Origin of the sequence: Rhodopseudomonas sp. G2_2311 (assembly GCF_047501505.1) — a bacterium.
GTDB classification, from domain to species: Bacteria; Pseudomonadota; Alphaproteobacteria; order Rhizobiales; family Xanthobacteraceae; genus Rhodopseudomonas; species Rhodopseudomonas palustris_H.
This window is the reverse complement of the sequence record NZ_JAZDRK010000001.1, coordinates 221,024-277,153: the sequence shown is the minus strand read 5'-3', so window position 1 is coordinate 277,153 and position 56,130 is coordinate 221,024. Positions and strand designations below refer to the sequence as shown.

Here is a 56,130-nt window from a genome sequence, read left to right as displayed (position 1 = left end):
CACCGAGGATGTCCGCTTATTGCCGGTCACCAAGACGGTGCCGGCGAATGTGCTTCGCCTGGCCTATGCGGCCGGCATCTCGGAGTTTGGTGAAAACAAACTGCAGGAGGCCCGTGACAAGCGCGCCATCCTCGCGGATTTGCCGATCTGCTGGTCGATCATCGGTCACCTCCAAACTAACAAGGTGAAGTATCTGGTCCGGTTCGCTTCCGAATTCCACGCGCTCGACAGTCTGCGGCTGGCCGACGAGCTCAATCGTCGTCTGGATGCGGAGGGGCGGGATCTCGACGTGTTCGTGCAAGTCAACACCTCGGGCGAGGCAAGCAAATACGGCCTTGCACCCGGCGAACTCGTCCCGTTTGTCGAGCGTCTGTCCGACTATCCGCGGCTCAAGCCACGCGGCCTGATGACGCTGGCGGTCTTCAGCGCCGACACCGAACGTGTCCGCGGCTGCTTCCGGCTGCTGCGCGATCTGCGGGATCGCGCCACGAAAATTCATCCAGGCCTGACGCAATTGTCGATGGGGATGTCCGGCGATTTCGAGGTCGCGATCGAGGAGGGCGCGACCGTGGTGCGGGTCGGACAGGCGATCTTTGGCGCGCGGCCGACCGCCGACAGGTTCTATTGGCCCGACGCAAGCGTCGATCGGTAGTGCGGCACACCGAACCTCAGCGCTGGTCTTCCTTGCGCGGCTTGCGCTTGGCGCTTTGCCGCACGTCGTCGATGCGTCCTTCGGCGGTGTCGCGGAACAGGGCGGCGCGGACCAGCTGCATCAGCGTCACCGGCGTGGTGATGGTGACGAAACCGAGGATCAGTACCTCGTGCAGCAGCGGCCGCATCTGCAGCAGCGAGAAGCACAGCATCGACGCGGCGACGATGAAGGCCGTGCCGAGTGTGGTCCCCAGCGTCGGCGCGTGGGCGCGCTGGTAGAAGCCGCGCAGCCGCAGCAGCCCGATCGATCCGATCAGCGTGATGCCGGCGCCGAACAACAGCAGCAGTGCTACGATCCATGCCGCCCATGCTGGAAGATCCGCCGCGTGGGTCATTCGATCACCTCGCCGCGCATCAGGAATTTCGACAGGGCCACGGTGCCGACGAAGCCGAGCAGGGCGATGATCAACGCCGCTTCGAAATACACGTCGGTGCCGGTACGGATGCCGACGGTCAACATCAGCAGCATGGCGTTGACGTACAACGTATCGAGTCCAAGCACGCGGTCCTGGGCGCGGGGCCCAACCAGCATCCGATAGGCAGCGCAGGCCATGGCGAGGGCGAGCATCACCTGCGCAATCACGACCGACCAGGTCAGCACCAGACTGCTCATTCGAAGATCTCCAACAGCAGACGCTCGTAGCGCCCCTTGATGCGTTCGACCCACTCGCTCTCGTCGACCAGATCGAGCACGTGAAGCTGCAGCACGCCGGTCTCCCGGGTGAAGTTCACCCACAGCGTGCCGGGCGTCGAGGTGATGATGCAGGCCAGCACCGCGAGCCCCTGACGGCTGCGCAGATCGAGCGGGATATCGACGAAGCCGGAGGTGATGTTGTCGCGCTGGCCGCCGAGGATGATGCTGGCCACCGCGATGTTGGACCGCACCACGTCGATCAGGACCAAACCCGTCAGCCGGATGATCGCGCCCGGATTGCGCACGCGGTCGGAGTCCGATTGCAGCAGGCTGAGTAGCCAGCCGCCGATCCACGCGAACAGGCTGCCGAGCAGGATCGGTCCGAGCGCGATGCTCTGGCTCAGCCATAGCCACATCGCCAGCAGGCACAGCGAGATCAGTGGGAAGGGCAGCACCCTGTTCATGAGCCGCCTCCGGTCTTCACCCGCGTCGCAACCGGCGCCAGCACGCTGTCGGTATAGGCGGCCGGCGCATGTAGCGAATTGGCCGCGCCCTGCATGTAGGTCATCGCCGCCTGCGGCTGCACGGTCATCGCCGCGCAGCCGAGCAGCAGGAGTGCGATCGGGACGATCTCCGCAAGCCGCACCCGGGGATCGGCCCGCTCGCTGGGCGTCCACAGCGTCCGGATGCCGGCGCGGGTCATCGCGATCAGCATGGTGAGACCGGACGCCATCAGCAGAGCCAGCAGCGTCCAGTGCAGCGGCGAGATGCTGCCCCTGGTGTCTTCGCCGAGCAGCGCGGTCAGCATCGCGAATTTGGCGATGAAGCCGGACACCGGGGGCAGACCGGCGATCACTGCGGCGCAACCTACGAAGCACCAGCCGAGGATCGCCATCGAGGCGGGAATCACCATCCCGACTTCCTCAGCGTCCGGATCGTCAGGCATGTCTTCGCCGTAGGCTTCGCGCGTCACCGCCAGCATGTCGGCACCGGGATCGCGGCCGCGTTCCAACAGCTCGATCAGCATGAAGAACGCGGCGATCGCGAGTGTCGAACTCACCAGGTAGAATAGCGCCGAGGCTGTGACCGCAGGGTTGCCGGATGAGGCCGCGACCGCCAGCACGGTGCCGGACGACACCAGCACCGCGTAGCCGGCGAGCCGCGAGATTTCCTGCGATGCCAGCGCGCCGATCAACCCGAACAGAATGGTGGCGATGCCGGCGGCGATCAGCCACTCGCTGCCGAACAGCGCCGAAGCGCCGCTGCCGGCGCCGAAGAACAGCAGCGACAGCCGCAGCAGGATGTAGATCCCGACCTTGCTCATGATCGCGAAGATCGCCGCGACCGGTGCCGCTGCGGCCGCATAGGTGGTCGGCAGCCAGAAGCACAGCGGCCACATCCCCGCCTTGACCATGAAGGCGACGCCGAGCACGGCGGCGCCGGCTTCAAGCAGCGCCCGGTCCTGCGCCGGCACCTGCGGAATCCGGATCGCCAGATCGGCCATATTCAGCGTGCCGGTGACGGCGTAGATCAGGCTGACACCGATTAGGAACAGCACAGAAGCCGTTAGGTTGATGGCGATGTATTGCAGCCCGGCCCGCACCCGTGCCTGCCCCGAGCCGTGCAGCACCAGGCCGTAGGACGCGGCCAGCAGCAGCTCGAAGAACACGAACAGATTGAACAGATCGCCGGTCAGGAAGGCGCCGTTCAGCCCCATCAGCAGGAACTGCATCAGCGAATGGAAATGTGCGCCGACCCGATGCCACCGCGCCGTCGCGAAGATCGTCGACGCGAAGGCGAGCACGCTGGTGAACGCCAGCATCAGCGCCGACAGCCGGTCCGCCACCAGCACGATTGCGAACGGCGCCGGCCAGTCGCCGAGACGGTACACCGCGATCGGCGCTGCGCCGGTCGCAGTGGGGAGATCCGCGGCGCGCATCAACAGCAGCGCGATGATGCCCATGATCACGATCGAGGCGAGATTGGCGAACGCCTTGATCTGCTGATAGCGCTCGTCGATCAGCAGCATCGCCGCGCCGACGAACAGCGGCAGCAGGATCGGCAGGATGATCAGATGGTCGGTCCAGCTTGTCATTCGTGGTCCCGGCCGTCGACGTGGTCATTTCCGGTCAGGCCGCGCGATGCCAGCAGCACCACCAGGAATAGCGCCGTGGTGGCGAAGCTGATGACGATGGCGGTAAGCACCAGCGCCTGCGGCAGCGGATCGGCGAACGCCTGAGGATCCGCGATCTGTCCCTTCTCCAGCACGGCGGCAGCGCCGACCTTGAGGCGCCCCATGCTGAAGATGAACAGGTTCACCGCGTAGGACAGCAGCGCCAGGCCGATGATCACCTGGAAGGTGCGCGGTCGCAGCAGCAGCCAGACCCCGCAGCCGGTCAGCACGGCGATGGCCAATGAGACGATCAGTTCCATCGGCCGGCCTCGGGTGTTGCGGCGCGGCCGCCGGAGGGGCGGCGATGGCCGCGGATCGATTGGTGGGCCAAGGCGAGCAGCATCAGCGCGGTCGCGCCGACCACCAGCGAGAACACGCCGAGGTCGAACAGCGCGGCGCTGGCGAGTGGCACCTTGCCGATCAACGGGATCTCGGCATAGGCGAAGGCCGAGGTGAGGAACGGACGTGCCAGCGGCAGCGCCGCGGCGCCGGTGAACAGCGCCAGCAGCAGACCGATGGCGATCCAACGCAGCGGATGGATGCGGAGCCGCGCTTCAATCCAGCGGGCACCGCCCGCCATGTATTGCAGGATCAGAGCGGCCGCCATCGCGATGCCGGCGACGAAGCCGCCGCCGGGCTGATCATGACCGCGCAGTAGCAGATACATCGCCGCGATGAAGATGAACGGAAACAACAGCTGCATGATCATCGCCGGCACCGCGAGATAATCGGCGATGGTGTCGCCCTTGCGGCGATCGGCGTCGGCGTCGTCGTGTTCGTCCTGCAGCCGCTGCTGCTCGGGGATGTCGATGCTGTCGGCGGCGGGGCGGAAGCGGCGGAGCAGGGCGAACACTGTCAGCGCCACCACCGCCAGCACGGTGATCTCGCCGAGCGTATCGAAGCCGCGGAAATCGACCAGGATGACGTTGACGACGTTGGTGCCGCCGCCGTCCGCGTAAGCGTGGCGCATGAAGAACTGGGCGATGCTGTCGGGCGCGGCGCGGGTCATCACCGCGTAGGCCAGCAGCGCGACGCCGATGCCGGCGGCCGCTGCAATCGCGAGGTCGCGGATCCGCTGCACACGCTTGAGCACGCTGCGGTTGGCGGTGATCTCGCCGGTCTCAAGCTGCTTCGGCAGCCAGCGGAGCCCGAGCAGCAACAGCACCGTGGTGACGATCTCGACGCCGATCTGGGTCAGCGCCAGGTCGGGTGCCGAGAACCAGACGAAGGTGAGGCAGGTGGTCAGCCCCGATCCGCCGATTAGGATCAGCGCCGCCAGCCGGTGGAATTTGGCCACGGCGGTGCCGCCGAGCGCGCAGGCGATGCCGACCGCCCACACCACGGCGAGCGCCGGATCGATATCGTTGAACGCGACCGGCGCGAGGCCGAGACCGCGCATCAGCACTGGAACTGCGGCTGCAATCAACGCGACGCAAATCAGCAAAAGCAGTTGTGGCTGCAGCCGGCGGGTGCCGAACACGCGCTCGATCGCGCGGGCCCAGCGCCACGACACCGTCACCAGCACGAGGTCGAACACCCGCTGGGTCTTGAAGCGGCCGGCGAACAGCGAGCTTGTCAGCCCCTGCTGCAAGGGCTCGCGCAGCATTACGTACAACAGAACGCCGCCGATCAGCGCGATCACGCTCATCAGCAGCGGCCAGTTGAAGCCGTGCCAGACCGCGAGGCTGTAATACGGCGTCGCGGCGCCGAGCACCGCATGTACCGCAAGCTGCAGGAAAGGCCCGATCGTCAACGACGGCACGATGCCGACCACCAAGCAGGTCAGCACCAGCAGCTCGACAGGAAACCGCATCCAGCGCGGCGGCTCGTGCGGCGTGCGGGGCAGGTCGACCGGCGGCGGGCCGAAGAACACTTCGCGGATGAAGCGCAGCGAATATGCCACCGTGAACATGCTGGCGAGAGTGACGATATAGGGCAGGGCGTCGTCGAGCAGCGAGCCGTCGTGGGTCTCGATCGTCTCGGCGAAGAACATTTCCTTAGACAGGAAGCCATTCAGCAGCGGCACGCCGGCCATCGCCGAGGCGGCGACGATCGCCAGCGCGCCGGTCTTCGGCATGAACTTCCAGAGGCCGCTGAGCCGGCGCAGATCGCGCGTGCCGGTTTCATGGTCGATAATGCCCGCTGCCATGAACAGCGACGCCTTGAAGGTCGCGTGGTTGAACACGTGGAAGATCGCGGCCACCAGCGCCAGCGGGCGGTCGAGGCCGATCAGCAGCGTGATCAGGCCGAGATGGCTGATAGTCGAGTAGGCCAGCAGGCCCTTCAGGTCGCGCTGGAACACTGCGAGGTAGGCGCCGACGATAAAGGTGGCGAGGCCGGTGGTGCCGACGATCCACAGCCATTCATTGGTGCCCCCCAGCACCGGCCACAGCCGCACCAGCAGGAACACGCCGGCTTTCACCATGGTGGCGGAGTGCAGATAGGCGGAGACCGGCGTCGGCGCCGTCATCGCTCGCGGCAGCCAGAAATGGAACGGAAACTGCGCGCTCTTGGTCAGCGCGCCGAGCAGGATCAGGATCAGCGTCGGCACGTACAGCGCGTGGGCTCGGACCTCGGTGCCGGCTGCCAGGACGGCGTCGAGGTCGTAGCTGCCGACGATATGACCGAGCACCACGACGCCGGCGAACAGGCACAGCCCGCCGGTGCCGGTGATGGTCAGCGCGACGCGAGCGCCTTCACGCGCCGCGGCGTTGTGGTGCCAGTAGCCGATCAGCAGAAACGAGAACAGGCTGGTGAGCTCCCAGAAGAACACCAGCTGGATCAGATTGCCGGACAGCACGATGCCGAGCATCGCGCCCATGAAGCCCTGCAGGAACGAGAAGAACCGCGGCACCGGATCGGACGGCGACATGTAGTAGCGCGCGTACAGCACGACGAGGGCGCCGATCGCGGTGATCAGGCAGGCGAACGCCCAGGCGAAGCCGTCGAGCCGCAGCGTGAAGTTCAGGCCGAACTGCGGCAGCCAGTCGAGCTGATAGCGGATCGGCGCAGCATCGGCACCGGGATACAGCGGCACCAGCAGGAACAGACAGCCAAGCGCGACGGCCGCCGCGAGCCAAGCCTCGGCGTTACGCGCGTTGGCAGGCAGCAGCGCCGCAAGCAGGCTGCCGGCGAACGGGAGAAGGATCACCGCGAGAAGAAAGACGTTCTGCGGCATTCCTCGGTCCTTCCAATCCTGTTCGTCGCTCCGCAGCCCTTTCGGCAACGTTCTTGGTCACGATTCATTTTATGGGGTTCGAAGGCGCCCGGAGCAAGACCAATGAGCCAGATTGGCTGGCCGCGATGACCATTCGGGGCCGCCGCCGACGGTCCGAAACGTCGCACCAAGCGTGCGTGGACTGATACCGCGGTGCGCCCGTCCTGACGGGGCCTGTGCCCGGGATGACTCGTAGTTTGGTGACGGCGCGGACGTTCGTCGGTCCGACGTCGGTGCGACGTTTTACCCCACGTTTCGCCGGTCCAGCGTCAGGCTCGCGACGGTCGGCGCAAAGACGTCCGCAGGCGATCGCTGCACAGTGAGGCCGCACCGCGAGTCGGTGTGGATCGTCGGCAGCGGCGAGGGCGCTGCAGTCGACGAACGAGTGAATGAAGGAGCTTCTCGAGTGGACATTCCGCGGATCTTTACCGTCAGCGAAAGCGCGCATCGCATCCACAATCCGTTCACCGCGGAGAAGCTCGCGGCGTTCGGCGCTTCGCTGCGGATGGAGCCGGGGACTCGCGTACTCGATCTCGGCAGCGGGTCAGGCGAGATGCTGTGCACCTGGGCCCGCGATCACGGGATCAGCGGCACCGGGATCGACATGAGTCCGTTGTTCACCGCGCAAGCCCAGCTCCGCGCCCGCGAACTCGGCGTCGCCGATCGGGTCACGTTCGTTCATGGCGATGCCGCCGGCTATGTCGCCGATGCGAAAGTCGGCGTGGCGGCCTGCGTTGGTGCCACCTGGATCGGCGGAGGCGTCGCCGGCACGATCGAGCTGCTCGCGAATAGCCTACAGGACGGTGGCCTGATTTTGATCGGCGAGCCCTACTGGCTGCAGCTGCCGCCGACCGAGGAGGTTGCCCAGGGTTGCCGTGCCCAGGCGATCTCGGACTTCCTGCTGCTTCCGGATCTGATCGCGTCGTTCGACGCGCTGCATTACGACGTCGTCGAAATGATGCTGGCCAGTCAGGACAGCTGGGACCGGTACGAGGCCACCAAGTGGCTCACCATGCGCCGATGGCTCGACGCCAATCCCGACGACGAGTTCGCGCCTGAAGTCCGTGCCGAGCTGACCACGTCGCCGGAACGCTACACGCGGTACGGCCGCGACTACCTCGGCTGGGGCGTGTTTGCGCTGATGGCTCGGTGAGCCAGCCTCGATCGGCTTCCAGCCCAAAGCGGTTGCACTGCCGTGAGCCAAGCCTGGGGCAAATCCGGCGAGGGCCTCCAAGCGGTCCGCGCGTCTGGGCTACCGGCCGCCGATCGACGGAGCAGCTTCCGTCGTCGCTCTGGTCCGGCATGGCCCTGATGGCTGGGCCGCCGCAGTTGGCCGGACGTCGTTCGCGATAGCCGGATCCAGTAGGTACGCCGCATGCTCAAGGCTCGGACGTCGAGACTGGTGGAGCTTGAAGGCGCGACTTCATCGAGCGGCAGCAACACCATTGCAGCGTCCGGCCGGTCGTATTCCCCAATCCGTAATTCGCATAAGGTATATTATGGAATATAAAAATTGATCAGGTTTGCCAGATGCTTGTCTGGCATACACAACGTTCAGCCTGCACAGCGCTCCGTGATTGCGGCTTCCAGTTTTGTCGACGCCTCGAAGCCGCGAGCCTCTAGACACTGGTCGCCGAGCCGATCGCTGCATCCTCGACGCCGCGATCAACGAGGACGCGTGCGGCTCAGTCATGCCGCCGCCTTGCGGCAGGCTCAGCCGTGCCTCTGGACGCCTGCGCGACGGTCGCCCAAGCTGTCCGCCAGTCGTGCATCGCTCGGACCTTGGGCCTCCGGTGCCGACCGATCCGTCTCGGTCCCGGCGCGCCAGGCCGTCCGGCCGCAACCTTGGTCCGGTCGATGGCCTGGCCATCCACCGGCGGCTCAAAATCGCTTGACCGGACCAGCCGAAATGATGACCAAGGGCGCGTCGACATTTCGGGTGCGTTCTCACAAAAAGACCACGCGGGCAGGAGGAAGCGAGATGAGTTTTTCACGCAGGAGCTTGTTGAAGGCGTCGGCGGCGGCAGCCGCGATCGGTGGCATCGGTGCGCCTTGGGTGGCACGGGCCGCTGAGGCCGAATTCAAGTACAAATACGCCAACAACCTGCCCGACACTCATCCGCTCAACGTTCGCGCCCGCGAGATGTCGGCAGCGATCAAGGCCGAGACCGACGGCAAGGTCCAGATCGACGTTTTCCCGAACAACCAGCTCGGCTCCGACACCGACATGCTCAGCCAGATTCGCGCCGGCGGCGTCGAGTTCTTCACGCTGTCAGGCCTGATCCTGTCGACCCTGGTGCCGGCGGCATCGATCAACGGCATCGGCTTCGCATTCCCGGACTATGAGACGGTCTGGAAGGCCATGGATGGCGAGCTCGGCGGCTACGTCCGCGGCGAGATCCAGAAGGCCGGCCTGATGGTGATGGACAAGATCTGGGACAACGGCTTCCGCCAGACCACGTCCTCGACCAAGCCGATCAACGGCCCGGACGACTTCAAGGGCTTCAAGATCCGCGTGCCGGTGTCGCCGCTGTGGACCTCGATGTTCAAGGCGTTCGATGCAGCCCCCGCCTCGATCAATTTCAGCGAAGTCTATTCGGCTCTGCAGACCAAGGTGGTCGAAGGCCAGGAAAACCCGCTGGCGCTGATCTCGACCGCCAAGCTGTACGAAGTGCAGAAGTACTGCTCGCTGACCAACCACATGTGGGACGGCTTCTGGTTCCTGGCCAACCGTCGCGCCTGGGAGAAGCTGCCGCCGGACGTGCGCTCGATCGTCGCCAAGCACATCAATGCTGCCGCGGTGAAGGAACGCGAAGACACCGCCAAGCTCAACGCGACGGTCAAGGAAGAGCTGACCGCCAAGGGTCTGCTGTTCAATCAGCCGCCGGTGATGCCATTCCGCGACAAGCTGCGCAGCGCAGGCTTCTACGCCGAGTGGAAAGGCAAATACGGCGATCAGGCCTGGTCGCTGCTCGAGAAGTCCGTCGGCAAGCTGGCGTAACGGCTGGCCGATATGGCGAGCGCCGACGCTTCCCAGCTCACCGCCGGTGAACGGCTCCACGCGCCGCAGCGTAAGACGCTGATCGGCGCGCTGGAGGCTGGGCTCGGCCTGATGGTCGAGATTCCGGCGGCGATCCTGGTCGTCGTCGAGGTCGTCGTGCTGTTCGCCGGCGTGGTATCTCGTTACGTCTTCCACAGTCCGCTGATCTGGTCCGACGAGTTGGCGTCGATCCTGTTTCTGTGGCTGGCGATGTTCGGCGCGGCGGTCGCATTCCGCCGCGGCGAACACATGCGGATGACAGCGATGGTGGCGGGGGCCTCCCCGCGCCTGCGCGCCTGGCTCGATCTGGTCGGCATCTGCGCGGCGCTGGCGTTCCTGCTGCTGATCGCCGCGCCGGCCTACGAATACGCCTACGAAGAGAGCTACATCACCACGCCGGCGCTGTCGCTCGCCAACAGCTGGCGCGCCGCGGCGTTGCCGGTCGGCATCGCGCTGATGGCGCTATTCGCGGCTCTGCGGCTGATCCGGTTCGGTGATCTCAAGCTGGTGTTCGGCGCGGCGCTGACCGTCGCGCTGCTGATCGGCGCGTTCTGGTTGGCGCAGCCGCTGTTCAAGCCGCTCGGCAACCTCAATCTGGTGATCTTCTTCGTCGGCGTGGTGGCGACTTGCGTGTTCGCCGGTGTGCCGATCGCGTTTGGATTTGGCCTGGCGATCTACGGCTATCTGGCGCTGACCACCACGACGCCGTTGCTGATCCTGGTCGGCCGGATGGACGAGGGCATGAGCCACCTCATCCTGCTGTCGGTACCGCTGTTCGTCTTCCTCGGCCTGCTGATCGAGATGACCGGCATGGCGCGGGCAATGGTGGCGTTTCTCGCCAGCCTGCTCGGCCACGTCCGTGGCGGCCTGCATTACGTGCTGGTCGGCGCGATGTATCTGGTGTCCGGCATCTCCGGCTCCAAGGCCGCCGACATGGCCGCGGTGGCGCCGGTGCTGTTTCCCGAGATGAAGGAGCGCGGCGCAAAGCCGGGCGATCTGGTCGCCCTGCTCTCTGCCACCGGCGCCCAGACCGAAACCATTCCGCCGAGCCTTGTGCTGATCACCATCGGCTCGGTCACCGGCGTGTCGATCTCGGCGCTGTTTACCGGCGGCCTGCTGCCCGGCGTGGTGCTGGCGATCATGCTGTGCGGCCTGGTGTGGTGGCGCTATCGCGGCGAAGACCTCAGCCACGTCAAACGCGCGCGCGGCAGCGAGATCGGCAAGGCCTTCATCGTCGCCCTGCCCGCGCTGGCGCTGCCGTTCGTGATCCGCGCCGCCGTGGTCGAAGGTGTCGCCACCGCCACCGAAGTTTCGACCATCGGCATCGTCTATGCCGTGGTGGTCGGCATCCTGGTGTACCGCAAGTTTGATTGGCGCCGGCTGCGGCCGATGCTGGTCGAGACCGCCGCGCTGTCGGGTGCCATTCTGCTGATCATCGGCACCGCCACCGGTATGGCCTGGGGCCTGACGCAGTCCGGCTTTTCGCGCGCGCTGGCCGCGGCGATGACCGGCCTGCCCGGTGGCTCCGCCACGTTCCTTGCGGTCTCGATCGTCGCCTTCGTCATTCTCGGCAGCGTGCTGGAAGGGATTCCGGCGATCGTGCTGTTCGGGCCGCTGCTGTTTCCGATCGCCCGCGCCGTCGGTATCCACGAGGTGCACTACGCCATGGTGGTGATCCTGGCGATGGGCATCGGATTGTTCGCGCCGCCGTTCGGCGTCGGCTATTATGCGGCCTGCGCGATCGGCCGCGTCGATCCCGCCGAAGGCATGCGCCCGATCTGGGGATATATGCTGGCGCTGTTGATCGGCTTGATCGTGGTCGCGGCGATCCCGTGGATCTCGATTGGATTCTTGTAGAGGCGCTGCGGGGAGAACGCAGCGGCGCCGTCGTGAAGTGAGAGGCAGGTCGTCATGAGCACCCCGCAAGGTCATTACAGCATCGGTTTGGACAAGACCCCGGCCAACTTCGTGCCGCTGTCACCGCTGAGCTTCCTGGAGCGCACCGCCAACGTTTATCCGGAGCTGACCTCCGTGGTGTACGAAGGCCGGCACTACACCTGGAAAGAAACCCGCGCGCGCTGCCGCCGCTTCGCCTCCTGGTTGACCCGCAGCGGCATCGGCCGCGGCGACACCGTCGCGGTGATGGCGCCCAACGTGCCGGCGATGGTCGAAGTGCACTTCGCGGTGCCGATGGCAGGCGCGGTGCTGAACGCGCTGAACATCCGGCTCGATGCTGCGGCGATCGCGTTCCAGCTCGATCACGGCGGCGCCAAGATCATCCTGGTCGATCCGGAATTTTCCAGCGTCGTCGCCGAAGCGCTGAAGCTGATGACCAAGCCGAAGCCGCTGGTGATCGACGTCGACGACAAGATGTTTCCCGGCAGCCACCGCATCGGTGAGCTCGAATACGAATACGCCGTCGCGTCCGGCGATCCGACCTTCGCCGGCCATCGGCCCGAGGACGAGTGGGACGCGATCTCGCTCGGCTACACCTCCGGCACCACCGGCAATCCCAAGGGCGTCGTCACGCATCATCGCGGCGCGTATCTCAATGCCGTCAGCAACATTCTCGCCGGCAATCTCGGCCAGCATCCGGTGTATCTGTGGACGCTGCCGATGTTCCACTGCAACGGCTGGTGCTTCCCGTGGACGATCGCAGCCGCTGCCGGCATCAACGTCTGCCTGCGCAAGGTCGATCCAGCCAAGATCTTCGAACTGATCCCAAAGCACGGCGTCACCCACATGTGCGGCGCGCCGATCGTCTATAACGCGCTGATCAATGCACCGGAGGCGCCGAAGGGCACTGCGACGAAGCCGGTCGTGGGCCTGATCGCCGGTGCTGCGCCGCCGATGGCGGTGCTGGCCGGCGCCGAGACCATCGGCATCAAGCTGACGCACGTGTACGGCCTCACCGAAGTGTACGGCCCCGCCTCGGTCTGCGCCGAGCAGCCCGGCTGGGACGATCTGCCGGTCGCCGAGCGCGCCAAGCTGAAGCGCCGCCAGGGTGTGCCCTACCCGATGCAGGAAGCCGTCACCGTGCTCGATCCGGAGACGATGCGGGAGGTGCCCCGCGACGGCGAGACCATTGGCGAGGTGATGTTCCGCGGCAACATCGTGATGAAGGGTTATCTCAAGAACGAGAAGGCCACCAAAGAAGCGCTCGCTGGCGGCTGGTTCCACACCGGCGACCTCGGCGTGCTCGACGCCGACGGCTACGTCATTATCAAGGATCGCTCCAAGGACATCATCATCTCCGGCGGTGAGAACGTGTCGTCGGTCGAGGTCGAGGACGTCCTCTACAAGCACCCGGCGATCCTTTTCGCCGCTGTGGTTGCCAAGCCCGACCCGAAATGGGGCGAAGTCCCCTGCGCCTTCGTCGAGCTGAAGGACGGCGCCTCCGCCACCGAGGCCGAGATCATCGCCTATTGCCGCGAACACCTCCCCGGTTTCAAGACCCCGAAGAGCATCGTGTTCTCGTCGATCCCGAAGACCTCGACCGGCAAGATCCAGAAATTCATGCTGCGCGATCAGGTGAAGTCGGCGAAGGCGATTCTGGAGTAGTTACTTCGCCCCAGTGTCATTGCGGGGGCGACCGCCAAGGACGCCCCACTCTCGTTTGTCATTCCGGGGCGCGCGCAGCGCGAACCCGGAATCCCGAGGTGTTGAGCAAGGCCGTGCATGTTTCAGATTCCGGGTTCGCTCGCTGTCGCGAGCGCCCCGGAATGACCGGTTGAGAGGTCAGCCGTCTATCTCCAGCCGCATCCCATCGAACCCCGGCACCACGCCCTCAGGCAATTCCTTGCGCAGCGTCTCGTAGTCGATGTCAGCGTGCATGTTGGTAATCACGGCGCGCTTCGGTTTGAAGCGGGCGATCCATTTCAAAGCGGTTTCAATGTTGAAGTGGCTGGCGTGGTGCTTGTAACGCAGGCCGTCGATGATCCAGAGGTCGAGGCCTTCAAGGGCGCTGAAGCTCTGTTCGGGGATGTCGTGGACGTCGGGCGTATAGGCCGCCCCAGCAATCCGATAGCCGAGCGCGGGGATATCGCCATGCTTCAGCAGAAACGCAGTCAGCGTCAGGTCGCCGCCGGCGCCTGCGATCGTCTTGCTGTCGCCGGCCTCGATCTCGCGCGATTCCAGGATCGCCGGATATGAGCTGCCCGGCGCTTGTTTGAAGCAATAGGCGAAACGGTACAGCACGTGCTCGCCGGTCGATTGGTTGAGATAGACCGGGATGCGCCGCTTCATCGCCATCACCACGGAGCGCAGATCGTCGATGCCGTGGGTCTGATCGGCGTGCTCGTGGGTGAGGAACACCGCGTCGAGATGATCGACGTCGGCGCTGATCAGTTGCTCGCGCAGGTCCGGCGAAGTGTCGATCAGCACGCGGGTGATGCCACCCTCCGGCGTGATGCGCTCGGCCAGCAGCGAGCAGCGCAGCCTCCGGTTTTTCGGGTTGGACGGATCCGCGGCGCCCCAGCCGAGCGCGGGGCGCGGCACGCCGGCGGAGGAGCCCGAGCCGAGGATGGTGAGCGTCAGCGTCATGCGGCGACCCCGATTGTCAAAGGCGTCATGCGGCGGCGGGCGCCGGCACCTTGCCGAACAGGCGGAAGAAGTTCTCGGTCGTCTGGCGGGCGATCTCGTCGAGCGACACGCCGCGGACCTCGGCCAGCACCTTGGCGGTCTCGACAACGTAGGCCGGCTCGTTGCGTTTGCCGCGATATTTGCCCGGCGCCAGATATGGCGAGTCGGTCTCGACCATGACGCGGTCAGCCGGCAGTTCGGCAGCGAGATCCCGCAGCGTCTGCGACTTCTTGAAGGTGAGAATGCCGGTGAAGGAAATCATCAGTCCGAGGTCGATGGCCTTCATCGCGAGGTCGCGACCGCCGGTGTAGCAATGCAGCACCGCGCGAAAAGCTCCCTTCCCCATTTCGTCTTCGAGGATCTTGCCGCAGTCCTCGTCCGCCTCGCGGGTGTGGATCACCAGTGGCAGCCCGGTCTCACGCGCCGCCGCGATATGGGCGCGGAAGCCGCGCTCCTGCGCAGGCCGCGAGCCCATTTCGTAGAAGTAATCGAGCCCGGCCTCGCCGAACGCCACCACCTTCGGATGCTGCGCCAGCTTCACCAGCTCCTCGGTGGTGATGCCGTCTTCCTCATCGGCATGATGCGGATGGGTGCCGACCGAGCAGTACACGTTGGGGAACCGCTCGGCGATCGCCACCAGGTCCGGCAGCTTCTTGACCCGTGTCGAGATCGTCACCATCCGCCCCACCCCGCTCGCTTCGGCGCGGGCGACGATGCCGGCAAGATCGTCGGCAAAGTCGGGGAAGTCGAGATGGCAATGGCTGTCGACCAGCATGGCGTCAGCTTGCCGCCGGCTCGACGTAGCGCGGGAAGATCGGCGCGGGGGCCGGCAGCGGCGTGCCCGGCACGATCCGGGTCGGCAGCGCCGCGAAGTCGCGCGAACCTTCCGCGACGCCGAGGATGTCGAGCAGCTTCGCCGCCGAGGTCGGGATCGCCGGCTGCGCCAGGATCGCGATCTGCCGCAGCACTTCGGCGGTGACGTACAGCACCGTCTTCTGCCGCGCCGGATCGGTCTTAGCGAGCGCCCACGGCGCTTCGCCGGCGAAGTAACGGTTGGCTTCCGCCACCACCGCCCACACCGCGTTCAGCGCCTGATGGATCTGCTGCGTCGCCATCGCGGTCCGGGCCTGCGCGATCATGGCGTCGGCCATCGCCAGGATGGCGCTGTCGGTTTCGCTGAACGCGCCGTGCTCCGGCACTTTGCCCTCGCACTGCTTGGCGATCATGGTGAGCGAACGCTGCGCCAGATTGCCGAGGTCGTTGGCGAGATCGGCGTTGATGCGGTTGACGATCGCCTCGTGATTGTAGCTGCCGTCAGAACCGAACGGCACCTCGCGCAAGAAGAAGTAGCGCACCTGATCGACGCCGTACTGGTCGGCGAGATTGAACGGGTCGACGATGTTGCCGACCGACTTCGACATCTTCTCGCCCTTGTTGAACAGAAAGCCGTGGGCGTAAACGCGCTTCTGGATCGGGATGCCTGCCGACATCAGGAACGCCGGCCAATACACCGCATGGAAGCGGATGATGTCCTTGCCGATGACGTGAACGTCGGCCGGCCAGTAATGCCAGTTCTTGTCGGATTCATCCGGGAAGCCGACGCCGGTGATGTAGTTGGTCAGCGCGTCGACCCAGACATACATCACGTGCTCGGGATCGCCTGGCACCTTGACGCCCCAGTCGAACGTGGTGCGCGACACCGACAGATCCTTCAGCCCGCCCTTAACGAAGCTCACCACCTCGTTGCGGCGCGCGTCGGGGCCGATGAAGTCCGGCTGCTCCTCGTAGAGCTTCAGCAGTCTGTCCTGATAGGCCGACAGTTTGAAGAAGTAGCTCTTCTCCTCGACCCACTCGACCGGTGTGCCCTGCGGGCCACGGCGAACGCCGTCCTCGCCGACGACGGTTTCATCCTCGGCGTAATAGGCTTCGTCCCGGACCGAGTACCAGCCGGAATAGCTGTCGAGATAGATGTCGCCGCTGGCCTGCATCCGCTTCCAGATTTCCTGGACGGACGCGTGATGCTGCTCCTCGGAGGTGCGGATGAAACGGTCGTAGGAGATGCCGAAGCGATCATCCATGTCGCGGAAGCGGCCGGCATTGCGGGTGGCAAGCTCAGCCGGCGTCATCCCCTCGCGCTGCGCGGTCTGGATCATCTTCAGACCGTGCTCGTCGGTGCCGGTCAGGAAGAACACGTCCTTGCCGTCGAGCCGCTGGAACCGGGCCAGCGCGTCGGTCGCGATCGCCTCATAGGCGTGGCCGATATGCGGCGCGCCGTTCGGATAGGAGATCGCCGTGGTGATGTAGAATGAATTTCGCTGCGCCATCTGCGCGGACGCCTTTCAAATCTGGATCGGTTGAGCGCGGCGGCGCTGACCATGCCGGGCGATCGATCGCCGGATCGGCGTCAGCGCACCGCCTCCGCGAGAAGCCCGAACACCGAAAATACCAGCGGTTTCCGCTCGAGATTGTAGGCTTCGGTGTCGCGTGCGGCGCGGCCGATCTTTTCCCATACCTCCGCCAGCCGTGCAAGGCGCGGCAGTTCCGCGTTCGGATCGGGCGTGCGCAGCCGCGCCGCGACCCAGCGGTCGACGCCATCGACAAACGCCTGCAGAGTCGCGCGATCGGTCCCGCCGATCGCATCGCCAAGCGCGTGCAGCGCGCGGGGATCGACATTCGGCAGGCTGTCGAGCAGCGCGGTCGTGGTCTGCTGCAGCGACAACGCGCCGCCGCCCATCAGCATCAGCGCGCGCGCGACGCTGCCTTCGGATGCCGCGGCCGCTTCGCCGAGCTGCGGATCATCGCGCTCGAGACCGGCCGCATCCGCCGCTGCGGCGATCACGTCAGCGGTCCCGAGCGGGCGCAGCATCAGCTTGCGGCATCGCGATTGGATCGTCGGCAGCACGCGCGCCGGCGCATTCGACAGCAGCAGGAACAGCGAGCGCTGCGGCGGCTCCTCGATCACCTTGAGCAGCGCGTTCGCCGAATTGGCATTCAGGTCGTCAACGGTGTCGACGATGCACACCCGCCAGCCGTCGATCGCCGCGGTGGCGCCGAAGAACGAAATCGTCTCGCGCGATTCATCGACAGTGATGACGTTGCGCAGCACGCCTTTGTCGTTGACCGAACGCTCCAGCGTCAGCAGCCCGCCATGGGCCTCGGCCGCGATATGGCGCGCCACCGGGTGATCGGGATCGATCGCCAACGAGGCTGCGCTCTGCACCGCGTCCGATTGCGGCTCGCGATGCGTCAGCACGAACCGCGCCATCCGGTACGCCAGCGTCGCCTTGCCGATTCCCTGTGCGCCGCCGATCAGCCAGGCATGGGCAATCCGCCCGCCGCGATAAGCGTCGAGCAGCGCCTGCTCAGCGGCGGCGTGACCGTACAGCTCCGTGGTCTCGCGCGGATGCCGGACGGTGTTTTCCGGCGCCGCTGCCTTCGAGGCGGCCTTGCGGGCACTCATGCCGATTTCGCCCCGCTGCGGGCTGGCTCCAGCAGACGTAGGCGTACCGCCTGCCAAATCCGGTCGGCGACCTCCTCCGGCTCGGCGTTGGCATCGATCAGCACGCAGCGCTCCGGCTCCTGCGCGGCGATCTGGCGAAATACCTCGCGCAGGCCACGGTGGAAATCGATCGCCTCGGACTCGAACCGGTCCGGCGTCTCGCTGCCGCGGCGCACCGCGGCGCGCGCCAGCCCGATCTCCACCGGAATATCGAGGATCACGGTGAGGTCCGGCTTCATGTCGCCGATCGTCACCTGCTGCAGCGCGTTGAGCAGATCCAGGCTGACGGCGCCGAGCTTGCCCTGATACGCCCGGGTTGAATCGTAGAAGCGGTCGCACAGCACCCATTCGCCGCGCGCCAGCGCCGGCTCGATCAGGGTGCGAACATGGTCGTCGCGGGCGGCGGCAAACAGCAGCGCCTCGGCATCGGCACCGCCGATCAGCTTGCCGATCCCGGCCAGCAGCGCGCTGCGGATCGCCTCCGCACCGGGCGAGCCGCCGGGTTCGCGGGTCACCAGCGTGCGCAGTCGAGCCTTCTCCAACCGCTTCGCCAGCAGCCTGATTTGGGTCGACTTGCCGGCGCCCTCGCCGCCTTCAAAGGTGATGAAGCGCCCGCGCAATGAACGATTTGTCGGCTTCTTTTGAACCATGGTCAGAGCTTTGCCATGCCGGCCCGCACCAGGCCGATCGCCAGCTCGCTGGCGCCGTCGAGCGCGCGCCGCATGGTTGAGCCGACCGGATCGGCCTCGGCCGCCTTCAGCGGCACCTCGACTGCCAGATTGGGGCCTCGCCACACCCGGACCATTCCGACCCGTTGCCCGGACTCGACCGGAGCCGGCACCGGCCCCTGATACACGATCCGGGCGATCAGCTTGTCGCTGCCGTTCTTGCGCACCATCACGCGGACCGGCTCGGCCGGCGTCAGCGGGACGTAGCGCTTCTCGCCGCCGAACACCCGCGCGTAACCGATCGTCGCGTCATTAGCGAACAGCGACCGCGACTCGAAATTGCGGAAGCCCCATTCCAGCAGCTTCTTGGCTTCGCTGGCACGGTCGTCGGCATCCTCGAGACCGTTCACCACCACGATCAGCCGCATCCCGTTCTGCACCGCCGAGCCGACCATGCCGTAGCCGCCCTCCTTGGTGTAGCCGGTCTTGAAGCCGTCGGCGCCCGGCATCGCGCTCAGCAGCGGATTACGATTGGTTTGGCGGATCTTGTTCCAGGTGAACTCCTTCTCACCGAACAGCGGGTAGTATTCGGGATAGGTCAGAATGATGTGGCGGGCGAGCTTCGCCAGTTCGCGCACGCTCATCTTGTTGTCGGGGTTCGGCAGCCCGGTGGAGTTGGCGAAGGTCGATTGCGTCAGCCCGATCTCGCGCGCCCGCTTGGTCATCTGCTCGACGAATGCCGCTTCGCTGCCGGCGATGCCCTCGGCCAGCACCATGCAGGAGTCGTTGCCGCTCTGAATGATCGCGCCGTGCAGCAGATTGTCGACCGAGATGATGCTGTGGATCTCGGCGAACATCGTCGAGCCGCCGGCCGGCGCGCCGCCGTTGCGCCACGCATTCTCGCTCACTCGGTATTCCTGAGTGAGCTGGAGTTCGCCGGCCTTCAGCAGATGAAACACGGTTTCGACCGTCATCAGCTTCATCATGCTGGACGGTGCGCGCAATTCGTCGGCGTTCTTCTCGAACAGCACACTGCCGCTTTCGGCATCGACCAGGATGGCGCTCGGCGCCTGAGCCTCGAAACCGGAATCGTCCTTCTTGGCGCCCTGCACGCTCTGATTGGCGGCGTTCACCGGCCCTGCCCCGATCGCCACGGCGATCAGGCCCGCCAACAGGCCGCGCCAAAGGGACGAGCGCGGAGAAAGCAGCGAAGTCAGGACGGCCATCGACGGGATTCCAGGGCAACGTTACGACCGCCGGCCGTGCAACCGGCGCGGCCGTTTTCGATTGTGGTGACGGACGATCAATCCTACCGTGAGCGCAAGCTCGCTTCCACACAAACTCAATAACAATCAGGGCGGATACACCATGGCTTCCACACGCACTGTCACCGTCAATGGCATCGAGCTGTTCCTGCGTGAACAGGGTGAAGGTCCGTTGGTGGTCCTGTGCCACGGCTGGCCGGAACTGTCGTATTCGTGGCGGCACCAGATCGGCGCGCTCGCGGACGCGGGCTATCACGCGGTGGCGCCGGACATGCGCGGCTTCGGCCGTTCCTCGGCTCCCCAAGCGGTCGAAGCCTACAGCATCTTCGATCTGGTGGGCGACATGGTGGCGTTGGTGGCCGAACTGGGCGAAACTCGCGCCGCGATCATCGGCCATGATTGGGGCGCACCGGTTGCCTGGCACGCGGCGCAGTTTAGGCCGGATCTGTTCGCGGCGGTCGCGGGCCTCAGCGTGCCGCCGCCGTGGCGCGGCAAGGGCCGGCCGCTGGACCTCTTGCGCGCCGCCGGCATCACCAATTTCTATTGGCAGTATTTCCAGAAACCTGGTGTCGCCGAGGCCGAGTTCGAACGCGATGTCGCGGGAACAATGCGGGGCATGCTGTGCGGCGGCTTCGCCGACCCGGCGCGCTCACTGTTCGTGCCGGAAGGCCGCGGCTTCGTCGGCCGGTCAGCCGCCACGTTGCCGCTGCCGAGCTGGCTGACCGAGGCAGAACTCGCCTTCTTCACCGAGAAATATAAAGAGAGCGGCTTCCGCGGTGGCCTCAACTGGTACCGCAATATCGATCGCAACTGGGAGCTGACCGCGCCCTGGCAAGGCGCTCAGATTCGCCAGCCCGCCGCGTTCATTGCCGGCAGCAACGACCCGGTGATTTCCGACAAGATGAGCGGCAAGCATCTCGCCGCGATCGAGCGGGTGCTCCCCAATCTGAAACAGAAGCTGATCATCGACGGCGCCGGACATTGGATCCAGCAGGAAAAGCCCGCCGAAGTGAATGCGGCGCTGATCGCGTTTCTGAAGGAGAACTACTGAGACGATTGGAGCGGCTGGATCTCGCCGCTCAATACAGGCCGCGGGCCGACAGCAGGTTGCCGATCTCGTCGTTGCGGCGGACCGGGGCGCTCGCTGGCTCTGCATCGGCTTCTTCGGAGCCGACGTTGTAGGAGACCGCGCGCGGGTTCGGTGCCAGCGCCTGCCGGTTCGAGCGGCTGCTGCGCGAGGCCGAGACTTCGGTGGTGGCGCCGACTGAGGCGACGTCCATCGAGGTGTTGCCGAGCGAGTATGGCCGCCCTTCCGGTAGCGGAATGTTGCCGTGGATGCGGCCGCCGCCACTGCTGGCGCTCGCGCTGCCGAAATCCGGCACGAAAGGCTTGGCCGACGCGATGCGGACGCCGGTGGGCGCCGGGGCCGGTTCGCCCTGACGCAGCGTCGCGATCAACTGCCGGTCGTCGGAGCCTTCGAGCGGTGCCCGGCCGACATATTCGACCCGCACCTTCGCGGTGCCTCTGTGTTTGAATTCAAGCAGTTCGGCGGCTTTGTTCGAAACGTCAATGAGCCGATTGCCGTGGTAGGGTCCGCGGTCGTTGATGCGCACGATCAGCGACCGGCCGTTGGCCATATTGGTCACCCGGGCGTAGCTCGGGATCGGCAGGGTCGGATGCGCCGCCGACAGCGACGCCATGTCGAACACTTCGCCGTTGGCCGTCAGCCGGCCATGGAAGTCATCGCCGTACCAGGAGGCCAAGCCTTCGGCACGGTAATGCGGATTCTCTTCAGGAACGTAGGTGCGGCCGGCAACGACGTAAGGCTTGCCGACCCGATAGGTGCCGCCGCCCTTCGGCACGGGCTCGCCAAAGGCGACCACGCGCGGGCTCGACGACACGCCGTATTTCGGATCAAGCCGGCTGAATTGGCCGTTCTGGGCACAATTGGCAAGGACAAGACAGGCACCCGCAGCGACCACGACACGCGCGGCACGGCCTTTGGAATCTCGCTCGCGAATCCCCATGAGTCCCCGAATACCATTCCCGCAGCCCGCGCCCAACTCGGCGCTTCCCCAGCCACGACCGATGCACGCCCATTCCGGCATCGGTTGGGACCATATCGCACAGCGAACACGGCGAAAATGGGACCAGTCAAACTTGATCGATTGATGGTTAAGGCTTTTTCGGTCCGCCAACGGCCCCGCCCAACGCTCTTCATCGCACGCTTGCCCCCGCACGCCGATTCGCGGAACACTGCGCCGCAGAGTGAAAGGACCGCCTGTGACCGCCCCCCTTCTCGATCGCACTCCGTCCCGCACAGATCTCGCTTGGGCGATCGCCCTCGGGGGCATTGCAACCGTGTCGTTCGCGGCGCTGCTCTATGCTTCGTGGCAGTTCGCCGGCACGTTATTCCTGATCTTTGCCGGCGTGCTGTTCGGCGTCTTCCTCAATGCGCTGACCGAGCTCACGGGTAAGCTGGTCGGCGGGCCACATGGCCTGCGGCTGGCGCTGATCTGCCTGGTGCTGACCAGCCTCACGATCGGCGTGGCATTTCTCGGCGGCAACACCATCAGCCAGCAGGCCAAGGCGCTGTCCGGCACGATCAAGACTCAGATCGTCAACGTGAAGGCGTTCCTTGAGCGCAATGGCGTCGACACCGGCTTCCTTGAGCTCAACACCACGCCGAGCGCAGCGCATCCCGAAACCACGACACCCGTTCAGCCACGCAACCTGCCGAGCGCCGGCGAGATCGCTTCCGGCGGCGGCGCGATCGTCAGCCAGACCCTGAAGCTGATCCTCGGTACCATCGGTGCCGTCGGCAACTTCTTCATCGTGATGTTTCTCGGGCTGGCCTTCGCGGCGCAGCCGTCGGTGTATCGCAACGGATTGGTGCGGATGGTGCCGCGGCGCTATCGGGCGCAAGCCGACGTCATCGTCACCGACACCGGCGAGATGTTGAAGCGCTGGCTGCTGGCACAGCTGATCACCATGATGGCGGTGTTCGCCGTGACCGCGACCGGTCTGTCGCTGATCGGCATTCCTGGAGCGTTCATCCTCGGCATCCAGGCCGGCCTGCTCGCCTTCATCCCGACCGTGGGCGCGATACTGGGCGGGCTGATCATCGTGCTCGCCGCGATCGGCTCCGGCTGGATCGCCGTGGTCAGCGCCTTCGTGCTGTTCCTCGGAGTCCACGCGCTTGAAAGCTACATCCTGACGCCGTTGATCCAGCGTCAGGCGATCGACATCCCGCCGGCCACGCTGTTCGCGATGCAGATCCTGCTCGGCATCGTGTTCGGGCTGTGGGGGCTGGCGCTGGCGTTGCCGCTGATGGCCATCGGCCGGGTCGTGCTCGACCATCTGCGCGGCGAGGAACCGGCCGAGCTGATCGCTCCGGCCGGCGCCGCACCGCTGGCGATTACGCCTGAGACGTAAGCACTGTCTCGGTATGCTCGACATCCGGCGGCGCGGCGAAGAAGCCGCCGACCAGGCCGCGCCACTCGGTGAAGTTCTCCGAGCCGCGGAAGTCCACGGTGTGGTTCTCCAGCGTCTGCCACTTCACCATCAGGCGGTAGCGCTGCGGCTTCTCGATCGACTTGTGCAGCTCGAAGCCGCAGAACCCTTTGGAGCGGCCGAACGCCTCGCGCGCCTTGGCGACCGCGGCTTCGAAGTCGGCCTCGCTGCCGGGTTTGACGTCGATCTGTGCGATTTCGGTGATCATGCGCGTTCGCCTCGTCCGTGATGGGACGAGCGTCTTATCGCACCGGGCGACGCAATTGAAGCGGTCGGAAGCGGCGGCTTAGGCCACCGCCTGCCCGACCTCGCCGCCTCTTGCGACAACCTGATGCTCGCGTGCCTGCGCAGCCTTGCGCCGGCTCTCCTCGAGCGATACCGGCTGCTCCACGGTCGCGACCACGCGGTTTCGGCCGCCGCGCTTGGCTTGATAAAGCGCGGTGTCGGCCGCGGCGAGCAGCACCTCGAGTTCGACACCGGCCGGCCCGCCGGCGACGCCGATCGACACCGTGGTCGCCACCGGCGCATCGTCGACCTCGATACCGCAATTCTGGAACGCCTCGCGGACGCGGTCGGCCGCGGTGACCGCCTCGTCGATCGGGCACGGCAGCAGCGCGGCGAACTCCTCGCCGCCGATCCGGCCCGACAGATCCGAAATCCGTAGCGAATTGGTAACGATGGCAGCAAACAGCTTCAGCACTTCGTCGCCGGCCGGGTGACCGAACCGGTCGTTGATCGACTTGAAGTGGTCGATGTCGAAGATCAGCGCCGACACCGGCCGGCCGGCTATCGCTTCGCGCTCGATCATCCGGGCGCACGCTTCGGAGAAGCCGCGACGGTTGAGCATGCCGGTCAGCGGGTCCAGCGCCGCGGCGGTCTTGTGCAAGCTGACCGAACGCTCGGATACCAGCATAAAGATCACGAACACGGTGCCGATCGCGTACAGCACCAGTTCAACCGCAAACAGCACCACCCAGACGTTGCCGGCAAAGCCGGAATGCGGCGACGGCCACAGATCAGCCAGCACGATCGGCAGCATCAGTACGGCGCCATGCAGCAGCGGCACCACCATCGTCGGCCAGCGCCGATGCATCGCTTTGCGACGTTCGGCGGCGAGCTGGCTGGCGGTCAGACCGGCATAGGCGGCGACGATCGCGGCGCCGATCGTCATCCGCAGCGCGTCCTGTTCGGGCGGTAGGCTGGTGACGGCGGCAAGCCAGGCAAGCGCGCCGAGGAACAGCCCCGGCCAGTTCGGCTTCAGGCCATGGAACACCCGGGCCGCGTTCCACATCATGCCGCAGGCGATAAAGCCGAGGCTGGCCATCGCCAGCGTGATCACCTCGCCGAACACCGGCGTGAGGATGGTCCACAGCGCCACCGTGATGGCTCCGAGCAGGTAGGCGTTTCCCCACCAGTTCAGGGCGATGATTTTCTCCTGGCGGCCGAAATAGTGCAGCATCACACCGAGCATCGCGCAGATCAGAGTCGCAACAAGGAACAGTGTCGAGATATCGAGCGACATGATGGGTACTCGGTGATGGCTTCCGGTGATGGCATTTCAACACCGCGGGCGCGGCGCTGATCCCCTCATGCAGGCGATTTGACTCCGGGTGAATTGAAATCGCGTTTGTTCGACAGGTCCGATTTGTCCGATAACTCGCTGGAAATTGCCGACAATTTGCGTGCAAAGCCGCGGTCGCCGGTAAGCTTGGCCCCGGCCGCTTGCACCATTCCAAACGGCAATAAAAAAGGGCGCCCCGCGGGGCGCCCTTTGGATCGACCGATGAGACCGGGAAAGATTAGCGCTTCGAGAACTGGAAGGAGCGGCGGGCCTTGGCCTTGCCGTACTTCTTACGCTCGACGACGCGGCTGTCGCGGGTCAGGAAGCCGCCCTTCTTCAGCACGCTGCGCAGCTCCGGTTCGAAATTGGTGAGCGCCTTGGAGATGCCGTGACGAACCGCACCGGCCTGGCCGGACAGACCGCCGCCAGCGACGGTGCAGATCACGTCGTACTGGCCGGCACGGGCCGCGGCGACCAGCGGCTGCTGGATCATCATGCGCAGCACCGGACGGGCGAAGTAGGTTTCGACCTCACGGCTGTTGACGGTGATCTTGCCGGCGCCCGGCTTGATCCAGACGCGAGCGACCGCGTCCTTGCGCTTGCCGGTGGCGTAGGCGCGACCGAACTTGTCGACCTTCTTGGTGTAGGTCGGCGCGTCCGCGGCAGCGACGGTGGTCTTCAGCGCGGCGAGCTGGTCGAGAGACTGCATGGTCTCGGACATCTTATGCGGCCCTCATGTTCTTGCGGTTCATCGCACCGATGTCGAGCTTCTCGGGCTGCTGAGCTTCGTGCGGGTGTTCGGCGCCGGGATAGACGCGCAGGTTGCCCATCTGGACACGGCCGAGCGGACCGCGCGGGATCATGCGCTCGATCGCCTTCTCAACCACGCGCTCCGGGAAACGACCTTCGAGGATCGCCTTCGCAGAGCGCTCCTTGATGCCGCCGATGAAGCCGGTGTGATGGTAGTAAACCTTGTTGTCGCGCTTGCGACCGGTCAGCACCACCTTCGAGGCGTTGATGATGATGACATTGTCGCCGCAGTCGACGTGCGGGGTGTAGGTCGGGAGGTGCTTGCCGCGCAGGCGCATCGCGACCAGCGTGGCGAGCCGGCCGACCACGAGACCGGTGGCGTCAATAATGACCCACTTCTTCGTGACTTCGGCGGGCTTGGCCGAAAACGTCTTCATGAGAATGATCCATGACAGGGGGAATTCGGTGCACGAAGCACCGGACTGCGGGCGCTTGTAGAGAAGCACCGCTTGCGCGTCAATCCCTCTGGGTCTGAATTTCGCCTGTCAAACCAGATGGTTACAAATACGGTGCAATAATACCTTCTAAAACATCAAGCGACTGGAATGGAATAGGTCGACGTCACATGGGCGATCGGATCCGGCGAGGTGCCGGACAGCAGCGTCACCTCCCCGACCGCCAGCCGCCGGCCGAGCTTCAACAGCTTGGCGACCGCCACGACGTCCTGGCCGGGCTGGCCCTTCCGCAGGAAGTTGATGTTGAGATTGGTGGTGACGGCGAGCGCGACGGGACCGATCGCCGACAGCAGCACAACGTACATGGCGAAATCCGCCAAGGCCATCAGGGTCGGCCCCGAAACGGTGCCGCCGGGGCGCAGCATCCGGTCGCTGTAGCGCTGCCGTAACAGAGATGTGCGACCATCGGCGGTCTCGATCGAAATGTCACCGTGGCTGAACGCCTGCGGGAACTCGCGCTGCAGAAATTCTTCGAGTTCAGCTACGCCCATCCTCGCATGTGTCATGTCGTTCCCGCCCCTGCTCTCGCTTCGTTCGGCTTGTTACAATAAGGTGACGCTCGTTCCCAGCGCTTCATTTTGTTCCCGGACATCGCCATGACCGTGTTGCCTGCTTTCGCTGCGACCCAGCCTTCACCGATTCTGTTGCGCGAGACCGTCGATGGCGGTGTTGCAGTGCTGACGTTGAACCGACCGGCGGCGCGCAACAGCCTGTCGCTGGAGATGATCGACGATCTGCACGCGGCGCTGGATCTGATCGGCCGCGATGACGGCGTGCGTGTCGTGGTGATCGCCGCCAATGGACCCGCGTTCTGCGCCGGCCACGACCTCAAGGAGCTGACCGCGCATCGCAACGACGCCGATCGCGGGCGCGCCAGCTTCACCCGGATCATGACCGCCTGCAGCGCGATGATGCAGGCGATCGTCAAGCTGCCCAAGCCGGTGATCGCGGCGGTGCAAGGCGTCGCCACCGCGGCGGGCTGTCAGTTGGTCGCGAGCTGCGATCTCGCGATCGCGTCCGAGCAGGCGACCTTCGCGACGCCCGGCGTCGATATCGGACTGTTCTGCTCCACCCCGATGGTGGCGCTGTCCCGCAACGTGCCGCGCAAGAACGCGATGCACATGTTGCTGACCGGCGAACCGGTCGGCGCCGACGAAGCGCGCCAGATCGGCCTGATCAATCGCGTGGTGCCGCACGGCAACGAGCGCGCCGCGGCCGTGGCGCTCGCGGAGCAGATCGCCGGCAAGTCGGCCCATACCATCAAGATCGGCAAGGAAGCGTTCTACCGCCAGGCCGAGCTCAACCTCGCCGACGCCTATCACTACGCCTCGCAGGTGATGGCCGAGAACATGATGGCCGCCGACGCCGAAGAAGGCATTTGCGCCTTCCTGGAAAAGCGCCCGCCGGAATGGAAGGATCGTTGATTAGCTCTTTCGACCATGCCCCGTCATTGCGAGCGAAGCGAAGCAATCCAGGGCCAAGCACCGGAAGCTGGATTGCTTCGTCGCTTCGCTCCTCGCAATGACGGACTTGTAAGATGAACCACGACAGCTACCCCGACAGCTACATCCGCGCGATCCTGAATGGTGTGAAGACAATTGCGATGGTCGGGGCATCGCCGCTCAACGTGCGGCCGAGCTACTTCGTGTTCAAATATCTCACCGAGCGCGGCTACGACGTCATTCCGATCAATCCCGGACAGGTCGGCAAGAGCCTGCTCGGCAAGCCGTTCGTGGCGTCGCTGAAGGAGATCGACCGGCCGCTCGATATGGTCGACGTGTTTCGCGGCTCCGCGCATGTGATGCCGGTCGTCGACGAGGTGCTGTCGCTGTCGCCGCTGCCGAAAGTGATCTGGATGCAGATTGGGGTGCGCAACGACGAAGCCGCCGCAAAGGCCGAGGCTGCCGGCCTCAAGGTGGTGATGGATCGCTGCCCGAAGATCGAATACGGCCGGTTGTCGTCGGAGATTTCCTGGATGGGGGTGAATTCGCGCACCCTCAGCGCTAAGCGCGCGCCGATTCCGGTCAAGGGAATGCGGCTGTCGCTCGATCGTCAGAGTGTCGCCGGCGCCAATACCGCCGCGTCCGACCGCGCCGTGAAGAGCCGCAACGAGGCGGGCTGAACGCCGCAGCGCGGCTGCCCCGCCCGCGCTTGACCTGATCCGGGGTTCCGATCAGATAGCTCAACCATCAGCCAGAGTACGGAGGGATCGACCATGACCGAACGCAACCCGGGATTCGCGACGCTCGCGGTCCATGCCGGCGCCCAGCCCGATCCCACCACCGGTGCGCGCGCGACGCCGATCTATCAGACCACGTCTTACGTGTTCAACGATGCCGACCACGCCGCCTCGCTGTTCGGCCTGCAGGCGTTCGGCAACATCTACACCCGCATCACCAACCCGACGACGTCGGTGCTCGAAGAGCGCGTCGCCGCGCTGGAAGGCGGCACCGCCGCACTCGCCACGGCGTCGGGCCACGCCGCGCAGCTCGTCGCGCTGCAGCAGTTGATGCAGCCCGGCGACGAATTTATCGCCGCGCGAAAACTCTATGGCGGGTCGATCAATCAGTTCACCCACGCCTTCAAGAGCTTCGGCTGGAACGTGGTGTGGGCCGATACCGACAATGTCGCCAGCTTCCAGCGTGCAGTGTCGCCGAAGACCAAGGCGATCTTCATCGAGTCGATCGCCAATCCGGGCGGCAGCATCACCGACATCGAGGCGGTTGCTGAAGTCGCGCGCAATGCCGGCGTGCCGCTGATCGTCGACAATACGCTGGCGACGCCCTATTTGATCCGCCCGATCGACCATGGCGCCGACATCGTGGTGCATTCGCTGACCAAATTCCTCGGCGGCCATGGCAACTCGCTCGGCGGCATCATCGTCGATGCCGGCACCTTCGACTGGTCGAAGGACGGCAAGTATCCGATGCTGAGCGAGCCACGTCCCGAATATCACGGCCTGAAGATCCAGGAGACGTTCGGCAATTTCTCGTTCGCGATCGCCTGCCGCGTGCTCGGCCTGCGCGATCTCGGCCCGGCGCTGTCGCCGTTCAACGCCTTCATGCTGCTGACCGGGATCGAGACGCTGCCGCTGCGCATGCAGAAGCACTGCGAAAACGCCAAGGCGATCGCCGAATTTCTCTCGACCCACAAGGCGGTCGATGAGGTCAACTACTCCGGCCTCGCCTCCAGCAAATACGCCGCCCTCGCCCGCAAATACGCGCCGAAGGGCGCCGGGGCGGTGTTCACCTTCAGCCTCAAGGGCGGCTATCAGGCCGGCGTCGATCTCGTCGCTAATCTGAAGCTGTTCTCGCATCTGGCCAATGTCGGCGACACCCGGTCGCTGATCATCCACCCGGCCTCGACCACCCACAGCCAGCTCGACGACGCCCAGAAGACCGCGGCTGGTGCCGCGCCCAACATGGTGCGGGTGTCGATCGGCATTGAGGACAAGGACGACCTGATCGCCGACCTCGACCAGGCACTCGGCGGCTGACCGGGAAACACTGGAGCAGCGTCGTCGAGGAGGCGGCGATGAGCAGCGGTCATTTCGAACTGCGGCGGCTGGAAGCGCTCAGCAACACCGTGTTCGGCGTCGCGATGACGCTGCTCGCCTACCAGGCGCCGCGCGAGAAGTTCGCCGGCGGCGATCCGCAGTGGCACGAGATCTGGCACGTCTACGGTGCCTTCGTCTCGACGCTGCTGCTCAGCTTCATCGTCGCCGGGATGTTTTGGTACAGCCACCAGCAGCGGCTGGCCTACGCCACACACGCCGGCCGCAGCGAGGTGATCGGCAATCTGTTCTTCCTGTTGTCGATCATCCTGCTGCCGGTGACCTGCGGCCTTTACGGCAACAACTACGACTCGCCCAACGTCACCACGCTGTACAGCTTCAACCTGTGGCTGATCGCGCTGTTCAACACCGCGCTCTGGGCACTTGCGGTCGCGCCGCGGGGCGACTGGCTGAAGCTGGCGACGCCGGCATTTTCGTTCGTACTGTTCACCTTTGCGACGTTGGTCTGTCTGGTCGAACCGCACTGGCCGAAATTCATCTGGCCGCTGGCGTTCCTGTCGCCCGCAATCAGCGCGTGGGCCGAGAAGCGGCGATAGCGACACTTGATGACGGCACTCGTTGCCGCGATCGAGGTCGCCGGGGGCCACCACGACTTGGCGGCCCCGAGGATCGTGACGCAGATCCACTCGAAGAACGGACTGACCAAGGCTCCCCCGGGACTAAGCCTGGCCGGGATCGACCAGAAGCTTGATGCAGGCGTCGGCCTTTGACAGCGTCGAGAAGGCAGCAGCCACGCCCCCGCGTCCGACCGTCCCCGAGATCAGGGGAGAGACGTCGCAGTGTCCCTCCGCGATCGCGTGCAGCGTGGCGGCGAATTCGGCGGGGCTGTAGCCGAACACAAACCGCAACGACAGCTGTTTGTTGATCGCCAGCGACGGCTCGATCGTATCGCTTTCCATGCAGACGCCGACCACGATGATGGTCGCCGTCGGCGGGGATTTCTCGATCAGCTGCTGCAGCATGCCCGGCACGCCCACGCATTCGAACACCACGGCATCGCGGATCGTGCGTCCCTGCAGCGTCGCGGCGCTGAAGCTCGCCAAAGTGGCTGGAACATCGAGAGCCTCCCAGCGATCGTGCGGCGAATGCTCGCCGGGATCAATCACCACGTCGGCGCCGAGTGCCACCGCAGCGGCGCGGCGGTGCGGAGAGAAATCGCTGGCGATGACCGGACCAATCCCCCGCGCCTTGAGCGCCGCGATCACCGACAGACCGACCGGCCCGCAGCCGATCACCAAGGCCACGCTGCGCGGTGTCAGCGGAGCACTGGCGACCGCATGCGCGCCGACCGCCATCGGCTCGGTGAGCGCAGCGCGCGCGTCATCAAGTCCATTCGGCACTTCGAGCAGCAGCGCCTCCTGCAACACCATTCGTTCGGCAAAGCCGCCGGGAAAGCGGTTCGAGTAGCCGACGAGTTCGCTGCCCGCCGGGCCGAATGCGGCCGGCACCGAAACCACCTTGGTGCCCGGAGCAAGGGTTTTGTTGCAGCCAGGACCGTGGTCGATCACTTCGGCGCAGAACTCATGGCCGAACACGACGTCCTGGGATGGGTCGAGGCTGGGGCGTCCGCCGGCGCGGCGGGTGAGTGCAATCATGTGATCGAGATGATGAAGCGCGTGAAGATCCGATCCGCAGATCCCGCAAACCAGCGTCTTCACCAGCACCTGGCCCTCGCCCGGTGTGACTTCGGCGATGTCTGTGTCGACCAGCTGGCCGGCACGCCTGACGACAGCCTTCATTGCGCAGGTCCCGCCAGAGCATTCAGGACGCGCGGCAGATTGGGTTGCCCAGTGTGCGCGGTCAGTCCGCCATCGACCGGCATAGCAACGCCGGTGACATAGGACGCGGCATCGGAGGCAAGGAAGGCGATGACTTGCGCGATCTCTGCTGGGCTCGCGAACCGGCCGATCGGCACCCGATCTTCCCAATCGGCGCGCAGACCCGGGATACCCTGAACGCCTGCGAGGATCGGGGTGTCGACCGGACCAGGGCACACAGCATTGACCCTTATTCCATCACGCGCATGATCGATTGCTGCGGTGCGGGTGAAATTGATCACGCCGGCCTTCGCAGCGTTGTAGGCCGCGAATCCGAAGTCGCCGGCGAGGCCCGAAGCCGAGGCGGTGTTGACGATCGCCCCTGCCCGCTGCGCGACCATCACCGGCAACGCCGCTTTGCAGCCGAAGAACACGCCGTCGAGATTAATCGCAAGGACCTTCTTCCAGTCTTCGACCGGCAGTGCAGCAATCGATGACAGGCTGCCGATCCCGGCGTTGTTGATCAGCACATCGAGCCGCCCGAAGGCCGCTACCGCACCGTCGATCAGCGCTTGCACCGATCCGAAATCGGACACGTCGGTGGTGATGAACCGTGTGCGCTCGGCCCCGAGTTCAGCCACCAGGGCATTGCCCGCCGCTACGTCGAGATCGCCGATCACCAGGCTTGCGCCTTCCGCGTGAAGCAGCCGTGCGGTCGCAGCGCCGATGCCGGATGCTCCGCCTGTGATCACCGCGACTTTTCCACCAAAGCGCGTGCGCTCATTCATCCTCTTGTCCTCCCGGGTCGATGTTTATAATTATAGGTCACTATAATAACACCGCGGCAAACGCCGCAACAGGGAGGAATGAGATGGCAGAACACGATCGCCTGGTCGGCGGGCAATTGCTGGCGAAGACGCTGAAGGCAACTGGTGTCAGCCAAGCGTTTGCGCTGCACGGCGGACATCTCGAAGCGCTGCTCAAGGGGTGCATCGAGGAAGACATCGCCCTGATCGATTTCCGTCACGAATCCTCGGCGGGCCACGCTGCAGACGCTTATGCGCGTGCCACCGGCAAGCTCGGAGTCTGCATCGTCACGGCCGGGCCCGGATTCACCAACGCACTCTCGGCGATGACCAACGCGCAGCTCGATGGCTCACCGGTGCTGTTCATCGTCGGAGCGCCGCCGCTGCGCGAGATCGAAACCAATCCGCTGCAAGGCGGCATCGATCAGGTCGCGATTGCGCGGCCGGCGGTGAAGTGGGCGTTCTCGATCCCCAGCACGGAGCGGATCGCCGATCTCACAGCGATGGCGATCCGTAAGGCGATGACGTTGCCGCGGGGCGCCGTGCTGCTCGAAGTGCCGATCGACGTGCTGCACATGAGCGTCTCCGCTGCGCGCGCCACTCCACCGGCCGGCGTCGGCGTCAATCCGCGCCCCGCGCCTGCCCCGGCTGAGGTTGCGCGATTAGTTGAGCTGCTGAAGGCGGCCAAATGCCCTGTCTTGATCGCGGGCAATGGCGCAGCCAATCACGAAACCGCGGAGGCGTTGCGAGCGCTGTGCGCCAAAGTGCCGCTGCCGGTGTTCACCAAGTCGCTGGCGGCCGGCATCCTGCCGCCGGGCCACCCCTGCAATGGCGGTGCGGCCGGCAACCTCGCCTTGTTGCCGATGCTGGGGATCGATCGGCCGGATCTGGTCATCCTGCTGGGCGGCAAGCTCGGCCTGCTGCTCGGCGGACGTTCAGGCGTTCTGGTGCCGCACGGCGCAACCCTGGTGCAGATCCACGGCGATGCGGCCGAGATGGGCCGGATCCGCGACGTCGATCTGGCCATCCTGGCGGACTGCACCGAGGCAACGCGCGCGCTCGACGCAGCTCTGAAAGATGTCCAGTTCAACGAGTTGGAAGGGTGGCGGGCGAAGGCGGTCTCGGCAACCGGGCTGTTTGCCACGATGTTTCCCGATCATGAGACCGCGCAAGGCATTCATCCGTACCACGCGGCTCGTGCAGTCGCCGAAGCCGCTGGGCCGGGGGCGATGTATGTGTTCGATGGCGGGGAATCCGCATCATGGGGCGCTGCGGCAGCGGTGGTCGATCGGCCGGGGGCGGTGATCAGTCACGGCTATCTCGGCTGCCTGGGGATCGGACCAGGATTTGCGATCGGCGCCCAGCTCGCAGCTCCAGACCGTCGGGTGATCCACCTGACCGGCGACGGCGCGTTCGGATTCCACCTGCAGGAACTCGACACCATGGTCCGGCACCGCTTGCCGATCGTTACCGTGGTCCTCAACAATGAAGTCTGGGGAATGTCGATCCACGGGCAGCAAATCATGTTCGGCAGCAACTATCATGTGATCTCGAAGCTGGGCGGGACGCATTTTGCCAACATCGCCCAGGCCTTCGGCTGCCACGCCGAGCGTGTGACCCGCTTTGCCGACCTCGCGCCGGCGCTGGAGCGCGCCTTCGCCAGTGGCGGCCCGGCGTTTATCGAGGTGATGACGGATGCCGACGTGGTGCATCCTGTGACGGTGGCGATGCTCGGTCAGGTTCAGGAAGGCAGCAACGACGTGTTGATCCCCTATTACGAGAACATCCCCGCAGACACGGCCTGAGATGACGCTATCGACGAGCACCCTGGAATCGCGGCGGCGCGGGCTGGTCACAGCCGCGCACGCCCTGATCCGCGAATCCGGCGGTGCCGGGTTTTCAATGATCCAGCTCGCCAAGCGCGCGGGCGTGAGCCCGGCGACGCCCTACAATCTGGTCGGGACGAAGGCCGACTTGTTGCGGCTGGTCGTTCGGGACGAGTTCGCCGCGTTCGAAACCCGCCTCGCCACCCGGCCCCCAGGATCGCCGCTTGCGCAGCTCGAGGCGGCGATTGATCTCGTGGTGAAGCACTATTGCGCAGAGCCTGCGTTCTATCGCGGTCTCTACGCCGCGATGCAGGGCGAGCACGCCGTCGAGCTCCGCGGGATGATGCTCGCCGAAGGGCAGCAATTGTGGTGCGCGATGGTGCGCACTGCGGTGGATGCCGGCGAGATCCAGCGCGTCATCGACGATGAAGCCTTCACCGAGGTGCTGCTGCGCGCGATGGCCTCAACCACGGAAGCTTGGCTCGCCGTGAACTGGAGCCGGAAGCGCTTCGCCCAGGAGATGCATCTGGCAACGCGCCTGCTGCTGCTGGGCGTGGTCACCAAAACGGCGCGCAGCCGGATTGCTGCTGAATTCGCATCGTCGCGCCGGACCAGCGCACGAAAGCCTGCGCGAACGGGCAGGTCCGCCAGGTCGTAGTCGGCCGCCGCGACTATGCCGATAGGGCTGGCTTGGATGGAAGTCGCTCGGCAGCACCGCGATCAAGCGAGGTTTGATGGCCGCTCGTCGCTGTCAGCCGTTCAGCGTGCAGCACGGCCAGCGTCAGCACCACCAGTGCCATTGCCTGATGCGCCAGAGCGAGGTCGATCGGCGCGGCGTACAGCACGGTGAAGATGCCGAGCGCGCCCTGGGCTGTCAGCGCCAGGAACAGCAGTACCGCGCCACGTGCCGCGGCCCCTGCCCGCGTGCGCAGCGCGTCAATCATGTGCAACGCCGCCAGCGTCCACAGCGCATAGGCCAGCATGCGGTGATCGAACTGCACGGTGAGATGATTGTCGAATAGGTTCTTCCACCACGGGCTTTCGAACCACAGCCGCGCCGCGTCCGGGATCAGCGCGCCGTCGATCGTCGGCCAGGTGTTGTACACCCGCCCGGCGCGCAGGCCGGCGACCAGCGCGCCCGCGTAAAGCTGCACGAAGGTCAGCCCGAGCAGCAGCAGTGCGGTCGCCTTCAGCCGCGTCGGCGCGGCCGCGCGCGCCCGGTCCGACAGCCGGCGCAACGTCCAGACGATCGCTGCATAGATGATCAGCGCCAGCGACAGATGCGTGGCGAGCCGCACCTGCGACACTTCGGTTCGCTGCGACAGGCCGGACGCGACCATCCACCAGCCGACCGCGCCCTGCAGCGCGCCGAGCGCGAAGATGATCCACAGCGCGCGCTTCCACTGCGGACCGATTGCCCCGCGCCACAGGAACCAGAGGAACGGCAGCAAATAGACGATGCCGATGACCCGGCCGAGCAGCCGGTGGCTCCACTCCCACCAGAAGATCGTCTTGAACTGATCGAGCGTCATGCCGGCGTTCAGTTCGCGATATTGCGGGATCTGCTTGTAGCCCTCGAACGCGGCGTGCCACTGCGCATCGGTGAGCGGCGGCAGCGTGCCGGTGACCGGCTTCCATTCGACGATCGACAGCCCGGATTCCGTCAGCCGCGTCGCGCCGCCGACCAGGACCATCATGGCGATCAGGGTCGCCACCAGGGCCAGCCAAATCCGTACAGCGCGAACTCGGGACGATGGCGGCGCCGCGGCGATGGTCATAAAGCATCCCTTGAACGGATTTTTCCGCACTCTATAGTCCGGCCGTTCTTACGCGCAAGGCGTTGCGAGAACGCATCAACGGCGTGTGAGCGAGGCATGAATATTCGAACCCGGAAATTGATTGGAACCGTCGGCCTGCTGCTGCTGGCGATCGTGTGGTCGCTGACCGCGATGGCGTTCGCGCAGGCGCCGGTGATCGCAGACTCGAAATGGCTGCAGGCCGTGTACTACGTGGTCGCCGGCCTCGGCTGGGTGCTGCCGGCGATGCCGCTGGTCACCTGGATGTCGCGTCCCGATCCGACCGAATAAGCGATCTGACGCAATTCAAAACAGAAACGCCGCCACCGGGACCACGGTGGCGGGGTTGTTGTTTCAGAGATGAGAAGCTCGGTTCAGAACAGATAGTTGAACCGCAGCATCGCCTGGTGGCGCTCGAAGTCGTCGAGATCGAGATGGCGCGGATCGTTGCAGGCCTGACCCGCAACCTGCGTACTCCAGGTGCCCGACAGGCCGATCTTCTCGGTCAGATGCGCCGAGAATGTCGGGCCGACATAGACCGCATCGCCGGAGAACCGGTCGAGCCCGAGGCCTTCATAGGCCCGCACGTAGCGTGCCTCGACGCCGACGATCAGCGTCGGATTGAGCTTGTAGGATAGCGCGCCCTGCACGGCGAATTCGGAATCGTGCGACCAGGTGTTGGCGAGATCGCGCGAGGCGCCGCCGGAGTACCAGAGATTGAACGCGGCGAACAACGTGCCGCGGATCAGCTCCTTGTCCATCAGCGCGGCGAATTCGGTGCCGTAGATCTGCGCGTCGAAACCGGTGAGTTCGTCGACCCGGTTCCAACCCGGCGCCGCATGCAGCGTCAACCCGAACGGCATCTCGTCGCGATCGAGCACTTTGTAGCGGAATTCCATCGACGCGCCGGCGATGGCGTTGCGCCGATTGTCGATCATGCCGGGCACGCCGCTGATCTGGGTCGAGGCGAAGCTGACGCCGGGGGCGACGCGGAAATTGTCGGTCAGCGTGAACTTGAACTGCGATAGCACGCCGACGCCGGTGTAGGAGCCGAACCGCCGCCCAAACCGGCCGACGTTCTCGATCTCGAGTTCGATCTCGCCCTTCTTCCCGATGTCCGAACCCATGCTGAAGCCGAAGATGTGCTCGGTATCGACATCGTCATGGTCGGCCTTGGCGGCAGCCCCCCGCTCCAGCGCCGGTACCACAACCCTTGCGGATGGGGCGGCCGTATAGGACAGCCAGCCCGGCAGTTCCTCCGCGGCCGCCACCGGCGTCGCCAGCGCGGCGGCGACCAGTATCGCCATCGCTGCCGCCTGTGGCCCGTCAAATCCGCAAATTCGGCCGCAACGGCCACGCCCCCTAGAAGTACGCGCAATCATTAGTCGCCCCCGATGAATTCCATCGGTCTACTAATTGCAATTGCGAATGCCTCTCGGTCAAAGCCTTTTGTTTACAGGCCCTGTAAATGCGAGGCGCCTGAAAATTGATCGATGACAATGATTAGTAGTTGCGTACCGCGGCAGGATGGCAACGTTCCGCGACGGACGCCGCAGCCGGCTTACGATCAGCACCTTGAGCGACGTCGGCGGTGCAATGTTGCCGAAGCGGTACTCATCTACGACCGCCGGCATCCGTGCCGGCACGCTGCAAAGGACCGGACATGACCAAGCCTGCCAAGATCAACATCGGTATCCCGGAAGACAAGCGCGAGAAGATCGCCGACGGCCTGTCCCGGCTGCTCGCCGACTCCTACACGCTGTATCTGATGACGCACAATTTCCATTGGAACGTCACCGGGCCGATGTTCAACACCCTGCATGCGATGTTCATGACGCAGTACACCGAGCAGTGGACCGCGCTCGACCAGATCGCGGAGCGGATCCGCGCCCTCGGCTTCCCGGCGCCCGGCACCTACAAGGAGTTCGTCAAGCTCGCCTCGATCGCCGAAGTCGAAGGCCAGCCCAAGGCGATGGAGATGGTGCGGCACCTGGTGACCGCGCAGGAAGCCACCGCGCGCACCGCACGCGAGCTGTTCCCGCTGGTCGAAGACGCCAATGACCAGCCGACGGCCGACCTTTTGACCCAGCGTCTCGACGTCCACGAAAAGACCGCCTGGATGCTGCGCAGCCTGTTGGAAGACTGATCAACCACTAAGTCGGCTTGGGCGGTTCGCAGCGACGCTGTGGACCGCCTTTGCTTGTGAGAACCGCTATCGACTTTCGTCTCAAGGCGCCACGGCCGAACTCAAAAAGCCTTCTACTGCAGTGACTTTGCGTCGTCTGTGAAGGTTATCCTGCTGTCTTGCGATTGACCCGCATCAAATATCATTGCTGCGAATAAGAATTACTCTAGAGGCCCTTCCGCATCGTCGCGGAGCGACCGTCGGTCCCCCCTGCGATGCCATCCTGCCCCTGGGGGTTCTCATGAAAACCGCACAAGTGTTGCTCTTGGCGACTGCGCTCTCCGTCTCGTTGTCGCTCCCCGCCCGTGCCGCCACCGACGAGCCGATCTCTCCGATCAAGCCGGCCGTGGTGAAAGATCCGAACCTGGTCGAGCTCGGCAAGAAGCTGTTCTTCGATCCGCGGCTGTCGAAGTCGGGCTTCATCTCCTGCAACTCGTGCCACAACCTGTCGATGGGCGGCTCGGACAATCTGAAGACGTCGATCGGCCACAACTGGCAGAAGGGGCCGATCAACGCGCCGACCGTGCTCAACGCCAGCCTCAATGTGGCGCAGTTCTGGGACGGCCGCGCGCTGACCTTGAAGGATCAAGCCGGCGGACCGATCGCCAACCCGGGTGAGATGGCATTCACCCACGCGCTGGCGGTCGACCTGCTGAAATCGATCCCGGGCTACGTCACCGAGTTCAAATCTGTGTTCGGCCAGAACAGCACGGTCGACATCGACGAGGTAACACGGGCCATCGCCGCGTTCGAAGAGACGCTGGTGACGCCGAACTCGCGGTTCGACAAATGGCTGCAGGGCGACAAGAAGGCGCTGACGCCGACCGAGCGCGCCGGCTACGAGCTGTTCAAGGATTCCGGCTGCACCGGATGCCACAATGGCGCAGCGGTCGGTGGCAACACCTTCCAGAAGATGGGCGTGGTCGAGCCGTACAAGACCGACAATCCGGCCGAGGGCCGCTTCGCCGTCACCAAGGAGGAAGCCGATCGCTTCAACTTCAAAGTGCCGACGCTGCGCAACGTCGAACTGACCTATCCCTATTTCCACGACGGCGCGGCGCAGAAGCTGTCTGACGCGGTCGAGACCATGGGACGGATCCAGCTCGGCAAAACCTTTACGCCGGAGGAGAACGCCAAGATCGTCGCCTTCCTCAAGACGCTGACCGGCGACCAGCCCAACTTCAAGCTGCCGATCCTGCCGCCGTCGAGCGACAAGACTACTCCTCCGAAGCCGTTCGACTGATCTCGGCCAACCAGGCGCATTGCGGACGGCGGAGCTGACACGCCGTCCGCACGCCGCGGATAGTCTGGCACCACGGAACTAACTCATGACGTCGATCTGGAGCCGACTGGCGCGGCCCGGCCCGCTCGCGCTCGCCCTGGTGCTGGCCGCCATTGGCGGCGCGGTCGCCTGGGGTGGTCTCAACACCGCGATGCACGCAACCAACAGCCTGGCGTTCTGCACGTCGTGCCACGTGATGCGCGACAACGTGTATCAAGAATACAAGACCACCGCGCACTACACCAACCGTACCGGCGTTCGCGCCATCTGTTCCGACTGTCACGTTCCGCGCGACTGGAGTCACATGCTGATCCGCAAGGTGACGGCCACCAAGGAGCTGTATCATTGGGCGATCGGCAGCATCGACACCCGCGAGAAGTTCGAGGCCAAGCGCCACGAACTCGCGCGTCACGAATGGCAGCGGATGCGCGCCAACGGCAGCCGCGAATGCCGCAATTGTCACGCCTTCGACGCGATGGACTTCCACAAGCAGACAGCGAAGGCGGCAACCGCGATGCAGGAGGCCAGCAAGGCCGGCAAGACCTGCATCGATTGCCACAAGGGCATCGCCCACAAGATGCCGGACGTCACGGCCGGTCACCGCAAGGCGCTTGCGGCGCTGCAGGTCGACGCCGGCAAGCTGGCTGCGGCACCAGGCGTGACATTGTATGCGATCGGGTCCGTGCCCCTGCAGCTTGGCGATTCCGACGAAAGCGCCGGCGAACTCGCGGCCAGCACCGCGGTGACGGTCCGCGCCGTCGATCATGAGCGATTGACACTTGAGTTGACCGGCTGGCAGCGCGAGGGCTCTCCCGAACTCCTGTATCAACGCTTTGGCAAACGCATCCTTGCCGCGACGCTGACCGAGCCAGCACGCGCGCGAGTCGAGACGCTGCAAATCGCAACGCACGACGACACTGGCGATCAATGGACGCAGGTGCGGCTCTTGGTCGGCGCGGCGCCGGGCCGGTTCATCAGTTCGCGCGCGCCGCTATGGACTCTCGCGGCGCGGATCGAGGACGATAATTGCACCCTGTGTCATGCTTTGAAGCCGCCGGGTAGTGCCAAGGCGGACGCCTGGATCGGCCATCTCAACGCCATGAAGCGGCTGACCGCGCTCGACGGAGAGGAAGTCGCCCTGCTCCGCGCTTACTTGCAGAACCATGCCAAGGACGTCGCACCAGCGCCATGAATTCGCGCGCTAGATGGTCCGCCCGATTCCTCGTGCCGCATCCGGCATCAGGCCGGACAGGATCACGCGCAGATCTCGCAGCGAGCGCTCCCGGCCATCCCAGGCGATCCGCGGCAGCGCCAGCGGATCGATCGGGCCTGCCCCGATCACGCCGGGGATCGACGTCATCGCCCCGGCGAACCCTGCCTCCTTGGCCATCGCGACATGCTGCGGACCAAAACTGTTGCGCTCACCGAACGGATACGCGAAGTGCGAGGCGTCGCGGCCGAGCGCCGTCTGCAGCACCGCGCGGCCCAATGCGATTTCCTTTGGTGCCGCCGTGTCCGGCAGATTGGCCAGCACCGGATAGTTCACCGTTGCGCTGCCGATCGTCACCTTCGGATCGATGGCAAGCCGCCCGATCTCGTCCCAGTCCATCACAGCTTCACGTGTGACTGCCGCGAGATCGACCGCATAGCGCTTGCATAGATCCTGGATCGCCGCAGTGAGTGCCGCGGGCGGCATGGTGCGCAGCCAGCTGACGAGGAAATGGAACACCTGCACCTTGTCGGCCACCGTCGCGGTGTCGAACCGGCGTTCGTTGTGGTCGATCAGCAGCGCGATCCGTTCGGTGCGCGCGATTACCTGCTCGAGCGCCAGCCACCAAGCTTCGCCGATGCCGTCCGGAAACGCCGTCGGCAGATACACCGCGAACGGTACAGCGTGCCGTGCCAGGATCGGATAAGCGAAGGTGGTGATATCGCGCGAGCCGCCGTCGAAGGTCAGGCAGACGAACCGACCCGGTGAGCCGCCTTGAGCGATCCGGGCGCAAACCTCGGCGGGCGAGATGACCGGACAATTCCAGCCCTTCAGCGCGCGCAACAGGCGGTCGAGAAACTGCGGGGTAATTTCGCGAGCGCGCAGCGGCTGAAACCGGTCGCGGCGCGCCGGACGCACCCGATCGAACCGCAGGATCACTCCGCAGCCGCCGCCCTTCCATTCCGAAAAGCGCACAGCACCGCTCGCATAAGCAAGCTGCAGCCGCGCTGCCGTCCACCAGCGGTTCGTCGACAAGGTTCAGTCCTTTGCGGCGCCGGGACCGGCGGCGATTTCGCGGGTCATCATTACGCTTTGTTGAGATTTGTTTGTAAAGGTCCGCAGCGTTGCGCTAGTCACGCCTAGTTTATTCTCATTGGATCGCCGGATGACGATGATGGCCGAGCTGATCGAGGCCCGGACCGCCGATCGCATGGCGGCCGCGCAGAGCCGGATCGCCGACGTCGAGATCATCCCCGACATCGACTCCGCCGAACCAATCTGGCGCGCGCTCGAGCAGACCGGTCAGCATTGTTCGCCCTATCAGCGGTTCGATTTCCTTAGTGCCTGGCAGCGCTATGTCGGCCTCGCCGAGGGGCGACAGCCGTTCATCGTGGTTGCGCGAGACGTCGAGGGCCGGCCGCTGCTGCTGTTGCCGCTGGGTCTCGAACGCAAATTCGGCGTCCGCGTGGCGGGATTCCTCGGCGGCAAACATTCGACCTTCAACATGCCGTTATGGCGGCGTGATTTCGCGGCGAGCGCGGGCGAAGACGACATCGCCGAGCTGATCCGGCGGGTGCGGGATATCGGCGGAGCCGATCTGCTCGCATTCGAGCAGCAGCCGGCGCGCTGGAACGATCTCGCCAATCCGTTGGGCCGACTTCCCCACCAGCCGTCGGTCAATGATTGCCCGGTGCTGGTGCTGCCGCCCGGCGCTGCCCCGAGCGACTTGATCAGCAACTCGATGCGCCGCCGGCTCAAGGGCAAGGAACGCAAGCTGCAGGAACTGCCTGGCTATCGCTATGCCCAGGCGCGCACGCAAGCCGATGTCGACCGCCTGCTCGAGGCGTTCTTCCGGATCAAGCCGGTTCGAATGGCGGCGCAGAATCTGCCGAACGTGTTCGCCGAACCCGGCGTCGCCGATTTCATCCGCCAGGCCTGCTCCACGGAGCTGAGCGGCGGCGGCCGCGCGATCGAAATCCACGCGTTGGAATGCGACGATGAGATGATCGCGATGTATGCGGGCGTCGCCGACGGCAGCCGCTACTCGATGATGTTCAACACCTACACGCTGTCGGACGCGGCGCGCTACAGCCCCGGCCTGATCCTGATGCGCCATATCATCGATCACTACGCCGCCTGCGGCTATCGCTGGATCGACCTCGGCATCGGCTCGGATGACTACAAGAAGATGTTCTGCAAGGACCTCGAACCGATCTTCGACAGCTTCATCCCGCTGACACCGCGCGGTCAGGTTGCTGGTGCGGCGCTGTCGGCGATCGGCCGCGGCAAGCACGCGGTCAAGCACAGTCCGGCGATGATGCAGTTGGTGCAACGCGTGCGCAGCGTGTTGCCGCGCTGAGATCTGCGCTCCTTCAGATTGCCCAAACGAAAACGGCCGGGACTAAGCCCGGGCGTTTCTCGTTGATCTGTTTGATGGCTTTACGCCGCTGCAGAGCGCTGTCCCGGCTCGATCGGATCAATTGGCTCGGCGGCGCGCAGCATCGTCACCTCGGAAAAGCCGACCGCGACGAGTTGCTCGGCCATTTTGGCGCGCGCCTCACTGGTCATGGTGGGCGCCGGCACGACGGCGGCCTGGGCTTGCGATGTCAGCAGCTCGGCCGGCAGGTCAGACGCGGTGCCGGCATCGAGCAGCACGTGGTCATACACCCGCATCAGTGCATCGATCGCAAGCGAAAGCCGCGGCGAATGCAGCAGCATCCGGTCGAAGCCCGGCTTGCCGGCGCTGACCAGTTGCAGCGACGAGGAGCGGTCGCGGGTGATGATCTGGCCGAACGCCGCCTCACCCAGCATCAATTCGGCAAGACCGGGGGCCGACGGATCGATCGACGCGACCTTCAGCATCGCGGAGGATTCCGACAGGTCGATCAGCACCACCTTGGCGTCCTGGGCGAGCCGGCGGGCCAGCACCAGCGCCGTCGTGGTGACGGAGTCGGTGTCGCCAGTCCCAAGCACGGTGAGTTTCCGACCGCCCTCGCCGGCCGAGCGCAAACGTTGCACCAGCGCCTCGATTTCTCCGACCGGCGCAGCGGCAGCGGCAGCGGCAGCCGCAGCAACCGGCGCAGTCTCGACCGGAGCCTGCTCGAGGATCGGCGCTGGTGTAGCCGGCGCAGCAAAGGTCGGCGGTGCCGCCGGTGCGGGGCGCACGACGGGAGCCGCTGCCGCAACCGGCACCAGATCCGGCTCGACAACCGCCGGCGCAGCAACCTCACGAGCCCGCGGCTGGGTCATCCGCAGCAGTTCGCCGGTCGCAATGCTGCCCGAGGTCAAGAGCAGTGTCGCCAGCGTGGCGATCAGCACGATCTGTAGCTTCTTCGGGTAGTCCGGCGTGTTGGAGACGATCGCACGCGAGATGATGCGGCCATCCGACGGCGATTGGTCGATCGTCTCGCGCGTCGTCGCTTCGCGATACTTCGCCAGGTAGGATTCCAGCAGATCGCGCTGCGCCTTGGCTTCGCGTTCCAGCGCGCGGAGCTGCACGTCCTGGCCGTTGGTCGCCGACGCCTGTTTCTTCAGCTGATCGAGGCTGGCCGACAGGTTCTCCACCCGGCTGCTGGCGATCCGTGCATCGTTCTCGAACGAGCGCGACAGCTTCACAGCCTCATCGCGAAGCTGCTGATCGAGATCGGACAGCTGCGCCTTCAGTTCCTTGATCCGCGGATGACCACCGAGCAGCGTCGAGCTCTGTTCGGCGAGCTGCGCGCGCAGCGTGACCCGCTGCTCCGACAGCCGACGGATCAGTTCGGAGTTGAGCACTTCGGAAGCTTCGATCGGGCCGCCGCTCTTCAGCATCTCCTTGATCAGCCGGGACTTGGCTTCGGCATCGGACTTCAGCGCACGGGCGTTGGCGAGTTGGGCATTGATGTCGCCGAGTTGCTGGTTCGACAGCGTGGTGTTGTTGGTGCCAATGAACAGGCTCGACTTGGAGCGGAAGTCCTCGACCTTGTCTTCGGCTTCCGACACCTTCTTGCGCAGCGACTCGATCTCGCCGGACAGCCATTGCCCTGCCGCCTTGGCCTGCGCCTGTCGCGCGTTCTGCTGCAGCACCAGATAGCCGTCCGCGATCGAATTGGCGACGCGCGCGGCAAGCTCGGGATCTTCGGACTGGAATTCGACCACCATCACCCGCGACTTGTCGACCGCATACGCGGTGAGCCGCTCATAGTAAGCGTTCAGCACGCGCTCTTCCGGAGTCATTGCGAACGGATCGCGGCCGATGCCGATCAGCGCCAGCAGCGATTTGATCGGATTGATGCCTTTCAGCACCGGATCGAATTCCGGCCGCTCGGCGAGCTTGTTCTTCTTGATGATATCGAGCGCGAGTTGGCGCGACAGCAGCAATTGAACCTGGCTGGTCACCGCTTCCGGGTCCGGGCCGCTGCGTTGATCGTCACGATCACCGCTGGGACGCAGGAAGGTGTTCTCGCGGCCGTCGATCAGGATTCGCGCCTCGGATTTGTAGCGCGGCGTGATCAGGTTGACGATCGCCAGCGAGACGACCAGCGCAAGCAGCGTCGGCGCGATGATCAGATGCTTTTTGCGCGCGAGCGCCTGCCCGATCAGCCGCACGTCGATGTCGCCGTCCGGCGGCAGCGGTGCCGGCTTTTCGATCTGAACGGTACGAGTCGGAGGGCGCTTGAAGATCGCCTGACGAATCGCAGGCTTCTGCGCGGGAGCCGGGACGGTTTCGGTTGCAGCCGCTGAAGTTGCAGCGGTCGAGGATACGCGTGATGGGGCTGATGCCTTCGCCGTCTCATCGGTGTTCCGGCGCCAGAACGCGATCCGCATTGTCTACTCCTACGTGACGCGACCAACCGTCAGTTCGGTTCCGACTACAAACCATTAAGGTTGCTGCACGGTTAATCTCGACGTGCGCGAGTAACTAATTCATGGTGCCTGCACTGACGCGAATACGTTTTGTTAACCACGAAAGCCGTTAATCGGAATCGACTTTTCCGGATCCATCCATGCCCTGCGCCGCCATTTTGACTGGCTTTTGTCCCGCTGCGCGCTGTCGCGGCGGATGGCCCAGCATGCCGTACGCACCGGCGATCCGATGACCGCAACAACGCAGGATCAGCCGCTGCGGATCGTTCATGCGGTGCGCGCTCCGGTCGGCGGTATCATCCGCCATATCCTTGATCTCGCCAACGGCCAGGCCGATCGCGGCCATCACGTCGCGCTGATCACCGACAGCCTCACCGGCGGCGACCGCGCTGTGGCCGCGCTCGACGAGATCGCGCCTAAGATGAAGCTCGGCGTCTATCGGCTGCCGATCCGGCGCGAGCCGAGCATCACCGATCTGTTCGTCTGGGGCCGCTTCGTTCGCCTGATCGCGACGCTGCGGCCGGACGTGTTGCACGGCCACGGCGCCAAGGCCGGCATCTTCATGCGCGTGGTGCCGCGGCCGGCTGGCTCAATCCGGGTCTACACCCCGCATGGCGGCTCGCTGCACTATCCGACGACGACGTTCAAAGGGCAGCTCTACAGCCGGCTCGAGCGGCTCTCGATGAACCGCACCGAACTATTCCTGTTCGAGAGCGAGTTCGCGCGCTCAACCTATGAGCGCATGATCGGCAAACCCGAGGGGCTGGTCCGCTGCGTATTCAACGGCGTCACCGCCGGCGAATTCGATCCGGTTTCTCTGGCGGCCGATGCCACCGACGTCTGCTACGTCGGTGAATTCCGCCACATCAAGGGCGCCGATCTGCTGGTCGACGCGATCGCGCGGCTGCGGGCCGAGGGCCGCTCCGTAACGCTGACGCTTGGCGGCGACGGCGAAGAAACCGCGGCGTTGAAGGCGCAGGTGGCGCGGCTCGACCTCGGCGCCGCGGTGCGTTTCATCGGCCACGTCAAAGCTCGTCATGGCTTCGCGCAGGGCCGTCTGCTGGTGGTGCCGTCGCGCGGCGATTCCATGCCCTATGTGGTGATCGAAGCTGCCGCTGCCGGCGTCCCGATGATCGCCGCTAATGTCGGCGGCATCCCGGAGATCTTTGGTCCGGACCATCGTGACGCGTTGTTCGCCCCGAGCGATCCGGCCGCGATGGCGAAGGCGATCGCGACTGCGCTCGACGACCTGAACGCCGCCCGCGACCGGGCCAGGCGGCTGCGCGAGCGGATCTTTCTGCACTTCTCGCAAAAGGCGATGGTCGAAGGCGTGCTCGCCGGCTACCGCGAAGCCTTGGCGCAACAGCGCTGAGCGTCGGCGGTCGCGCTAACCGTTTCTTGCGACTTTTCCGTTAAGGCCCGGACCGGGGGAGTTCGCCGGACGACAAAGTCGTGCCGACGCAAGAGACGGACATGAACAGATGGAGCCGATCAGCGCACGCTCGATGATCAGCGCTGCAGCGACGGAAGCCGTGGTCGCCAGCGGCGACGGCGCGCCGCGCGTGGAGCGCCGCAAGCGCTTGTCGCCGGCCGCCCTCGCCGTCGCCAATCAGAAGGTTCCGCCGGCGTTTTCGCCGATCGTGATCGCCGGCTCCGTCCGCCTGGCTGATTTCCTGGTGATCGCCGCCGTCGGCATCGCGCTGTACTTCGCGCTGGTGGTCCGCCGCGATGGCTTTGCTTGGGAGTACATCGCTGCGATCCTCGGCACCACGGTGACCGCAATCGTCGCATTCCAGGCCGCCGACCTCTACGAGGTGCAGCTGTTCCGCGGCACCTTGAAGCAGATGACCAGGATCATCTCGACGTGGTCGATCGTGTTCCTGCTGTTCATCGGCGCATCGTTCTTCGCCAAGCTTGGCGGCGAAGTGTCGCGGCTGTGGCTGGGGTCGTTCTTTTTCGCCGGCCTCGCCTTGCTGATCATCGAGCGACTGTCGGTGCGCGCGCTGGTGCGGCACTGGGCGTCGCAAGGCCGGCTCGACCGCCGCACCGTGATCGTCGGCGCCGACGCTAATGGCGCCAAGCTGATCGAAGCGCTGAAGGCCGAGGACGCCGACGCCTCCGACATCCGCATCCTCGGCGTGTTCGACGATCGCAACGACGCCCGTTCGCAGTCCACCTGCGCCGGCGTTCCGAAGCTCGGCAAGGTCGACGACATTCCGGAATTCGCCCGCCGCACCCGCGTCGACCTCGTACTGTTCGCGCTGCCGATCTCTGCCGAGACCCGCATCCTTGAGATGCTGAAGAAGCTGTGGGTGCTGCCGGTCGACATCCGGCTGTCGGCGCACACCAACAAGCTGCGGTTCCGGCCGCGCGCTTATTCCTATGTCGGCAAGGTGCCGACGCTCGACGTGTTCGAAGCCCCGATCACCGATTGGGATCAGGTCATCAAGCAGGTGTTCGACCGAGTGGTCGGCGGCTTCATCCTGCTGCTCGCGGCTCCGGTGATGGCGCTGGTGGCGCTGGCGATCAAGCTCGACAGTCCGGGGCCGGTGCTGTTCCGGCAGAAGCGGTTCGGCTTCAATAACGAGCGCATCGACGTGCTCAAGTTCCGGTCGATGTATCACCACCAGGCCGACCCGACCGCTTCCAAGGTCGTCACCCGCAACGATCCGCGCGTCACCCGCGTCGGCCGCTTCATCCGCCGCACCAGCCTCGACGAGCTGCCGCAGCTGATCAACGTGGTGTTCAAGGGCAATCTGTCGCTGGTCGGCCCTCGCCCGCATGCGGTGCAGGGCAAGCTGCAGAGCCGGTTGTTCGATGAAGCCGTCGACGGCTACTTCGCCCGCCACCGCGTCAAGCCGGGTATCACCGGCTGGGCCCAGATCAACGGCTGGCGCGGCGAGATCGACAACGAAGAGAAGATCCAGAAGCGGGTCGAGTTCGACCTGTATTACATTGAAAACTGGTCGGTGCTGTTCGACCTCTACATCCTGCTGAAGACGCCGTGGGCCCTGCTCAAGGGCGAAAACGCGTACTAATCGTCCCTTTTCATCAGTCCCCTCCGTCGTCATTCCGGGATGCGCTGCGAAGCAGCGCAGGCCCGGAATCCATATCCACCGTGACCGCGTTAAGGCACGGCGGGCCCCGCTGTGCGCCGAACTCAACCATCCGGGGTTATGGATTCCGGGCTCGCGCTGCGCGCGCCCCGGAATGACGAACGCGAGGTTGTTACTTCCCGCCGTACGATACGCCCATCCCGGCCCGGACATCGGCCTGGATGCCGTATGGTGCGATCGGGTAGCGCAGGCCGTTCTTGGCGAGTTGCTTCATGCCGTCGATCGCCTTGGCAAGATGCGCGGGGCTCAGCGCCATCAGCATCTCTTCGTCCGGCACACCGCCATAGCGGCGCTCGGCGAAACATGGCAGCGACAGGCTCGGCTCGCCGGTCTTCAGCGCCCTGCCCCAGGAATCGGCGCAGGCGGTCTCGCCGACCACGCTCCACTCGAACTTCTTGTAGCCGGCATATTGCAGCCCATTGATCAGGATGATCATCTGACCGGGCGTTGCATAGACGAGGCAGATGTCCGGCGGATCGAGCCGGCCGCTCGCCAGCGGCGACACCGCCATCGCCTGGTGATGGCCGAACGGCACCACGTCGAGCGCGTGCTGACGCGCACTGGCGTCCTCCGGCGTCGCATGCCAGACGCCGACGTACGACCGTCCGGCGAGCCATTGCTCGTCCTGCGGCGCCAGGCCGATCACCGCGCGGCACTGCTCGCCGACCAGATCGGCGGCGGTGATGCCCACGGTCCAGCCGAGACGCGACGCCATCGATACGATCTGGTCGGTGGTGTGGATCGCGCTCGGCCGGCGGATCTTCGGCACCGCCTCCATCTCGGCGACGGTTCGGAACAGCTTCATCCCGATCACCGTGGTCTTCAGCCGCAATAGCGCGTTGAGATCGGCGACCAGGCCGGCGAGATCGATGCGCTCCGGCGCGACGGCGGCATCCATGGCGGGCTCCCTTCGGTTTGTTTTTGTTATTGTCGGCTCGCTCAGCCGAGCCGCCAGCCGACTTCGGCCGCGAAGCTCTGATAGAACTCGACCTCATAGGCGCGCTCCGGCGTGGCACGCACGCGGGCGTCGAGCGCATGGGCATCGTCGCCGACCAGAATGCGCCAGTCGCCGCGGCGCACGCCGTCGAGGATGGTCCTGGCGGCTGCAGCTGCGCTGGTCGGGGCGTCTTCCAGGAAGCTGCGCGCCCGCTCCTTCGCCATCGCGCGAAGGTCGTCGTCGGACGTCTGCGATAAATCGATTCCGGCCGCCGACAGCCGCTGCCTCATGCCGGCGACCTCTTCGGCGCTGAGTTCGTCCGTCTGATCGCCGGTCTGAATCCGGCGCGAATTGCTGACGATCGAGGTGCCGATGTGGCCCGGCATCACCACCGAGCAACGCACATGCGGCGCATTCAGCCGGAGATCGCCGATCAGCGCTTCGGAAAATCCCTTCACAGCGAATTTCGCGGCGCTGTAGGCGGTGTGCGGAGCCAATGGGCCGATCGAAGCCCAGAAGCCGTTGACACTGGAGGTGTTGACGATGTGACCGTGGTCGGCCGCGATCAGCATCGGCAGGAAAATGCGCGTGCCGAGATACACGCCGCCCCAGCAGATGTTGAAAGTGCGCTCCCACTGTTCGCGGGAATTGGCGATCATGCTGCCACCGCCGCCGATGCCGGCGTTGTTGAACAACAGATGGATGCAGCCGGTTGCATGCTGCGCGGTGACCTCGTCGCGAAACCGCTGCATCTGGATTTCGTCGGCGACATCGACGACGTGGGTGGTGATCCGCACGCCTTGCGGCAGGCCGTCGGCCTCGCACAGTCGCCGCGTTTCATCCATCGCGGCTTGCGCAACGTCGCAGATCGCGACGTGGCAGCCTTCGGCGACGAGCTGGCGGGCGAGTTCACGGCCCATCCCCGCGCCGCCGCCGGTGATCACGGCAATCCTGCCGGCGAAATCCCTCATGGTCGCATCGTTCCTTCCCGATTTTTGATGCGCGCCGGTTCGAGCCGGAGCTGCAGGGGCGAGCTTAGCTGCAGGTCGTCGCTTGCGCGAGTCCATCGCAAGGCATTGCAGCCGGCCTGCATTCGTCGTCAGGGGCGTCCCGGACAGCGCCGCGCTTTTGCGATTCGGTGAATTGCCCTAGTCTTGCAGGCAGATTCAGTCGATCCTTATGGAGTCCCCGATCATGCTGGCAGCCACCCTTCAGACCGCGGCGTTTCTGTTCCTGCTGCTGGTCGCGCTTCTGGTGTTTTCGGTGTTCGTAGCCTTCACGGCGCCGGCGTTGACCAAGTCGCCGAAGCCCGGCTTCACCACGGTGCTGATGTATTTTGCCGCCGAGCTCGCCGCGTTGATCGTGGCGATCTGGATCGTGGTCGAGGTGTCGTCGTTCGAACTGTTGCCGGTTTTGATCGCGCTGGCGATCGCCGCGGTGGTGTTCGCCCCGCAGCTCGTCGCCAAGATCCCGCTGCCGGAGCCGGTCGCAGGATTTCTCGGGCGCAAGTAATCCCGCTGCGGAGCCTACCCGCGCCGCGCGGCGGGTCAGGCCAAGCAGAGCTCGCCACGATGCTGGAAAACCGCCCTCCGGGGCGGTTTTCGTTTCTGGGGTATGAAAGCCAGCTTTAGTGGGCGTGCGCGCGGCGTATCCGGGCGATCGCGCCGGCGGTGATCTGCATCGTCACGCCGGCGAGCCAGCCGATCAAAATCAGCCAGCTCCAGACCGAATGCAGGTTGAGCCGCAGCACGACGGCGCTGACAGACGCGAATGCCGCGAGCGTCGCCAGAAACGTCCCGAACGCGCTGAGAAACTCGGCGGCGTCGATCTTGCCGCTGGCGCGGCTGTCCTCGTCGGCGCCGTGGAACGGCAGCGGCGGAATGTCGATGCCGAGATAGAACCCGATCGCGCCGAGTGCGATCATTCCCAGCAGGAAGCCGATCGTGGTCAAGGCCGCGAAGCTGGTGCCGACATGAGCGCCGACGAAGGTGCCGCACGCCGCGCCGGCCAGCGCCAGCCCGGTTCGTTCGAGAAAATGGGCGGCCTTCCGTACACGCAGTCGCATCGTCGAATCCTCGCTTGTCGCGATGCAACGACGTTATGACATTTCAATGAACCGCGGAAGGATGTGGGCTGCCGGTAACCTGAGGCCGCCACGGTCAGATCGTCGCGGCAAGCCGCCGTCCCGCGCAGCCAAAGCAACGCGGGACGGCCCTGGTCGATCAGAAGTTGAACGTCGTCGACAACAGGTAGGTCCGTGGCGCGCCGAGCCCGATCGCGCTGCCGCTGTAGGACGACGCGTAGTAAGCGACGTTCTCCACGTTCTCGATCGCAGCCCGCACCACGATCGGCTTGCCGTTCCAAGGCGACAGGAAGGTGTACCGGGCTCCGAGATCGAACCGCGTCCACGCCGGCAGCACCTGGGTGTTGGCGGCGTTGGCATAGGTCGAGCCGGTGTGGATCACGCGGCCCGTCAATGTCAGGCCGTCGACGCCCGGCACGTCGACCTCGGCGCCGAGATTGACGTTGACCCGCGCAACGCCCGGCGCACGATTGCCGTCGTTGAGGCCTCTGTCGGTCTTTTCCAGCACGCCGTCCATGAACGTGGCGCCGCCGAGCAGCCGCAGGCCCGGCGCCAGTTCACCGAACATGTTGAGTTCGGCACCCCGGTTGCGCTGCTCGCCGTCAGCCGACAGCGTCAGGAATCCGTTCGCACTCGACACGATCGTGCTTGGCTGCTTGATTTCGAACAGGCTGCCGGTGACACTGATCTTGCCGAAATCCACCTTGACGCCGGTTTCGACCTGCTTGGTCTGGAACGGCGGAAACACTTGGTTGGTGTTGGTGTAGCCGACTCCCACGGTCGTGCCGGGCTGCAGCCCTTCGATGTAGTTGGCGTATAGCGTGACGTTCGACAGCGGCCGGATCAGCAGCGCATAGGCGGGGCTCCAGGCGGCACCGTCCTGCCCGGTGGTGATGCCGGTGAGCAGATCGGCCGAGCTGTTGCTGACGTGCTGACGGCGGACGCCGACCACGGCCTGAACGCCGCCGTTCAGGATCGACATCGTGTCCGCGGCCCCGACGCTCCACTGCTTCAGGCTCACAGAGTTGCTGCTCGGGATCGAGAACAACGGCTCGGGGATCGCTTTGTAATTGTAGATGTTCGAGCCGACGAGACTGTTCGCGCCCAGATAGGAGCTGTCGCTGGGGCGATCAAGCACCCCGTAGTTCACCACGAATTTGTGGTTGATCGGCCCGGTGTCGGCCTCGCCGCGTACCCCGACTTCGCCGGTCTTGGCCGTGAACGTCTGCTCGCCGCCGAACGGGCGCGAGCCGTAGTCACCCGCCTGGTTGATGATGGTCGGCGACAGGAACTTGAAATCGATCTTGGCCTGATGATAGCCGGCCGCACCGTACACCGTCAGCCCGGGCGTGACGTCGACTTCGGCCTTGACCGTGGCGAAGGTGTCCTTCGGTTTCCAATACGCCCAATCCGGAATCGCGTTGGAGCTCGCCGCGGGCGCCGGCGGCAGCGGCACAACGCTCGACTGGAAACTGAAGAACCGGATCGGCGGATTCAGGTTGTTGGCCTGATAACCGACATCGGCCGAGACCCGGACGTTCTCGCCGCGATAATCCAGACCCAGCACGGCGTTACCGAATTCGCTGCTCTGCCGGTCGAACGGCGTCTTGCCGTCGCTGTAGCTGCCGTTGAAGCGGACGCCCCACTCCTTGTGCTCGCCATAGCGCCGCGCGACGTCGGCCTGCAGGCCGAATTGCGAGCGCGACGCGTAGGTCGCGGTCAGCTGGGTGATGTCGTAATCCGGCGCCTTCTTGGTGACGAGATTGATGCTGCCGCCGACCGCGCCGAGCGGCGAGATGCCGGTGAGCAGCGCGGTCGGGCCTTTCAGGATTTCGACCCGTTCGATGAAATTTGCGCCGACGCTCCAGAACGGTGCCATGCCGTACATGCCGTTGAGCGCCAGATCGCCGACGTCGTAGTAGAAGCCGCGGATGAAATAGCCGTCCTGTCCGCCGCCGGCGGACGTCACCGCGCGCACCGAGGGATCGTTGGCGACGACGTCGCGGATCGTGCGCGCCTGCTGATCCTGCATCAGCTTGGCGGTGTAGTTGGTCTGGCTGAATGGCGTGTCGAGCAGGCTGCGATTGCCGAGGAAACCGACCTGCCCGCCACTCGCGACCTGGCCGCCCGCGTAGCTCGCCGGCAGCGCGCCGAGCGTGCCGGTCGACGGCGTTACATAAGGCACCGGCGCGACCGGCGCAGGCGGCCGCGCATCCCGGCGCGCGGCGACGCGCCGCGTGGTGGCGGCGCGCGTGCTGGCGGCCGGACGCGCGGTGCGCGCCCGCTCGGCGCGCGGCGCATCGACGGTCACGGCCGGCAGATTGGATTGCGCTTGCGCGCCCTGCGGAATTGGAATCGTCAGCGCGACCGCACCGACGGTGCAGAGCAGAAGAGTTCGCCCTGTCGCTTTTGTTGTTGTTTGAAACATGCCCATGCCCCGATGTTGCTGGGAGGCCCAGCTCCATCGCTGCTGTAATCGAGCATGTCCGTCCGGACACGAGGTCGCAGCATAGAATACCTCAAACCGGACGCGCGACGCGGACGAATGGGGCAATCGACAGGTGATTAGTTGATGGAAGGTTCTTCAACGCCTGTCAGCGATTAGCTGATACACGGCGCTTGCGAGTGGGCGTATCGAAGTAAGCCCGAGATGCGACAAATTGTCAGGTCAGGCTGTCTTTTGATCGATTCTGAGAACTGTTACTTCGGAGCGAGCAGTACTCACGACGTCGCCCGACGATTGCGCCAACCTACCTATTCGCAGTCCTCTTATCGGGCGCCGGATGACTTGGCGGATCATCGTGGGTGTGGTGATGAACGGCAGCTGTGACGTCGGTAAGATCGTCACCAGCCGTCCCATCGATCATGGTCTGCCCGAACTCGATCGTGCGCATACCCGCGCCGCCATCGTCCCCGTCCCGCTCCAGCAGCCGCCAAGGGATGAAGGCGTTCTTCACCGATTGCCAGAACGACGACATGTCGTGCGCCCTCTAAAGCTCGTCTCGATAAGGATTGTTGGACCTGGCGGCCGCGACGGGACCGCCTAAATTCTATGGCTGGATCTAAGGCAGAACAACGCGCGCCCGAACTCGCGCCGCACTCGATGAATAAAATCCCGAAGGCCGATAAATGGTCGGAGCGAAAGGATTTGAACCTTCGACCCCTAGTCTCCCAGACGCGGGGACTTCGTTGTTTTTACTGAGTTTTTTGTGGCAAACATCGAACTAGACCCGCATTGAATCCGTTCATATTTATATTCCAGTTGGCAAAGGCAAAACAAGCCTATGAGCGGTGCAAACGAACCTCCGGTCCGAAAGATCGGCCGAATCGAGATCCGGCCGGGACCGATCGCCATCCTCACGGAGCGAGGCACGATCAGGACGCGCCGGCGGGTGCCGAGCGCCACCCCGCAATATCCGATCAGCTCGCCGGGCGCCTGGATCGCGGACGGGCACCGCACGGCCCATGTCCGCTGCACGTGGTGCGGGCACCAGGTCAACAGCCTGAGACTTGACCAGCTGCCACCGGATTGGCCGTGGCGCCGTGTCTGCCGCGCCATGCTCTGCACTTCGTGCGGAACGCCCGGCTGCGTCCATGTCGTTCCGAACTGGCACGACAATAGCTCGCACAAAACTCCGTTTACGTCGGCTTGGCGAGCGGACCCGCCCGCGTGAGGACCGTTCGGGAGCATGCCCCACTTGCCAATGCTTGAGACGGAGACCATTTCGTTGAAGGCTCTTCAAATGCGCGAAAAGAGGGTGATTGGACGTGTCTGCTCAGGGTGACGTACCTCATCAGGACTTTAGGTCTGGCTTCATCGTCGGATTCCAAGCGGTCGCTGGAACGACAAGGGCCTTACCTGCCCTACCGGCGCAACCCGCAACAAAAGCAGGTATGACGCCATTTCTTATGGGCATTCGAAAAGGCATCGAAAAAGCTGGCGGTTCACTCAGAAGTTAGTCGCCACTCCTGATCGCTTACCGCCGCCGTCCTCATGCCACCCCGCAAGCTGTGGGCGCTGCCATCCGGCAGCTCATTTGCAGCGAAGGGGATTTCAGCCATGACCGATTCCGATCGACTTGCCGCACTGCTGGAGCATATCGCCGCAGCTATCGCGCTCGCTGACGAACTCGGACTGGCCCACCTTCGATTTCTGCTCGCCATGGCAGTGATCGAAGCAAATTACCGCGCCTGAAACGCGACGGCACCGCCGCTCGGCGAGAGCGGCGGGGCGCTGACAAGAAATAGGCCGCCGATCGGAAATGATCGACGGCCAGTCAGGGAGGAACGGTAAAGCGATCAGGCGTTCGCTGCCAGCAACGAGCGCAGTCGATAACCCTCCAGCTCCCAAATCCGGTTGCGGGCGTTGTCCCGCGCGATCCGACGGCCGATCGAAGCGTCAAAGTTCTCCGGAGACGCCGCAGCGCTTTCACCGATCACAACGAAGCCGTTGCGCAGCTTGAGCGCACAGACGGTCATGGTGGTGCCGGGAAAGACGTGAAAATCCTCGCCGACGATCGCGGCGTCAATGTCGGCCGGCGTCAGCCGAGGCGCGTTCAGCCCCTTGGTTTTCAACTCAGCTTCGA

At 65.1% G+C, this 56,130-nt stretch carries 52 protein-coding genes (2 of these 52 only partly in view); 22 read left to right on the top strand and 30 right to left on the bottom strand.

Annotated features, from left to right (window positions below):
• A protein-coding gene (locus tag VRZ08_RS01400; protein ID WP_414531347.1) for a YggS family pyridoxal phosphate-dependent enzyme crosses the window boundary here: on the top strand, positions 1–652 show its 3' portion. The gene continues 131 nt to the left of window position 1, outside the view; the window shows 652 of its 783 coding nt (coding positions 132–783); its start codon lies off the left edge, out of view; the stop codon is at positions 650–652.
• Positions 653–668: 16 nt separating this feature from the next.
• Here VRZ08_RS01400 and mnhG read toward each other — a convergent pair whose 3' ends face one another.
• Genes mnhG through VRZ08_RS01370 form a run of 6 tightly spaced genes read right to left on the bottom strand, consistent with a single transcriptional unit; the run spans position 669 to position 6,696 of the window.
• Positions 669–1,046 carry a monovalent cation/H(+) antiporter subunit G gene (mnhG, locus tag VRZ08_RS01395; protein WP_414531346.1) on the bottom strand — a complete coding sequence of 126 codons (378 nt, stop codon included), beginning with the start codon at positions 1,044–1,046 and terminating at the stop codon, positions 669–671.
• Positions 1,043–1,324: a K+/H+ antiporter subunit F gene (locus tag VRZ08_RS01390; protein WP_107344711.1), complete on the bottom strand. Its 282-nt coding sequence runs from the start codon at positions 1,322–1,324 to the stop codon at positions 1,043–1,045. The genes mnhG and VRZ08_RS01390 overlap by 4 nt, the downstream gene beginning before the upstream one ends.
• Entirely contained in the window at positions 1,321–1,809 is a 489-nt protein-coding gene (locus VRZ08_RS01385; protein WP_107355762.1) for a Na+/H+ antiporter subunit E, read from the bottom strand. The genes VRZ08_RS01390 and VRZ08_RS01385 overlap by 4 nt, the downstream gene beginning before the upstream one ends.
• Entirely contained in the window at positions 1,806–3,440 is a 1,635-nt protein-coding gene (locus VRZ08_RS01380) for a monovalent cation/H+ antiporter subunit D (RefSeq protein WP_414531345.1), read from the bottom strand. Before VRZ08_RS01380 ends, VRZ08_RS01385 begins: the two co-directional genes overlap by 4 nt.
• Entirely contained in the window at positions 3,437–3,778 is a 342-nt protein-coding gene (locus tag VRZ08_RS01375; protein ID WP_107355764.1) for a Na+/H+ antiporter subunit C, read from the bottom strand. Before VRZ08_RS01375 ends, VRZ08_RS01380 begins: the two co-directional genes overlap by 4 nt.
• Complete coding sequence (locus VRZ08_RS01370; protein WP_414531344.1) at positions 3,769–6,696, bottom strand: monovalent cation/H+ antiporter subunit A; 2,928 nt, start codon at positions 6,694–6,696, stop codon at positions 3,769–3,771. The genes VRZ08_RS01375 and VRZ08_RS01370 overlap by 10 nt, the downstream gene beginning before the upstream one ends.
• A 445-nt stretch (positions 6,697–7,141) precedes the next feature.
• Here VRZ08_RS01370 and VRZ08_RS01365 point away from each other — a divergent pair, with 445 nt between their 5' ends.
• The 4 genes from VRZ08_RS01365 to VRZ08_RS01350 all read left to right on the top strand — a co-directional run bounded on the left by VRZ08_RS01365 (position 7,142) and on the right by VRZ08_RS01350 (position 13,336).
• Positions 7,142–7,888, top strand: a complete 747-nt coding sequence (locus tag VRZ08_RS01365) for an SAM-dependent methyltransferase (RefSeq protein WP_414531343.1) — start codon at positions 7,142–7,144, stop codon at positions 7,886–7,888.
• Positions 7,889–8,716: 828 nt separating this feature from the next.
• A complete protein-coding gene (locus VRZ08_RS01360) occupies positions 8,717–9,736 on the top strand; it encodes a TRAP transporter substrate-binding protein (RefSeq protein WP_414531342.1) in 1,020 nt (339 codons plus the stop codon).
• Positions 9,737–9,748: 12 nt separating this feature from the next.
• A complete protein-coding gene (locus tag VRZ08_RS01355; RefSeq protein WP_107344704.1) occupies positions 9,749–11,632 on the top strand; it encodes a TRAP transporter large permease subunit in 1,884 nt (627 codons plus the stop codon).
• 54 nt (positions 11,633–11,686) lie between these two features.
• A complete protein-coding gene (locus VRZ08_RS01350; RefSeq protein ID WP_414531341.1) occupies positions 11,687–13,336 on the top strand; it encodes an acyl-CoA synthetase in 1,650 nt (549 codons plus the stop codon).
• A 177-nt stretch (positions 13,337–13,513) separates the two neighbouring features.
• Here VRZ08_RS01350 and VRZ08_RS01345 read toward each other — a convergent pair whose 3' ends face one another.
• From VRZ08_RS01345 to VRZ08_RS01320, 6 genes are all read right to left on the bottom strand, one after another.
• Positions 13,514–14,317, bottom strand: coding sequence for an MBL fold metallo-hydrolase (locus VRZ08_RS01345; RefSeq protein ID WP_414531340.1), 804 nt, complete (start codon positions 14,315–14,317; stop codon positions 13,514–13,516).
• 25 nt (positions 14,318–14,342) lie between these two features.
• A complete protein-coding gene (locus VRZ08_RS01340; RefSeq protein WP_414531339.1) occupies positions 14,343–15,131 on the bottom strand; it encodes a TatD family hydrolase in 789 nt (262 codons plus the stop codon).
• A 4-nt stretch (positions 15,132–15,135) separates the two neighbouring features.
• The gene (gene metG / locus VRZ08_RS01335; RefSeq protein ID WP_414531338.1) at positions 15,136–16,680 is read right to left on the bottom strand and encodes a methionine--tRNA ligase; all 1,545 of its coding nucleotides are present in this window, start codon (positions 16,678–16,680) and stop codon (positions 15,136–15,138) included.
• Positions 16,681–16,760: 80 nt separating this feature from the next.
• Positions 16,761–17,816, bottom strand: a complete 1,056-nt coding sequence (locus VRZ08_RS01330; RefSeq protein WP_414531337.1) for a DNA polymerase III subunit delta' — start codon at positions 17,814–17,816, stop codon at positions 16,761–16,763.
• Positions 17,813–18,505, bottom strand: coding sequence for a dTMP kinase (gene tmk / locus VRZ08_RS01325; RefSeq protein WP_107355772.1), 693 nt, complete (start codon positions 18,503–18,505; stop codon positions 17,813–17,815). The genes VRZ08_RS01330 and tmk overlap by 4 nt, the downstream gene beginning before the upstream one ends.
• Before the next feature lie 2 nt (positions 18,506–18,507).
• Positions 18,508–19,749, bottom strand: coding sequence for a D-alanyl-D-alanine carboxypeptidase family protein (locus VRZ08_RS01320; RefSeq protein ID WP_414531336.1), 1,242 nt, complete (start codon positions 19,747–19,749; stop codon positions 18,508–18,510).
• A 142-nt stretch (positions 19,750–19,891) separates the two neighbouring features.
• Between VRZ08_RS01320 and VRZ08_RS01315 the strand changes: the two genes are divergently transcribed.
• Entirely contained in the window at positions 19,892–20,839 is a 948-nt protein-coding gene (locus tag VRZ08_RS01315) for an alpha/beta fold hydrolase (protein WP_414531335.1), read from the top strand.
• A gap of 28 nt (positions 20,840–20,867) precedes the next feature.
• Here VRZ08_RS01315 and VRZ08_RS01310 read toward each other — a convergent pair whose 3' ends face one another.
• Positions 20,868–21,815 carry a septal ring lytic transglycosylase RlpA family protein gene (locus tag VRZ08_RS01310; RefSeq protein WP_107355775.1) on the bottom strand — a complete coding sequence of 316 codons (948 nt, stop codon included), beginning with the start codon at positions 21,813–21,815 and terminating at the stop codon, positions 20,868–20,870.
• Between the two features lie 256 nt (positions 21,816–22,071).
• Between VRZ08_RS01310 and VRZ08_RS01305 the strand changes: the two genes are divergently transcribed.
• The gene (locus VRZ08_RS01305; protein WP_107344694.1) at positions 22,072–23,223 is read left to right on the top strand and encodes an AI-2E family transporter; all 1,152 of its coding nucleotides are present in this window, start codon (positions 22,072–22,074) and stop codon (positions 23,221–23,223) included.
• Here VRZ08_RS01305 and VRZ08_RS01300 read toward each other — a convergent pair.
• The 5 genes from VRZ08_RS01300 to VRZ08_RS01280 all read right to left on the bottom strand — a co-directional run bounded on the left by VRZ08_RS01300 (position 23,207) and on the right by VRZ08_RS01280 (position 26,633).
• On the bottom strand, positions 23,207–23,509 hold the full coding sequence (locus VRZ08_RS01300) for an antibiotic biosynthesis monooxygenase family protein (RefSeq protein WP_011158321.1): 303 nt from the start codon (positions 23,507–23,509) through the stop codon (positions 23,207–23,209). The genes VRZ08_RS01305 and VRZ08_RS01300 overlap by 17 nt on opposite strands.
• A 78-nt stretch (positions 23,510–23,587) precedes the next feature.
• Positions 23,588–24,823, bottom strand: coding sequence for a GGDEF domain-containing protein (locus VRZ08_RS01295; protein WP_414531334.1), 1,236 nt, complete (start codon positions 24,821–24,823; stop codon positions 23,588–23,590).
• 277 nt (positions 24,824–25,100) lie between these two features.
• A complete protein-coding gene (rpsI, locus tag VRZ08_RS01290) occupies positions 25,101–25,583 on the bottom strand; it encodes a 30S ribosomal protein S9 (protein WP_107344691.1) in 483 nt (160 codons plus the stop codon).
• Position 25,584: 1 nt separating this feature from the next.
• Positions 25,585–26,049, bottom strand: a complete 465-nt coding sequence (gene rplM / locus VRZ08_RS01285; protein ID WP_011158318.1) for a 50S ribosomal protein L13 — start codon at positions 26,047–26,049, stop codon at positions 25,585–25,587.
• 155 nt (positions 26,050–26,204) lie between these two features.
• The gene (locus VRZ08_RS01280; RefSeq protein ID WP_107344690.1) at positions 26,205–26,633 is read right to left on the bottom strand and encodes a PaaI family thioesterase; all 429 of its coding nucleotides are present in this window, start codon (positions 26,631–26,633) and stop codon (positions 26,205–26,207) included.
• Positions 26,634–26,723: 90 nt separating this feature from the next.
• Here VRZ08_RS01280 and VRZ08_RS01275 point away from each other — a divergent pair, with 90 nt between their 5' ends.
• From VRZ08_RS01275 to VRZ08_RS01260, 4 genes are all read left to right on the top strand, one after another.
• Complete coding sequence (locus VRZ08_RS01275; protein WP_414531333.1) at positions 26,724–27,551, top strand: enoyl-CoA hydratase; 828 nt, start codon at positions 26,724–26,726, stop codon at positions 27,549–27,551.
• A 113-nt stretch (positions 27,552–27,664) separates the two neighbouring features.
• Complete coding sequence (locus VRZ08_RS01270) at positions 27,665–28,249, top strand: CoA-binding protein (RefSeq protein ID WP_414531332.1); 585 nt, start codon at positions 27,665–27,667, stop codon at positions 28,247–28,249.
• Positions 28,250–28,342: 93 nt separating this feature from the next.
• A complete protein-coding gene (locus tag VRZ08_RS01265; RefSeq protein WP_414531331.1) occupies positions 28,343–29,623 on the top strand; it encodes an O-acetylhomoserine aminocarboxypropyltransferase in 1,281 nt (426 codons plus the stop codon).
• A 38-nt stretch (positions 29,624–29,661) separates the two neighbouring features.
• Positions 29,662–30,237 carry a TMEM175 family protein gene (locus VRZ08_RS01260; RefSeq protein WP_346294686.1) on the top strand — a complete coding sequence of 192 codons (576 nt, stop codon included), beginning with the start codon at positions 29,662–29,664 and terminating at the stop codon, positions 30,235–30,237.
• A 123-nt stretch (positions 30,238–30,360) separates the two neighbouring features.
• Here VRZ08_RS01260 and VRZ08_RS01255 read toward each other — a convergent pair whose 3' ends face one another.
• Positions 30,361–31,440: a zinc-binding dehydrogenase gene (locus VRZ08_RS01255; RefSeq protein ID WP_414531330.1), complete on the bottom strand. Its 1,080-nt coding sequence runs from the start codon at positions 31,438–31,440 to the stop codon at positions 30,361–30,363.
• Positions 31,437–32,246, bottom strand: a complete 810-nt coding sequence (locus VRZ08_RS01250) for an SDR family NAD(P)-dependent oxidoreductase (protein ID WP_414531329.1) — start codon at positions 32,244–32,246, stop codon at positions 31,437–31,439. Before VRZ08_RS01250 ends, VRZ08_RS01255 begins: the two co-directional genes overlap by 4 nt.
• Positions 32,247–32,329: 83 nt before the next feature.
• On the opposite strand from VRZ08_RS01250, the gene VRZ08_RS01245 reads away from it, so the two are divergent.
• Together VRZ08_RS01245 and VRZ08_RS01240 are read left to right on the top strand one after the other, a co-directional pair.
• Entirely contained in the window at positions 32,330–34,069 is a 1,740-nt protein-coding gene (locus VRZ08_RS01245; protein ID WP_414531328.1) for a thiamine pyrophosphate-binding protein, read from the top strand.
• 1 nt (position 34,070) lies between these two features.
• Positions 34,071–34,748 (top strand): TetR/AcrR family transcriptional regulator, encoded by a 678-nt coding sequence (locus tag VRZ08_RS01240; protein ID WP_414531327.1) that lies wholly within the window; start codon positions 34,071–34,073, stop codon positions 34,746–34,748.
• A 13-nt stretch (positions 34,749–34,761) separates the two neighbouring features.
• Here the strand turns inward: VRZ08_RS01240 and VRZ08_RS01235 are convergent, their stop codons facing one another.
• Positions 34,762–35,868, bottom strand: a complete 1,107-nt coding sequence (locus VRZ08_RS01235; RefSeq protein WP_346294681.1) for a COX15/CtaA family protein — start codon at positions 35,866–35,868, stop codon at positions 34,762–34,764.
• A 96-nt stretch (positions 35,869–35,964) separates the two neighbouring features.
• Here VRZ08_RS01235 and VRZ08_RS01230 point away from each other — a divergent pair, with 96 nt between their 5' ends.
• Entirely contained in the window at positions 35,965–36,177 is a 213-nt protein-coding gene (locus VRZ08_RS01230) for a DUF2842 domain-containing protein (RefSeq protein WP_107355786.1), read from the top strand.
• Positions 36,178–36,260: 83 nt separating this feature from the next.
• On the opposite strand, the gene VRZ08_RS01225 is transcribed toward VRZ08_RS01230, so the two are convergent.
• Complete coding sequence (locus VRZ08_RS01225) at positions 36,261–37,193, bottom strand: transporter (protein ID WP_346294680.1); 933 nt, start codon at positions 37,191–37,193, stop codon at positions 36,261–36,263.
• A gap of 356 nt (positions 37,194–37,549) precedes the next feature.
• Between VRZ08_RS01225 and VRZ08_RS01220 the strand changes: the two genes are divergently transcribed.
• From VRZ08_RS01220 to VRZ08_RS01210, 3 genes are all read left to right on the top strand, one after another.
• Positions 37,550–38,032: a Dps family protein gene (locus VRZ08_RS01220; RefSeq protein ID WP_011158306.1), complete on the top strand. Its 483-nt coding sequence runs from the start codon at positions 37,550–37,552 to the stop codon at positions 38,030–38,032.
• Positions 38,033–38,312: 280 nt separating this feature from the next.
• Positions 38,313–39,314, top strand: coding sequence for a cytochrome-c peroxidase (locus tag VRZ08_RS01215; protein WP_263988556.1), 1,002 nt, complete (start codon positions 38,313–38,315; stop codon positions 39,312–39,314).
• 85 nt (positions 39,315–39,399) lie between these two features.
• Entirely contained in the window at positions 39,400–40,545 is a 1,146-nt protein-coding gene (locus VRZ08_RS01210; RefSeq protein ID WP_414531326.1) for a NapC/NirT family cytochrome c, read from the top strand.
• A gap of 9 nt (positions 40,546–40,554) precedes the next feature.
• Here VRZ08_RS01210 and VRZ08_RS01205 read toward each other — a convergent pair whose 3' ends face one another.
• On the bottom strand, positions 40,555–41,598 hold the full coding sequence (locus tag VRZ08_RS01205; protein ID WP_414531325.1) for a polysaccharide deacetylase family protein: 1,044 nt from the start codon (positions 41,596–41,598) through the stop codon (positions 40,555–40,557).
• Between the two features lie 130 nt (positions 41,599–41,728).
• On the opposite strand from VRZ08_RS01205, the gene VRZ08_RS01200 reads away from it, so the two are divergent.
• Positions 41,729–42,922 (top strand): GNAT family N-acetyltransferase, encoded by a 1,194-nt coding sequence (locus VRZ08_RS01200; protein WP_414531324.1) that lies wholly within the window; start codon positions 41,729–41,731, stop codon positions 42,920–42,922.
• An 80-nt stretch (positions 42,923–43,002) separates the two neighbouring features.
• On the opposite strand, the gene VRZ08_RS01195 is transcribed toward VRZ08_RS01200, so the two are convergent.
• Positions 43,003–45,369 (bottom strand): GumC family protein, encoded by a 2,367-nt coding sequence (locus tag VRZ08_RS01195; protein ID WP_414531323.1) that lies wholly within the window; start codon positions 45,367–45,369, stop codon positions 43,003–43,005.
• A gap of 268 nt (positions 45,370–45,637) precedes the next feature.
• On the opposite strand from VRZ08_RS01195, the gene VRZ08_RS01190 reads away from it, so the two are divergent.
• Both VRZ08_RS01190 and VRZ08_RS01185 read left to right on the top strand, forming a co-directional pair.
• Positions 45,638–46,780 (top strand): glycosyltransferase, encoded by a 1,143-nt coding sequence (locus VRZ08_RS01190; RefSeq protein WP_346294675.1) that lies wholly within the window; start codon positions 45,638–45,640, stop codon positions 46,778–46,780.
• Positions 46,781–46,889: 109 nt separating this feature from the next.
• The gene (locus VRZ08_RS01185) at positions 46,890–48,446 is read left to right on the top strand and encodes an undecaprenyl-phosphate glucose phosphotransferase (protein WP_414531322.1); all 1,557 of its coding nucleotides are present in this window, start codon (positions 46,890–46,892) and stop codon (positions 48,444–48,446) included.
• A 190-nt stretch (positions 48,447–48,636) separates the two neighbouring features.
• On the opposite strand, the gene VRZ08_RS01180 is transcribed toward VRZ08_RS01185, so the two are convergent.
• Positions 48,637–49,422: a DUF169 domain-containing protein gene (locus VRZ08_RS01180; RefSeq protein WP_414531321.1), complete on the bottom strand. Its 786-nt coding sequence runs from the start codon at positions 49,420–49,422 to the stop codon at positions 48,637–48,639.
• 41 nt (positions 49,423–49,463) lie between these two features.
• Positions 49,464–50,432, bottom strand: a complete 969-nt coding sequence (locus VRZ08_RS01175) for an SDR family NAD(P)-dependent oxidoreductase (RefSeq protein ID WP_414531320.1) — start codon at positions 50,430–50,432, stop codon at positions 49,464–49,466.
• 223 nt (positions 50,433–50,655) lie between these two features.
• Between VRZ08_RS01175 and VRZ08_RS01170 the strand changes: the two genes are divergently transcribed.
• The gene (locus tag VRZ08_RS01170; RefSeq protein ID WP_107346601.1) at positions 50,656–50,973 is read left to right on the top strand and encodes a hypothetical protein; all 318 of its coding nucleotides are present in this window, start codon (positions 50,656–50,658) and stop codon (positions 50,971–50,973) included.
• A 115-nt stretch (positions 50,974–51,088) separates the two neighbouring features.
• Here the strand turns inward: VRZ08_RS01170 and VRZ08_RS01165 are convergent, their stop codons facing one another.
• The 3 genes from VRZ08_RS01165 to VRZ08_RS01155 form a co-directional block, all read right to left on the bottom strand.
• The gene (locus VRZ08_RS01165) at positions 51,089–51,526 is read right to left on the bottom strand and encodes a hypothetical protein (RefSeq protein ID WP_107344671.1); all 438 of its coding nucleotides are present in this window, start codon (positions 51,524–51,526) and stop codon (positions 51,089–51,091) included.
• 157 nt (positions 51,527–51,683) lie between these two features.
• Positions 51,684–53,978 carry a TonB-dependent receptor gene (locus VRZ08_RS01160; RefSeq protein WP_414531319.1) on the bottom strand — a complete coding sequence of 765 codons (2,295 nt, stop codon included), beginning with the start codon at positions 53,976–53,978 and terminating at the stop codon, positions 51,684–51,686.
• Between the two features lie 316 nt (positions 53,979–54,294).
• Positions 54,295–54,522: a hypothetical protein gene (locus tag VRZ08_RS01155; RefSeq protein WP_414531318.1), complete on the bottom strand. Its 228-nt coding sequence runs from the start codon at positions 54,520–54,522 to the stop codon at positions 54,295–54,297.
• 1,082 nt (positions 54,523–55,604) lie between these two features.
• Between VRZ08_RS01155 and VRZ08_RS01150 the strand changes: the two genes are divergently transcribed.
• Entirely contained in the window at positions 55,605–55,739 is a 135-nt protein-coding gene (locus tag VRZ08_RS01150) for a hypothetical protein (RefSeq protein WP_414531317.1), read from the top strand.
• 104 nt (positions 55,740–55,843) lie between these two features.
• On the opposite strand, the gene VRZ08_RS01145 is transcribed toward VRZ08_RS01150, so the two are convergent.
• Positions 55,844–56,130, bottom strand: partial view of a Gp49 family protein gene (locus VRZ08_RS01145; protein WP_414531316.1) — the 3' portion only. Its footprint extends 25 nt past the window's final position; only the last 287 of its 312 coding nucleotides appear in the window; its start codon lies off the right edge, out of view; it ends in the stop codon at positions 55,844–55,846.

Excerpts from the sequence above, each read along its gene's own strand:
- mnhG (WP_414531346.1), bottom strand. The coding sequence starts at position 1,046 with ATGACCCACGCGGCGGATCTTCCAGCATGGGCGGCATGGATCGTAGCA.
- VRZ08_RS01390 (WP_107344711.1), bottom strand. The coding sequence starts at position 1,324 with ATGAGCAGTCTGGTGCTGACCTGGTCGGTCGTGATTGCGCAGGTGATG.
- VRZ08_RS01385 (WP_107355762.1), bottom strand. The coding sequence starts at position 1,809 with ATGAACAGGGTGCTGCCCTTCCCACTGATCTCGCTGTGCCTGCTGGCG.
- VRZ08_RS01380 (WP_414531345.1), bottom strand. The coding sequence starts at position 3,440 with ATGACAAGCTGGACCGACCATCTGATCATCCTGCCGATCCTGCTGCCG.
- VRZ08_RS01375 (WP_107355764.1), bottom strand. The coding sequence starts at position 3,778 with ATGGAACTGATCGTCTCATTGGCCATCGCCGTGCTGACCGGCTGCGGG.
- VRZ08_RS01370 (WP_414531344.1), bottom strand. The coding sequence starts at position 6,696 with ATGCCGCAGAACGTCTTTCTTCTCGCGGTGATCCTTCTCCCGTTCGCC.
- VRZ08_RS01360 (WP_414531342.1), top strand. The coding sequence starts at position 8,717 with ATGAGTTTTTCACGCAGGAGCTTGTTGAAGGCGTCGGCGGCGGCAGCC.
- VRZ08_RS01355 (WP_107344704.1), top strand. The coding sequence starts at position 9,749 with ATGGCGAGCGCCGACGCTTCCCAGCTCACCGCCGGTGAACGGCTCCAC.
- VRZ08_RS01350 (WP_414531341.1), top strand. The coding sequence starts at position 11,687 with ATGAGCACCCCGCAAGGTCATTACAGCATCGGTTTGGACAAGACCCCG.
- VRZ08_RS01345 (WP_414531340.1), bottom strand. The coding sequence starts at position 14,317 with ATGACGCTGACGCTCACCATCCTCGGCTCGGGCTCCTCCGCCGGCGTG.
- VRZ08_RS01340 (WP_414531339.1), bottom strand. The coding sequence starts at position 15,131 with ATGCTGGTCGACAGCCATTGCCATCTCGACTTCCCCGACTTTGCCGAC.
- metG (WP_414531338.1), bottom strand. The coding sequence starts at position 16,680 with ATGGCGCAGCGAAATTCATTCTACATCACCACGGCGATCTCCTATCCG.
- VRZ08_RS01330 (WP_414531337.1), bottom strand. The coding sequence starts at position 17,816 with ATGAGTGCCCGCAAGGCCGCCTCGAAGGCAGCGGCGCCGGAAAACACC.
- tmk (WP_107355772.1), bottom strand. The coding sequence starts at position 18,505 with ATGGTTCAAAAGAAGCCGACAAATCGTTCATTGCGCGGGCGCTTCATC.
- VRZ08_RS01320 (WP_414531336.1), bottom strand. The coding sequence starts at position 19,749 with ATGGCCGTCCTGACTTCGCTGCTTTCTCCGCGCTCGTCCCTTTGGCGC.
- VRZ08_RS01315 (WP_414531335.1), top strand. The coding sequence starts at position 19,892 with ATGGCTTCCACACGCACTGTCACCGTCAATGGCATCGAGCTGTTCCTG.
- VRZ08_RS01310 (WP_107355775.1), bottom strand. The coding sequence starts at position 21,815 with ATGGGGATTCGCGAGCGAGATTCCAAAGGCCGTGCCGCGCGTGTCGTG.
- VRZ08_RS01300 (WP_011158321.1), bottom strand. The coding sequence starts at position 23,509 with ATGATCACCGAAATCGCACAGATCGACGTCAAACCCGGCAGCGAGGCC.
- VRZ08_RS01295 (WP_414531334.1), bottom strand. The coding sequence starts at position 24,823 with ATGTCGCTCGATATCTCGACACTGTTCCTTGTTGCGACTCTGATCTGC.
- rpsI (WP_107344691.1), bottom strand. The coding sequence starts at position 25,583 with ATGTCCGAGACCATGCAGTCTCTCGACCAGCTCGCCGCGCTGAAGACC.
- rplM (WP_011158318.1), bottom strand. The coding sequence starts at position 26,049 with ATGAAGACGTTTTCGGCCAAGCCCGCCGAAGTCACGAAGAAGTGGGTC.
- VRZ08_RS01280 (WP_107344690.1), bottom strand. The coding sequence starts at position 26,633 with ATGACACATGCGAGGATGGGCGTAGCTGAACTCGAAGAATTTCTGCAG.
- VRZ08_RS01275 (WP_414531333.1), top strand. The coding sequence starts at position 26,724 with ATGACCGTGTTGCCTGCTTTCGCTGCGACCCAGCCTTCACCGATTCTG.
- VRZ08_RS01270 (WP_414531332.1), top strand. The coding sequence starts at position 27,665 with ATGAACCACGACAGCTACCCCGACAGCTACATCCGCGCGATCCTGAAT.
- VRZ08_RS01265 (WP_414531331.1), top strand. The coding sequence starts at position 28,343 with ATGACCGAACGCAACCCGGGATTCGCGACGCTCGCGGTCCATGCCGGC.
- VRZ08_RS01260 (WP_346294686.1), top strand. The coding sequence starts at position 29,662 with ATGAGCAGCGGTCATTTCGAACTGCGGCGGCTGGAAGCGCTCAGCAAC.
- VRZ08_RS01255 (WP_414531330.1), bottom strand. The coding sequence starts at position 31,440 with ATGAAGGCTGTCGTCAGGCGTGCCGGCCAGCTGGTCGACACAGACATC.
- VRZ08_RS01250 (WP_414531329.1), bottom strand. The coding sequence starts at position 32,246 with ATGAATGAGCGCACGCGCTTTGGTGGAAAAGTCGCGGTGATCACAGGC.
- VRZ08_RS01245 (WP_414531328.1), top strand. The coding sequence starts at position 32,330 with ATGGCAGAACACGATCGCCTGGTCGGCGGGCAATTGCTGGCGAAGACG.
- VRZ08_RS01240 (WP_414531327.1), top strand. The coding sequence starts at position 34,071 with ATGACGCTATCGACGAGCACCCTGGAATCGCGGCGGCGCGGGCTGGTC.
- VRZ08_RS01235 (WP_346294681.1), bottom strand. The coding sequence starts at position 35,868 with ATGACCATCGCCGCGGCGCCGCCATCGTCCCGAGTTCGCGCTGTACGG.
- VRZ08_RS01230 (WP_107355786.1), top strand. The coding sequence starts at position 35,965 with ATGAATATTCGAACCCGGAAATTGATTGGAACCGTCGGCCTGCTGCTG.
- VRZ08_RS01225 (WP_346294680.1), bottom strand. The coding sequence starts at position 37,193 with ATGGCGATACTGGTCGCCGCCGCGCTGGCGACGCCGGTGGCGGCCGCG.
- VRZ08_RS01220 (WP_011158306.1), top strand. The coding sequence starts at position 37,550 with ATGACCAAGCCTGCCAAGATCAACATCGGTATCCCGGAAGACAAGCGC.
- VRZ08_RS01215 (WP_263988556.1), top strand. The coding sequence starts at position 38,313 with ATGAAAACCGCACAAGTGTTGCTCTTGGCGACTGCGCTCTCCGTCTCG.
- VRZ08_RS01210 (WP_414531326.1), top strand. The coding sequence starts at position 39,400 with ATGACGTCGATCTGGAGCCGACTGGCGCGGCCCGGCCCGCTCGCGCTC.
- VRZ08_RS01200 (WP_414531324.1), top strand. The coding sequence starts at position 41,729 with ATGACGATGATGGCCGAGCTGATCGAGGCCCGGACCGCCGATCGCATG.
- VRZ08_RS01195 (WP_414531323.1), bottom strand. The coding sequence starts at position 45,369 with ATGCGGATCGCGTTCTGGCGCCGGAACACCGATGAGACGGCGAAGGCA.
- VRZ08_RS01190 (WP_346294675.1), top strand. The coding sequence starts at position 45,638 with ATGACCGCAACAACGCAGGATCAGCCGCTGCGGATCGTTCATGCGGTG.
- VRZ08_RS01185 (WP_414531322.1), top strand. The coding sequence starts at position 46,890 with ATGGAGCCGATCAGCGCACGCTCGATGATCAGCGCTGCAGCGACGGAA.
- VRZ08_RS01180 (WP_414531321.1), bottom strand. The coding sequence starts at position 49,422 with ATGGATGCCGCCGTCGCGCCGGAGCGCATCGATCTCGCCGGCCTGGTC.
- VRZ08_RS01175 (WP_414531320.1), bottom strand. The coding sequence starts at position 50,432 with ATGAGGGATTTCGCCGGCAGGATTGCCGTGATCACCGGCGGCGGCGCG.
- VRZ08_RS01170 (WP_107346601.1), top strand. The coding sequence starts at position 50,656 with ATGCTGGCAGCCACCCTTCAGACCGCGGCGTTTCTGTTCCTGCTGCTG.
- VRZ08_RS01165 (WP_107344671.1), bottom strand. The coding sequence starts at position 51,526 with ATGCGACTGCGTGTACGGAAGGCCGCCCATTTTCTCGAACGAACCGGG.
- VRZ08_RS01160 (WP_414531319.1), bottom strand. The coding sequence starts at position 53,978 with ATGGGCATGTTTCAAACAACAACAAAAGCGACAGGGCGAACTCTTCTG.
- VRZ08_RS01155 (WP_414531318.1), bottom strand. The coding sequence starts at position 54,522 with ATGTCGTCGTTCTGGCAATCGGTGAAGAACGCCTTCATCCCTTGGCGG.
- VRZ08_RS01150 (WP_414531317.1), top strand. The coding sequence starts at position 55,605 with ATGACCGATTCCGATCGACTTGCCGCACTGCTGGAGCATATCGCCGCA.